The sequence below is a fragment of the Vibrio sp. 1151_11 genome (assembly GCF_029478525.1).
In the GTDB taxonomy this organism is placed as follows: domain Bacteria; phylum Pseudomonadota; class Gammaproteobacteria; order Enterobacterales; family Vibrionaceae; genus Vibrio; species Vibrio anguillarum.
Genome location: NZ_SHMN01000024.1, coordinates 1 through 57,671 on the forward strand (window position 1 = coordinate 1; position 57,671 = coordinate 57,671).

43 protein-coding genes, 1 tRNA gene and 1 riboswitch are annotated in these 57,671 nt (G+C 45.5%); of the genes, 33 read left to right on the forward strand and 11 right to left on the reverse strand.

Annotated features, from left to right (window positions below; genetic code table 11):
- Positions 1-15 precede the first annotated feature (15 nt).
- A tRNA-Asp gene (locus tag EXZ60_RS15425) sits at positions 16-92 on the forward strand.
- 537 nt (positions 93-629) lie between these two features.
- Here the strand turns inward: EXZ60_RS15425 and EXZ60_RS15430 are convergent.
- Positions 630-1,910 carry a sodium:proton antiporter gene (locus EXZ60_RS15430; RefSeq protein WP_026027845.1) on the reverse strand — a complete coding sequence of 427 codons (1,281 nt, stop codon included), beginning with the start codon at positions 1,908-1,910 and terminating at the stop codon, positions 630-632.
- Positions 1,911-2,092: 182 nt separating this feature from the next.
- Between EXZ60_RS15430 and metH the strand changes: the two genes are divergently transcribed.
- Positions 2,093-5,770, forward strand: coding sequence for a methionine synthase (metH, locus tag EXZ60_RS15435; RefSeq protein ID WP_277435922.1), 3,678 nt, complete (start codon positions 2,093-2,095; stop codon positions 5,768-5,770).
- Between the two features lie 66 nt (positions 5,771-5,836).
- On the opposite strand, the gene lysC is transcribed toward metH, so the two are convergent.
- The gene (lysC, locus tag EXZ60_RS15440) at positions 5,837-7,189 is read right to left on the reverse strand and encodes a lysine-sensitive aspartokinase 3 (RefSeq protein ID WP_017043419.1); all 1,353 of its coding nucleotides are present in this window, start codon (positions 7,187-7,189) and stop codon (positions 5,837-5,839) included.
- Between the two features lie 109 nt (positions 7,190-7,298).
- Positions 7,299-7,474, reverse strand: a riboswitch (Lysine riboswitch).
- Positions 7,475-7,657: 183 nt separating this feature from the next.
- Here lysC and EXZ60_RS15445 point away from each other — a divergent pair.
- From EXZ60_RS15445 to mgtE, 3 genes are all read left to right on the forward strand, one after another.
- Complete coding sequence (locus EXZ60_RS15445) at positions 7,658-8,779, forward strand: alanine--glyoxylate aminotransferase family protein (RefSeq protein ID WP_277435923.1); 1,122 nt, start codon at positions 7,658-7,660, stop codon at positions 8,777-8,779.
- An 850-nt stretch (positions 8,780-9,629) separates the two neighbouring features.
- The gene (locus tag EXZ60_RS15450) at positions 9,630-10,025 is read left to right on the forward strand and encodes a hypothetical protein (RefSeq protein WP_017047127.1); all 396 of its coding nucleotides are present in this window, start codon (positions 9,630-9,632) and stop codon (positions 10,023-10,025) included.
- A 166-nt stretch (positions 10,026-10,191) separates the two neighbouring features.
- On the forward strand, positions 10,192-11,568 hold the full coding sequence (gene mgtE, locus EXZ60_RS15455) for a magnesium transporter (RefSeq protein WP_017043361.1): 1,377 nt from the start codon (positions 10,192-10,194) through the stop codon (positions 11,566-11,568).
- A gap of 114 nt (positions 11,569-11,682) precedes the next feature.
- On the opposite strand, the gene EXZ60_RS15460 is transcribed toward mgtE, so the two are convergent.
- From EXZ60_RS15460 to EXZ60_RS15475, 4 genes are all read right to left on the reverse strand, one after another.
- On the reverse strand, positions 11,683-13,443 hold the full coding sequence (locus tag EXZ60_RS15460) for a PglL family O-oligosaccharyltransferase (RefSeq protein ID WP_277435924.1): 1,761 nt from the start codon (positions 13,441-13,443) through the stop codon (positions 11,683-11,685).
- Between the two features lie 67 nt (positions 13,444-13,510).
- Entirely contained in the window at positions 13,511-16,333 is a 2,823-nt protein-coding gene (gene uvrA / locus EXZ60_RS15465) for an excinuclease ABC subunit UvrA (protein ID WP_277435937.1), read from the reverse strand.
- Between the two features lie 151 nt (positions 16,334-16,484).
- A complete protein-coding gene (galU, locus tag EXZ60_RS15470) occupies positions 16,485-17,354 on the reverse strand; it encodes a UTP--glucose-1-phosphate uridylyltransferase GalU (RefSeq protein WP_013857894.1) in 870 nt (289 codons plus the stop codon).
- Positions 17,355-17,471: 117 nt separating this feature from the next.
- A complete protein-coding gene (locus tag EXZ60_RS15475) occupies positions 17,472-18,119 on the reverse strand; it encodes a LuxR C-terminal-related transcriptional regulator (RefSeq protein WP_170895060.1) in 648 nt (215 codons plus the stop codon).
- Between the two features lie 285 nt (positions 18,120-18,404).
- Here EXZ60_RS15475 and EXZ60_RS15480 point away from each other — a divergent pair, with 285 nt between their 5' ends.
- From EXZ60_RS15480 to tldD, 26 genes are all read left to right on the forward strand, one after another.
- Positions 18,405-18,938 (forward strand): single-stranded DNA-binding protein, encoded by a 534-nt coding sequence (locus EXZ60_RS15480; protein WP_013857892.1) that lies wholly within the window; start codon positions 18,405-18,407, stop codon positions 18,936-18,938.
- 129 nt (positions 18,939-19,067) lie between these two features.
- Positions 19,068-21,056, forward strand: coding sequence for an RNase E specificity factor CsrD (csrD, locus tag EXZ60_RS15485; RefSeq protein ID WP_277435925.1), 1,989 nt, complete (start codon positions 19,068-19,070; stop codon positions 21,054-21,056).
- A 12-nt stretch (positions 21,057-21,068) separates the two neighbouring features.
- A complete protein-coding gene (locus EXZ60_RS15490) occupies positions 21,069-22,511 on the forward strand; it encodes an MSHA biogenesis protein MshI (RefSeq protein WP_115339467.1) in 1,443 nt (480 codons plus the stop codon).
- On the forward strand, positions 22,508-23,152 hold the full coding sequence (gene gspM, locus EXZ60_RS15495) for a type II secretion system protein GspM (protein ID WP_277435926.1): 645 nt from the start codon (positions 22,508-22,510) through the stop codon (positions 23,150-23,152). The genes EXZ60_RS15490 and gspM overlap by 4 nt, the downstream gene beginning before the upstream one ends.
- The gene (locus tag EXZ60_RS15500) at positions 23,142-23,468 is read left to right on the forward strand and encodes an MSHA biogenesis protein MshK (RefSeq protein ID WP_017047101.1); all 327 of its coding nucleotides are present in this window, start codon (positions 23,142-23,144) and stop codon (positions 23,466-23,468) included. The genes gspM and EXZ60_RS15500 overlap by 11 nt, the downstream gene beginning before the upstream one ends.
- A 14-nt stretch (positions 23,469-23,482) precedes the next feature.
- On the forward strand, positions 23,483-25,111 hold the full coding sequence (mshL, locus tag EXZ60_RS15505) for a pilus (MSHA type) biogenesis protein MshL (RefSeq protein ID WP_096035932.1): 1,629 nt from the start codon (positions 23,483-23,485) through the stop codon (positions 25,109-25,111).
- A gap of 5 nt (positions 25,112-25,116) precedes the next feature.
- A complete protein-coding gene (locus EXZ60_RS15510; RefSeq protein ID WP_277435927.1) occupies positions 25,117-25,962 on the forward strand; it encodes an AAA family ATPase in 846 nt (281 codons plus the stop codon).
- Positions 25,959-27,104 (forward strand): hypothetical protein, encoded by a 1,146-nt coding sequence (locus tag EXZ60_RS15515; RefSeq protein ID WP_069212138.1) that lies wholly within the window; start codon positions 25,959-25,961, stop codon positions 27,102-27,104. The genes EXZ60_RS15510 and EXZ60_RS15515 overlap by 4 nt, the downstream gene beginning before the upstream one ends.
- Positions 27,094-28,818 carry a GspE/PulE family protein gene (locus tag EXZ60_RS15520; protein WP_064624286.1) on the forward strand — a complete coding sequence of 575 codons (1,725 nt, stop codon included), beginning with the start codon at positions 27,094-27,096 and terminating at the stop codon, positions 28,816-28,818. The genes EXZ60_RS15515 and EXZ60_RS15520 overlap by 11 nt, the downstream gene beginning before the upstream one ends.
- 12 nt (positions 28,819-28,830) lie before the next feature.
- Positions 28,831-30,048, forward strand: coding sequence for a type II secretion system F family protein (locus EXZ60_RS15525; RefSeq protein WP_013857883.1), 1,218 nt, complete (start codon positions 28,831-28,833; stop codon positions 30,046-30,048).
- Positions 30,049-30,058: 10 nt separating this feature from the next.
- A complete protein-coding gene (locus EXZ60_RS15530) occupies positions 30,059-30,520 on the forward strand; it encodes a hypothetical protein (protein ID WP_017046652.1) in 462 nt (153 codons plus the stop codon).
- Positions 30,521-30,615: 95 nt separating this feature from the next.
- Positions 30,616-31,191, forward strand: a complete 576-nt coding sequence (locus EXZ60_RS15535) for a prepilin-type N-terminal cleavage/methylation domain-containing protein (RefSeq protein ID WP_277435928.1) — start codon at positions 30,616-30,618, stop codon at positions 31,189-31,191.
- A gap of 37 nt (positions 31,192-31,228) precedes the next feature.
- Complete coding sequence (locus EXZ60_RS15540; RefSeq protein WP_277435929.1) at positions 31,229-31,702, forward strand: type II secretion system protein; 474 nt, start codon at positions 31,229-31,231, stop codon at positions 31,700-31,702.
- 145 nt (positions 31,703-31,847) lie between these two features.
- The gene (locus EXZ60_RS15545; protein WP_277435930.1) at positions 31,848-32,345 is read left to right on the forward strand and encodes a prepilin-type N-terminal cleavage/methylation domain-containing protein; all 498 of its coding nucleotides are present in this window, start codon (positions 31,848-31,850) and stop codon (positions 32,343-32,345) included.
- Positions 32,335-32,892, forward strand: a complete 558-nt coding sequence (locus EXZ60_RS15550; protein ID WP_277435931.1) for a type II secretion system protein — start codon at positions 32,335-32,337, stop codon at positions 32,890-32,892. The genes EXZ60_RS15545 and EXZ60_RS15550 overlap by 11 nt, the downstream gene beginning before the upstream one ends.
- Complete coding sequence (locus EXZ60_RS15555) at positions 32,892-33,662, forward strand: type II secretion system protein (RefSeq protein WP_017047093.1); 771 nt, start codon at positions 32,892-32,894, stop codon at positions 33,660-33,662. The genes EXZ60_RS15550 and EXZ60_RS15555 overlap by 1 nt, the downstream gene beginning before the upstream one ends.
- Positions 33,634-34,062, forward strand: a complete 429-nt coding sequence (locus tag EXZ60_RS15560) for an MSHA biogenesis protein MshP (RefSeq protein ID WP_088728592.1) — start codon at positions 33,634-33,636, stop codon at positions 34,060-34,062. Before EXZ60_RS15555 ends, EXZ60_RS15560 begins: the two co-directional genes overlap by 29 nt.
- Complete coding sequence (locus EXZ60_RS15565) at positions 34,049-38,461, forward strand: DUF6701 domain-containing protein (protein WP_277435932.1); 4,413 nt, start codon at positions 34,049-34,051, stop codon at positions 38,459-38,461. Before EXZ60_RS15560 ends, EXZ60_RS15565 begins: the two co-directional genes overlap by 14 nt.
- Positions 38,462-38,631: 170 nt before the next feature.
- Positions 38,632-39,675, forward strand: coding sequence for a rod shape-determining protein (locus tag EXZ60_RS15570; protein WP_013857874.1), 1,044 nt, complete (start codon positions 38,632-38,634; stop codon positions 39,673-39,675).
- A gap of 51 nt (positions 39,676-39,726) precedes the next feature.
- The gene (gene mreC, locus EXZ60_RS15575; RefSeq protein WP_013857873.1) at positions 39,727-40,614 is read left to right on the forward strand and encodes a rod shape-determining protein MreC; all 888 of its coding nucleotides are present in this window, start codon (positions 39,727-39,729) and stop codon (positions 40,612-40,614) included.
- Positions 40,604-41,092, forward strand: coding sequence for a rod shape-determining protein MreD (gene mreD / locus EXZ60_RS15580; protein WP_013857872.1), 489 nt, complete (start codon positions 40,604-40,606; stop codon positions 41,090-41,092). The genes mreC and mreD overlap by 11 nt, the downstream gene beginning before the upstream one ends.
- On the forward strand, positions 41,089-41,655 hold the full coding sequence (locus EXZ60_RS15585; RefSeq protein WP_277435933.1) for a Maf family protein: 567 nt from the start codon (positions 41,089-41,091) through the stop codon (positions 41,653-41,655). Before mreD ends, EXZ60_RS15585 begins: the two co-directional genes overlap by 4 nt.
- Positions 41,656-41,677: 22 nt before the next feature.
- Positions 41,678-43,147, forward strand: a complete 1,470-nt coding sequence (rng, locus tag EXZ60_RS15590) for a ribonuclease G (RefSeq protein ID WP_019281135.1) — start codon at positions 41,678-41,680, stop codon at positions 43,145-43,147.
- Positions 43,148-43,157: 10 nt separating this feature from the next.
- Positions 43,158-47,042 (forward strand): YhdP family protein, encoded by a 3,885-nt coding sequence (locus tag EXZ60_RS15595; RefSeq protein ID WP_017047089.1) that lies wholly within the window; start codon positions 43,158-43,160, stop codon positions 47,040-47,042.
- 10 nt (positions 47,043-47,052) lie between these two features.
- Complete coding sequence (locus EXZ60_RS15600) at positions 47,053-47,886, forward strand: carbon-nitrogen hydrolase family protein (RefSeq protein WP_277435934.1); 834 nt, start codon at positions 47,053-47,055, stop codon at positions 47,884-47,886.
- Positions 47,883-49,328 carry a metalloprotease TldD gene (tldD, locus tag EXZ60_RS15605; RefSeq protein WP_170889050.1) on the forward strand — a complete coding sequence of 482 codons (1,446 nt, stop codon included), beginning with the start codon at positions 47,883-47,885 and terminating at the stop codon, positions 49,326-49,328. Before EXZ60_RS15600 ends, tldD begins: the two co-directional genes overlap by 4 nt.
- 117 nt (positions 49,329-49,445) lie before the next feature.
- Here the strand turns inward: tldD and arcA are convergent, their stop codons facing one another.
- A complete protein-coding gene (gene arcA, locus EXZ60_RS15610) occupies positions 49,446-50,666 on the reverse strand; it encodes an arginine deiminase (protein WP_019282022.1) in 1,221 nt (406 codons plus the stop codon).
- 686 nt (positions 50,667-51,352) lie between these two features.
- On the opposite strand from arcA, the gene rraB reads away from it, so the two are divergent.
- Positions 51,353-51,778, forward strand: a complete 426-nt coding sequence (rraB, locus tag EXZ60_RS15615) for a ribonuclease E inhibitor RraB (protein ID WP_017046663.1) — start codon at positions 51,353-51,355, stop codon at positions 51,776-51,778.
- Positions 51,779-51,942: 164 nt separating this feature from the next.
- A complete protein-coding gene (locus tag EXZ60_RS15620; RefSeq protein WP_013857849.1) occupies positions 51,943-52,746 on the forward strand; it encodes a hypothetical protein in 804 nt (267 codons plus the stop codon).
- 11 nt (positions 52,747-52,757) lie between these two features.
- On the opposite strand, the gene EXZ60_RS15625 is transcribed toward EXZ60_RS15620, so the two are convergent.
- The 4 genes from EXZ60_RS15625 to EXZ60_RS15640 all read right to left on the reverse strand — a co-directional run bounded on the left by EXZ60_RS15625 (position 52,758) and on the right by EXZ60_RS15640 (position 57,670).
- Entirely contained in the window at positions 52,758-53,150 is a 393-nt protein-coding gene (locus tag EXZ60_RS15625; RefSeq protein WP_026027587.1) for a DUF2061 domain-containing protein, read from the reverse strand.
- A 168-nt stretch (positions 53,151-53,318) separates the two neighbouring features.
- Positions 53,319-53,756: a universal stress protein gene (locus EXZ60_RS15630; RefSeq protein WP_277435935.1), complete on the reverse strand. Its 438-nt coding sequence runs from the start codon at positions 53,754-53,756 to the stop codon at positions 53,319-53,321.
- Positions 53,757-53,840: 84 nt separating this feature from the next.
- Positions 53,841-56,414: a TRAP transporter permease gene (locus tag EXZ60_RS15635; RefSeq protein ID WP_277435936.1), complete on the reverse strand. Its 2,574-nt coding sequence runs from the start codon at positions 56,412-56,414 to the stop codon at positions 53,841-53,843.
- Between the two features lie 287 nt (positions 56,415-56,701).
- Positions 56,702-57,670: a TAXI family TRAP transporter solute-binding subunit gene (locus tag EXZ60_RS15640; RefSeq protein WP_026027829.1), complete on the reverse strand. Its 969-nt coding sequence runs from the start codon at positions 57,668-57,670 to the stop codon at positions 56,702-56,704.
- Position 57,671 lies beyond the last annotated feature (1 nt).

Here is a 57,671-nt window from a genome sequence, read left to right on the forward strand (position 1 = left end):
AACCAGACACGCTGCGGAGCGGTAGTTCAGTTGGTTAGAATACCGGCCTGTCACGCCGGGGGTCGCGGGTTCGAGTCCCGTCCGCTCCGCCACTTATTAAGAAGCCCTGCTAGTAATAGCAGGGCTTTTTTCGTTTTAGCAAAATAGCATTTTATTTTTTATCACTCTCAGTGCCGTCTTCTAAAAATCAATTCCACGCATACTTACATATTCACTCCTTGTAATCCGTAATACTCTGATTGGCTAGGGCTAGCTTACCAGTCCGTAGTTTTACTTGGCGCCCTTCTTCAATAATCATTGAACCTGTTTGTTCAAACTTGTTCGGCTGACTTTAAGCTATTGTGTGATTATTTGTGTACGTGAATGACTTTCTTTGGAGTCTGCAAGAGCCATCATCACACTTTCACTTGAATAGGGTTCGCCAGCTTTTTAAAATAAGTGTTACTAAAGCTATCCATAGTGATATTTCACCATAGCTCAACAGCCTTAATTAGATCATATTTTTTAAATTGGTATTACAGTAGATATAGAGAGAGGAGTAACAAAGTAAAGGTAGCAAAAACCGATGTTCTAGAACATCGGCTAGAGATAAAAATGGTTTGATCAGTCATCACTGACAGTTTTTCTATCTACATTGACGATTTTTCAGCTTGTTTTGCTTTGTCTATCAATGGGGTAATTGTTGAACCTTGAATAAGTATTGAGAACACCACGACAGCGTATGTCATAACAAGGATTATCTCTTTTACATCAATAAGCTTGTCTGGGATAACTAATATGCCGGATGGAATGGAAAGTGCCATTGCTAGTGCTAGCCCACCTCGTAGCCCTCCCCAAGTGAGTATCTTTATTGACCATGGGTTGTAGGAGCGGTAACGCTTGAAGCCGATGTAAGAGAAAAAAACGCTTAGATAGCGAGCAGATAAGACAAGAGGAATGGCGAAAGCCATCAATATCCAGTCCTCTTCATGGAATTTGAAGAGTAGCATCGACATACCGATAAGTAGAAAGAGCACACCATTCAAAAATTCGTCAACCAATTCCCAAAAGTGGTCAAGGTGTTCTTCACTTTCTTTTGAAAAGCCAATGAAGCGTGTCCAGTTGCCGATCATTATCCCTGATACAACCATAGCTAAAGGCCCGGAAACATGAATAACATCTGCAAAAACATAGCCAGCAGTCGGTATACCAATGGTTAAAAGCAGTTCCATTGAGTGATCATCGGTGGCGCTGATGAGGTAGTGGAATAATAGCCCAAGAGCTAGGCCATACAGGATGCCCCCCATTGCCTCTTGAATAAACAACATAGTTACACTACCTATGGTTGGTGCTTCTGTACCAAATGCAATAGTGAAAATAGTGACAAAGATAACCAAACCAAAACCATCATTAAAGAGCGATTCTCCCTCGATTTGGGTTGAAATACGTTTTGGTGCATTTAACTTTTTAACAATAGCTAATACGGCTATTGGGTCTGTTGGTGATATGAGTGCACCAAAGAGCAGACAGTAAACGAGATCGAAGTGAATACCGATAAATTGACAGAAGGCGTATAGCCCAAAACCGATGAAGAAGGTTGAAAATAGCGTTGCGCCTAGTGCAAGAACCGCGATTTCCCATTTCTGATCTTTTAGGTTGGGTAATTTGATGCCTAGGCCGCCAGCGAAAAGTAGAAAACCGAGTATTCCTTTGAGCAGAAAATTTTCAAAGTTAATACTGTTGACGGTTTCTGTCGCTATTTGAGTTAGATGAAACCAATCATTTTGACCTGCAACTAAGATCAATAATGACAACATCATCGATCCTGCTGTAATGGCGATAGTGGTTTGCATATTGCCTATCTTACTGTTTAGAAAGGCAATCAACATTGCTGCTCCTGATAGGAAGCATAAAGTGTAATAGACAGACATTGTTTTCTCGTCGTGTAACAAAATATGAATGAAATTCTCCTTGGATGATGTACAAATAGCAAACACTTTTTAGCCATGATTGCAGATGTATCAAACGATAATTAAAGTGAAGTTTAGACGTCTAGATTTCTAATGGTTATATGATAGGATGAGCGAATAACCAAAAGGAATGAGGCTGTACTGTGGGAAGAGAAGTTAGAAGTCAAATTGAAGCTCAATTGCAACAGAGAATATTATTGATTGATGGTGGCATGGGCACCATGATTCAGAGCTATAAATTGGAAGAGCAAGATTATCGTGGAGATCGTTTTGCCCATTGGCCAAGCGATCTGAAAGGAAATAATGACCTTCTCGTCTTGACGCAGCCTCAGTTAATCAAAGAAATTCATAGTGCTTACTTGGAAGCAGGTGCTGATATCCTAGAGACGAATACCTTCAACGCGACGAGCATCGCAATGGCCGACTACGATATGCAAGCCATTAGCGATGAGATCAATTTCGCTGCTGCAAAACTTGCACGCGAAGCTGCTGACGAATGGACGGCGAAAACGCCTGAGAAACCTCGTTATGTAGCAGGAGTGCTAGGGCCAACAAACCGCACTTGCTCGCTCTCCCCTGACGTGAATGACCCTGGTTTTCGAAATATCAGCTTTGAGCAATTAGTTGAAGCTTACTCAGAATCAACACGTGCTTTAATTCGTGGCGGCAGCGACTTAATTTTGATTGAAACTATTTTCGATACTTTAAATGCTAAAGCCTGTGCCTTTGCGGTGGATTGTGTGTTTGAAGAGTTGGGTTACAAACTGCCCGTGATGATCTCAGGGACAATCACCGATGCCTCTGGTCGAACGCTTTCTGGGCAAACAACCGAAGCCTTTTATAATGCACTGCGACACGTTGAGCCTATCTCATTTGGTTTGAACTGTGCACTCGGTCCGGATGAATTGCGCCAATACGTTGAAGAGCTATCACGTATTTCCGAATGTTATGTCTCGGCTCATCCCAATGCGGGGTTGCCTAACGCATTCGGTGAGTATGATCTTGAAGCCGATGAGATGGCGAAGCACATCGGGGAATGGGCGCGAGCAGGATTCTTGAACCTTGTTGGTGGCTGTTGTGGAACCACTCCTGAGCACATTAGACAAATGGCAAAAGTGGTCGAAGGTGTGAAACCAAGAGCGTTACCCGATATTCCAGTGGCTTGTCGTCTATCCGGTCTAGAGCCGCTGACGATTACCAAAGAGAGCTTATTCATCAACGTAGGTGAGCGAACTAACGTCACTGGTTCTGCGCGTTTTAAGCGTTTAATCAAAGATGAGCAGTATGATGAGGCGCTGCATGTTGCTCGAGAGCAGGTCGAAAACGGTGCACAAATCATCGATATCAATATGGATGAAGGGATGTTGGATGCGCAAGCTTGCATGGTCCGCTTTCTCAATTTATGCGCTTCTGAGCCGGATATTTCCAAAGTACCAATCATGGTTGATTCTTCTAAGTGGGAGGTAATTGAAGCAGGTCTCAAATGCATTCAAGGCAAAGGGATTGTGAACTCGATTTCCCTCAAGGAGGGGAAAGAGAAGTTTGTTGAACAAGCTAAACTCATTCGCCGCTATGGTGCTGCTGTGATCGTGATGGCGTTTGATGAAGTAGGCCAAGCGGATACCCGTGAGCGAAAACTTGAAATTTGTACCAAAGCTTATCGAATTTTGGTTGATGAGGTTGGTTTCCCTGCTGAAGATATCATTTTTGATCCGAATATTTTCGCGGTTGCGACTGGTATTGATGAGCATAATAATTATGCTGTGGACTTTATCGAAGCCGTGGCTGATATCAAACGTAATTTACCCCATGCGATGATTTCCGGCGGGGTTTCCAACGTCTCTTTCTCTTTTCGCGGTAACAACTATGTGCGTGAAGCGATCCATGCTGTATTCCTTTATCACTGTTTTAAAAACGGCATGGACATGGGCATCGTCAATGCCGGTCAGCTTGAGATTTACGATAACGTGCCTGAGAAACTGCGTGAAGCAGTCGAAGATATCATTCTCAATCGCCGCAGCGATGGCACTGAACGCTTACTGGATATTGCGGCTGAATACGCGAACAAAGGTGTCGGTAAGGAAGAGGATGCCAGTGCGCTGGAATGGCGTTCATGGCCAGTCGCAAAACGTTTAGAGCATGCGTTAGTCAAAGGTATCACCGAGTATATTGTTGAAGATACGGAAGAAGCTCGTCAAAATGCCACTCGCCCATTGGATGTGATCGAAGGGCCTCTCATGGATGGAATGAACGTGGTCGGCGACCTCTTTGGCGAAGGGAAAATGTTCCTGCCGCAAGTAGTGAAATCGGCGCGCGTTATGAAGCAAGCCGTTGCGCATTTAGAGCCCTACATCAACGCGCTTAAGCAAGCAGGTTCTAATAATGGCAAAATCCTTCTTGCCACAGTTAAAGGGGATGTACACGACATCGGCAAAAATATCGTTGGCGTCGTTTTGCAGTGTAATAACTACGAAATCATTGACCTCGGCGTTATGGTGCCATGCGAGCAGATCCTCAAAGTCGCGAAAGAACAGAATGTCGACATCATTGGGTTATCCGGCCTCATCACTCCCTCTTTAGATGAAATGGTGCACGTCGCCAAAGAAATGGAGCGACAAGGGTTTAAATTACCGCTTTTGATTGGCGGAGCAACCACCTCTAAAGCACATACCGCAGTTAAAATTGAGCAAAATTATCACCAGCCTGTTGTGTACGTGAACAATGCTTCGCGAGCAGTAGGCGTTTGTTCTTCGCTTCTTTCTGATGAGTTACGTCCTGCTTTTGTTGAAAAATTAAACCTCGATTATGAACGCACGCGTGATCAACATCACCGTAAAACCCCCCGAACTAAGCCTGTCTCAGTAGAAGTGGCAAGGGCAAATAAAGCGGTTATCGATTGGGATAACTATACGCCGCCAGTTCCGGCTAAATTGGGCGTACATGTGTTTGATGATTTTGATGTGGCTACCCTTCGTCGTTACATCGACTGGACACCATTTTTCATGACATGGTCATTGATGGGTAAATATCCAACGATTTTTGAACACGAAGAGGTGGGAGAGGAAGCGCAAAGTTTATTCCATGATGCTAATGCATTGCTTGATAGAGTTGAGCGAGAAGGGCTACTCAAGGCTCGCGGTATTTGCGCTTTATTCCCGGCCGCGAGTGTGGGGGATGATATCGAAGTGTATCGCGATGAATCGCGCACCGAGGTTGCTCATGTTCTGCATCACTTACGCCAACAAACTGAAAAGCCCAAAGGTTATAACTACTGCTTGTCCGATTACATTGCACCAAAAGAGAGTGGTAAACGAGATTGGATCGGCGCATTTGCCGTGACAGGCGGAATTGGTGAGCGAGAATTAGCAGACCAATATAAAGCGCAAGGCGATGACTACAACGCCATCATGATCCAAGCGGTAGCTGATCGTCTTGCTGAGGCTTTTGCGGAATATTTGCATCAGCAAGTTCGTAAAGAAATTTGGGGCTATGCTGCTGACGAAGAGTTATCGAACGATGATTTGATCCGTGAGAAATACCAAGGTATACGCCCAGCGCCGGGCTATCCTGCGTGTCCTGAGCATACGGAAAAAGGCACCTTGTGGGAGATGTTGCAGGTTGAGCAAACCATCGATATGTCTTTAACCACCAGTTACGCTATGTGGCCGGGTGCTTCGGTGTCAGGTTGGTACTTCTCGCATCCTGACTCTCGTTATTTTGCAATTGCACAAATTCAGCAAGATCAGATGCAAGATTACGCGCAACGTAAAGGCTGGAATGCGCAAGAAGCGGAAAAATGGCTTGGGCCGAATTTAGATTAAGTAATAAAAAACAGGTTGGCTAAGCCAACCTGTTTTTTATTCAGCGTGTTACTACTCAATGTGGTTTTATCGTTCAAACAAATCTTGATGAAGTTTCTGAATTGCCGCTTTAGAAACCGACTCGTGTAATAAAAAGCAGAGGTTGTGCGGGCTGGCACCATAGCAAATCATACGCAAATTGAAATCTTCTAAGGTGCTAAAAACTTGTTTTGCATAGCCTTTGCTTTCACTCATGTTATTGCCGATCAGCGCAACTAAACACAGATTATGTTCGACTTCAACTTTACACAGCTCTTCTAATTCTAAGCGCACCGCTTGAGGCAGTTCAGGCGCTCCACCTGAGGTATCGGTTTTATCTAATGTTAATGAGACGCTGATTTCAGAGGTGGTGATCAGATCCACCGAAATTTTGTGTTTGGCTAAAATTTCAAACACCTTCGAAAGAAAGCCGTATGCGTGAAACATGCTAGCGCTGCGTAGTGTAACCATGGTTTGATTGCAGCGTAGGGTTAAGGCTCTAAATAGAGGTGAGCTTTCCACACGTTTACGGATCCAAGTGCCGCCTTTTTCAGGCTCTTTTGAGGAGCCGACAAACACAGGGATATCGTGGCGAAGCGCGGGCAGCAACGTCGATGGATGCAAAATCTTAGCGCCAAAGTTTGCCATCTCCGATGCTTCGCTAAAGCTTATTTCCGCAATCGGAGCGGCTTTAGGCGCAATGCGAGGGTCGGTCGTATAAATCCCCGGCACATCAGTCCAAATTTCTAAGCCAGAAGCTTGTACCGCTTCGGCGATCAAGGCCGCAGAATAATCACTGCCGCCTCGGCCCAATGTGGTTGTATTCCCTTGTTCATCAGCGCCGATGAAACCTTGAGTTACCACTACGTGTTGCAGGCAAAGTGGTGTTAACTTCTCTTGGGCTAATTGCTGGATCTGCTCTAATTGCGGTTCCGCCCGACCGTAGTGGTCATCAGTACGCAGCACTTCTCGAATATCAAAACGGATCGCATCCATGCCACGTTCACGCAGTAATTGCGTCAGAATGAAGGTCGACATTAACTCGCCACAAGCAACTAAGTGATCGGTCAGCTTTTTACTCGCTTGAAAAGAGGCCGCTTCTGCGACACTGGCCACCATATCTAAAATTGAGTGTACTTCTTTTTCAACTTGTAGCGGGTCGGCAAGTTTATCAATAATCGCATGATGAATATCAGCTAACTGTTTGATAATACTTAAGCGTTGATTGGCATCTTGTACGCCATTGGCTAATTCAACCAATAAATTCGTCACGCCAGAGCAGGCACTGCTCACGACTAATTTGGTCTCTGGATTATTTTCGATCACAGCGGCACAAAGGCTCATTGCTTCAAAGTTAGCAACGCTTGTTCCGCCAAATTTGGCGACATTGAATGCGCTCACGGCATTTCTCCCACGACTTCCTGAAATAAAAATAGTGTTGGTGTACCAACGTCCAATGTTTGAAGAGAGTTTTTCTAGAGCAAATAAAGAGGTGTTTTTATGATTGGTTTACCTCAGAAGCTCTTCATCAGGGTTGCTGATGACAGTTGAAGGGATTCAGCCCATTCAACCGATAAACCAAATCCACAACCTTGGTTTATCTCGGCACTGCTCCCCATTAATGTTTTGTATTGGAGTTGAGGCTCCACAAAACATCTGCCTGGGCAGTGCTCCTCTTCTGCTAGATAGCTCATTCATTGAACGTTTTTGAACTGTTAATGTCAATCGCTAATTAAGTCCAAATGTAAAATAAAATTAACCAGAGTGTGACACTGGTTTGACCTCTAGACTTCGGTCGAATTGTTGCTTCAGCGGATTTGTTTTACTCTGGGTATTCTATTCGCATTTGGCCACAAGCAAGGAGCAACTATGTCCATTACCAGTTTTAACCCACCTCAGCGAATTTTGATGGGGCCAGGCCCGTCAGATATTTACCCCCAAGTATTACAAGCGCTGAGCAGGCCGACCGTTGGCCACTTAGATCCGCTTTTTATCCAGATGATGGATGAGCTAAAGCAGCTGCTTAAATACGCTTTTCAAACGGAAAATGAGTTTACCATCGCGGTTTCCGCGCCGGGCAGCGCTGGTATGGAGGCGTGCTTTGTCAACCTGATTGAGCCGGGAGATAAGGTCATCGTGTGTCGCAATGGCGTTTTTGGCGAGCGTATGCGCGAGAATGTAGTGCGCTGTGGCGGAGAGGCGGTGCTGGTGGATGATGAGTGGGGAGCCCCCGTTTCGCTCGATAAAGTCGAGCAAGCCATACAGGCTAACCCTGATGCTAAAATTCTCGCGTTTGTCCATGCAGAAACGTCAACTGGTGCATTGAGTGATGCGCAAGCATTAGGTTTGCTGGCTAAGCAAAACAACATGCTGAGTATTGTAGATGCGGTGACATCCTTAGGCGGCGTGCCACTTTATGTGGATCAATGGAAGCTTGATGCCGTCTATTCTGGGAGCCAAAAGTGCTTATCGTGCCCTCCGGGTTTATCGCCACTGACTTTTTCAGCGCAAGCGATTGAAAAAATTCAATCTCGCACAACCCCCGTTCAAAGCTGGTTTTTAGATCAAAGCTTAGTGCTTGGTTATTGGAGCGGTGTAGGCAAACGCAGTTATCACCACACTGCGCCAGTTAACAGTTTGTACGCATTGCATGAAGCCTTGCTGGTGTTGAGAAACGAAGGTCTAGAGCAGGCGTGGGCACGTCATCGTGTGATGCATGACAAATTAAAGCTGGGCCTAGAAAAATTAGGATTTGAATTTGTCGTTGCTGAAGATTGCCGTTTACCGCAATTGAATGCGATCTATATTCCAACAGGGGTTGATGAGGCTAAAGTGCGAGCGCATTTACTCAATCAATACAACTTGGAGATCGGCGCAGGTCTTGGCACTTTAGCGGGTAAAGCGTGGCGTATTGGTTTAATGGGGTATGGGGCGCGCAGTGAAAACGTGGCCTTATGCTTGCGGGCGTTAGAAGAGTCATTAGCAAATTAGTAAAAAAACACATAAGGGAGCATTTGCTCCTTTTTTAGTGGTGCTGATGCTGAACGTTGTTCGTCTCAGCATCAATCATAAAATTCATTTTTATTGTTAGCTCTTCCCTAGCGTGAGTGGAATACTCGTGATTAATGTCTTAAGATAAATTCTTCCGTTAATGGTTTGATTACTCCTATGAATATAAGTGGCATTTTGTGTATTTATAATAAATATACGATGACAAAGTTTGTGGCCTAAATATTAGAACAGGTTTGGATGCTACTTTGTATTGTCATGGTATTGTAAAAAATGAACATTGTTCTATTGTTTTGGTTGACCATTATTTTATCTGCGTTAGGATAACCGCGCTGAGAAAGCATACTTATTATTAACTTTTTAGAGGTGCAATAGAAACCTATGGACTCGTCGAGTAGTCGATTATCCAAGTGTGGTATTTTCTGGTTAGTAGAAAAGCCTACGTTTTGTTGCCAACTTTTCATTTAAAGCCTCGCTTTTGCTAAGTTGGTATTCATACTAACGAAGCTCCTTTTCTTGTTCTCTCCTGTCAATATCACACTCTTTTTATAGAGTATCGTGTTTGTTTAAGTCGATCATATGATTTATTCAATACAGCGTTTCTACTGGCTAGAGCGTGAATGCTTTTGAATTTCTTGCGTGTCATCTGTACACCGCTAGAATTTTCGCAAGTATACGGCTTCTCTATTTGACTGACTTTATCTTCTCCTAACTTGCTTGTTCAAGGCGGGGAATGCTTGAGCTTGATGGTATAAGCTTATTGCAGTTCAGTTACGTGGATTTTCTGCATAATTTGGTTTCTTTGCCTTGATAGTTTCAAGGAGATACAAAGATGGTTATGTACAATACATCATTAGCTATGGGCAACCGGCTACCTGCTGCTCACTCTATTCAAACCGAAATGGATAACAACTTTATTTGTGTAGGCGCATCGCTATCTGTAGAAGCGGTGATTGCGATTCTACGCTCATCGTCCTTAACCGATAAGCGCTTGAACCTTATCTTTATCTCTGGTGATGCAGGTGAATACTTAGGATTTGTTTATTTAAGCAAGGTGGTGGTATCACAGATGAATATCATCATGAAAGATATTATGCACAAAAGCGATATTGCCATATCGGCCTTAATGGATAAGGTTCAAGCTAGAAAGTTATTATTAGACAGTCATTTGCCTATGATTCCTATCATCGATAGTCGGAATCGAGTGATTGGCGCCTATTCTATATAATAAATATTAACAAACTTTAAAATAAGTCGCTCAACTTCACTAAATTAAATTTTAGTGAGATTCGAACAGTGTGCTTAAAATTTAAGTTATTCATTGAATACATTGATTATAAAAATAAGCTTTAAAATTATTATGTTTATTTTTAAAGTTAAATATCGGCTGAGATATGATAATGAAATTACAAAAAATAGCGTTAGAACTCGCTGCGATTAATTTTAATCGTGACCCATTAAACTTAAATCAATTAATGGAACAGTATCCCATCGCTGATATTGCTCAAGTCTTCGCTGAGCAGCTGGCTAATCAGACCCTGAGCGAAGAGGATGTCTTTGAGCTGGTGCAATTGATGCCAATCGCTCGTCAAGCGGCGCTATTGGGGTATTTTTCTGAGCCTATCAGAGAAAAAGTGGTGGAGAGAATGCCGCTCGAAGCGCTTGCGAAAGTGCTTCAAGTCATGCCCCATGATGAAAGGGCTGACTTATATGCTCACTTGGATGAGACGCGCCAACCGCCGCTACTTGCTCTACTGGATCAACAAGAGCGTCAAGATGTACAGCAGCTCGCAGCCTACCCTCAAGGCTCGGTCGGCTCTATCATGACGACAGATTATGCGACGTTAAACGCCGATGATGATGTGCCGCAGGCGATTGCGCGTTTACGTGAAATGGCCAACGAGAGGGAAACCATCTATCAAGCGTATGTGATTGATAAACAGAATCGCTTACTTGGTACACTTTCGCTTAAGGATTTAGTGCTGGCACAACCGACCTCGCTTGTCTCTGACATCATGACCAAAGAGACAGTGTTTGTTCGAGCTGATGAAGATCAAGAGTGTGCAGCGCAAGCCATCAGTAAATACGATTTACTTGCGGTGCCTGTTTTTGATGAGCAATTCCGTTTGGTCGGTATAGTGACTTATGACGATGCGATGGACGTGGCCGAGCAGCAAGCGGATATGGATTTTCATAAAGTCGCTGCGGTTGGTTTTACCGGTAACCTTAAAGAAGCCAGCGTATGGCTAATGTACAAGAAACGTGTGTTTTGGCTGGTGTTGTTAGTCTTTGGTAATCTTTTTTCTGGTGCCGGAATTGCGTACTTTGAGGAGACGATTCAAACCTATGTCGCCTTGGTCTTCTTCTTACCACTGTTGATTGATAGCGGCGGTAATGCAGGATCCCAGTCAGCAACGTTGATGGTTCGAGCCTTAGCCACTGGTGAAGTGGTGATGAAAGATTGGCTATCCATGTTGGTGCGAGAGTTAGGGATTGCGGCGTTATTAGGGGCAACAATGGCCATTGCTGTTTCTTTATTGGGTTTTTGGCGAGGCGGCAGTGATATCGCTTTTGTCGTTGCGGTAACGATGCAAATTGTGGTGATTATTGGTTGTATTGTTGGAATGCTCCTTCCGTTCATTCTGAATAAGTTTAAGCTCGATCCTGCGTCAGCCAGTGCTCCGTTGATCACGACCATTGCTGATTCTATCGGGGTGATCATCTATTTCAGCGTTGCTACCATGGTGTTGGATTTTCCACCAGTGACGTAAGCCACCCATCCTGCAGTGAGATCTACTGGTTGGAGTGTGAAATAAGCCCAACGGTCAAAAGCTTTCTCTATTTTTGGGAAAGCTTTTTTTATGAATAAGGCTCATATGATCGATTTAATCGGCAGACGAACGATCAGCCGAACTGGTTGGCGGGCTATACTGCACCTCACTGAAATCCATATTGGGGAACAAAAATGCGGCTTCGGAGCGAATTTGCTCGGCGCGGCTTTCGTCACCAATACCTTGGTAAGCCAAGATCAGATTATTGTAAAAAGCAGGACGCGGTTTATGTTTTATGATGGCCAATGACCAGTCGATGTATGGCGTAATCAATTTAGGATCTTGATTATACAGGCCAATGTTGAGGTAAGTGCTGTAGACATCCCAATCAAAACGGTCTTTCCAAACCACAGGGTTCGTCACCTTTTGTAGGATATCCGGGTTCTTGGGTTGAGATTTCTCAAATTGGGTAAGCACGTAATTACTGTGCAGTGCGCTGAGCATATAAAAGCCAGTCAAAATCGGCACTACTAAAGTCAATACTCGAAACAGGGATTTACTGATAAGGCCAAAAGGGGCCGAACGGTATTTAGCCACGCGTTGATCAACCCAAAAAAGCAGAATAATGAAGGTTATCCAATGAATGGCAGAATGGTAAAATGGGTATTCGAGTTGGCTGTGCAACACGATAGGGATGAAAAGGGCGAACATCGCAAGCCTGGTCCCTTTCTTGGCCGAATACATCCGCATGAGCACGAAAAGCATGGCCAGTGTGATCCCTAGCACAGGTAACAAACCGCCTTCAACCGCCCAGAATAGTAATTCATTATGAGGATGATCCATCGACGCCAACCCCGGTTGGTAGCTAGGGTTTAATTGGTGTTGCCTTGCGGTATAAAGCAAATATTCAGATTCAAACTTGCCATAGCCATAACCCGTGAAGGGTTTTTCTATGACCATATCGATGGTTTGAGGAAAGGTATAACGGCGAGGGCTCTCTAAATCAGCCTTATTCTCTAGAAAATCGCCCGTGCCTTGGGAATAGACAGCGACAAACCCTAAAGCAATACCCAATAGCGTCGCAGCGCTCCATCCCCAAAATCGTTTAGGCGTCGAAAATTTAAATAGGTAAGGCAGAACAAAAAGCGTGCCGAGTACTGCGCCAATCCAGCCAGTGCGCGAGGCTAATATCACCAGCAACGGTGTAGTGAGCAGTGGAGTGACATAAAGTAGACTCACTTCGCTAACATGCTGATTGTACTTTTTCGGTTGACGAGCCAGTAAATAGCCGGACATAACCAGCCCTGTCGCGAGAAAGCTCGCCATCACATTCGGTTGCTGAAAAATGCCGTAAGGGCGGTTGATGAGGGTGTTATAGCCAAAAATATTATCGGGTGAAAGCAAAAAGTATTGGTACAGACCAAATAGAGTTTCAATCAATACCGCGAGTACGATAAACCAGAGTAATCGCTGCTTATGTTTGTTACTAAAACGAAATTGTTGCAGTAATACAAAAAAAAGCAGCCCAGTCCATAGTCCTAACATTCGACTCAGCGACGACTCAATTTGAGCATTCGTATAAAGCAGCGGAATCGTCATGATGGTACAACTGATGAAAAGACCGATGGTCAGTTTGGAATAGCGTAACCTACGGTTAGATGCGAGTTGATACAGACCTAATGAGAGCGTAAAACTAAGGGCAAGCCAAGTGGTTGGATTAAAAGATAAAGCCAGACCTGAGCCACCAGGGTTGGGCATAAAAAAATGCATTGCCAGTAAATAGAGAATGCCAATCGAAAGCAAAAAGGGTTTGTTTAACGGGATGGCGGGTGTTTGTGCTTCAAGTTGTGTACCGCTTAGGTGCAATGTTGCCATAGGTCTCGCGTTCCAATTAAAAGAAACCAGCAACTACTTGCTGGTTTCTTTACTTTACCGTTTTTTTCTATTTCAACATAGGCTTAAGAAAGCGTGCTGTGTGTGAACCTTCGATCTGCGCCACATCTTCGGGCGTTCCTTGAGCAATAATTTCGCCGCCGCCTTGTCCACCTTCTGGCCCTAAGTCGATCACCCAGTCTGCGGTTTTAATCACATCTAAGTTGTGTTCAATCACCACCACGGTATTGCCGTGGTCGCGTAGGCGATGCAGTACGGTCAAGAGCTGTTGGATATCATGGAAGTGTAAGCCTGTCGTTGGCTCATCCAAAATGTACAAGGTTTTTCCTGTATCGCGTTTTGATAGTTCACGAGCCAGTTTGACGCGTTGAGCTTCGCCCCCTGACAATGTCGTCGCCGCTTGTCCGAGGCGTATGTAGGATAAACCCACGTCAATCAAAGTTTTGAGTTTGCGAGCGATCATCGGTACGGGCTCAAAAAAAGCGTAAGCATCTTCGACGGTCATCTCCAACACTTCATCAATCGCTTTGCCTTTGTAGCGGACTTCCAATGTTTCACGATTATAGCGTTTGCCCTTACACACATCGCATGGCACGTAAACATCGGGTAAAAAGTGCATTTCAACCTTAATCACACCATCACCTTGGCATGCTTCGCAGCGTCCACCGCGTACGTTAAAGCTAAAACGACCTGGTTTATAGCCTCGAGAGCGAGACTCTTGAGTGCCTGAGAATAGCTCACGGATCGGTGTGAAAATGCCCGTATAGGTGGCCGGGTTTGAGCGGGGAGTTCGGCCTATCGGGCTTTGGTCAATGTCGATGACCTTATCAAAATGCTCTAACCCTTTGATTTTTTGATATGGAGCAGGCGTTACTGTGGTGGCTCCATTTAAGGCCGTATGAGCAATTTTAAAAAAGGTATCATTAATTAAGGTTGATTTACCGGAGCCTGAAACTCCGGTTACGCAGCTAAATAAGCCAACAGGAATTGATAAATCAACCGTCTTGAGGTTGTTACCCGACGCGCCGATAAGCTCTACCGTTTTCTTGGGATCTCTCGGGGTACGCACGGTAGGAATCGCAATTTTTTTCGCGCCGCTCAGGTACTGTCCTGTGAGCGAATTAGGGTTGGAAATTATGTCATTCACATTCCCTTCTGCGACGACTTGTCCACCATGCACACCAGCGCCAGGGCCAATATCAATTACATGATCGGCCATACGAATCGCGTCTTCGTCATGCTCTACAACTAATACCGTGTTGCCTAGATCGCGCAAATGCGTGAGCGTTTTTAATAGCCGTTCGTTATCACGCTGGTGGAGCCCAATAGATGGCTCATCTAAGACGTACATTACCCCAACGAGTCCAGCGCCAATTTGGCTCGCTAAGCGAATCCGTTGTGCTTCGCCTCCTGACAGGGTTTCAGCACTCCGAGAAAGGTTGAGATAATTCAACCCAACGTTGACGAGGAAATGCAAACGGTCATTGATCTCTTTCATTACTTTTTCAGCAATTTGTGCTCGTTGGCCTTCTAAATCAAGAGATTGGAAAAATTGCAAGGCATCGGCAATGCTCAGTTCCACCACTTCCGGGAGTGCGGTGTCATTGATAAATACGTTGCGAGCTTCGATGCGTAAACGGGTGCCATTACAACTGGTACAAGGCTTAGTCGAGATGTATTTCACCAAATCTTCACGGACAGAGTTAGATTCTGTATCGCGATAACGCCGTTCAAGTGTATTGAGAATGCCTTCAAACGGATGGCGTTTAACCCGAATATCACCACGATCGTTAATGTAGTTAAACTCAATCTCAGTTTTCCCCGAGCCTTTCAAGATGATTTCCTGAACCTTTTTGGGCAGTTTGTTAAATGGGGTATGCAAATCAAAATCATAATGCGCAGCGAGTGACGTGAGCATCTGGAAGTAGTAGTAATTTTTCTGATCCCAGCCACGAATCGCTCCTTGCGCGAGGCTGAGTTGGCTATCTTGGATAACGCGTTCAGGGTCAAAATATTGTTGTACGCCTAAACCATCACAGGTGTGGCATGCGCCCGCTGGGTTATTAAATGAAAACAGCCGAGGCTCTAACTCCTGCATACTGTAGCCACAGTGTGGACAAGCAAAATTGGCTGAGAATACAATCTGTTCGCCTTCACCATCCATATCAGTAACCACAGCAATACCGCCTGACAACTCGAGCGCTGTCTCAAAGGATTCGGCTAGGCGCTGCTGTAGGTCAGGACGAACTTTAAAGCGATCAACCACCACTTCAATGGTGTGCTTTTTGTGCAGCTCAAGGGTTGGTGGATCAGTCAGATCGCACGTTTCACCATCAATGCGGGCACGGATAAAACCTTGCGCGGCTAAGTTTTCCAGCGTTTTAACGTGTTCACCTTTGCGCTCTTTCACAATCGGTGCAAGCAGCATCAGTTTTGAGCCTTCAGCTAATTCCAACACCTTATCAACCATTTGGCTGATGGTTTGAGCGCGAAGTGGAACTTTGTGCTCAGGGCAGCGCGGCTCACCGACTCGCGCATAAAGCAGACGCAAGTAGTCATAAACTTCGGTAATGGTGCCAACCGTAGAACGAGGGTTATGCGAGGTTGATTTTTGTTCAATAGAGATAGCCGGTGAAAGACCTTCAATATGGTCAACATCCGGTTTTTCCATCAAAGATAAAAATTGGCGTGCATAGGCAGACAGCGATTCAACATAGCGGCGTTGGCCCTCTGCGTAGAGTGTATCAAAGGCGAGAGACGACTTCCCTGAGCCTGATAGCCCTGTAATCACCGTTAATTTATCGCGTGGAATGGTCAGGTTGATATTTTTCAGGTTGTGGGTTCGAGCGCCCCTAACTTCAATTTTGTCCATCATCTAGGCTCTATGTAACACAAGTTAAGCAAGTATTGCATAGTGTGAGTTTTGTGCAAATAGATACTGGATAAAAAAACAGTAAATAAAAACCACGGAACTTGCCGTGGTTTTATTGGGGAGGTGCTAGGTTACTAACGCATTCGGTTACTTAAGCTTTATGAGTCGAATGTTTATCCAACGCGACTTTTTGTTCGTTCTTTTTGTACATGTTTTCAAAGCAGTAGTTAGTGGCTTCGATATAGCCTTCTACGCTACCACAGTCAAAGCGTTGGCCTTTGAATTTATACGCCAATACACAGCCTGATTGCGCTTGTTTGAGTAGCGCGTCGGTAATTTGAATTTCGCCACCTTTACCCGGCTCTGTTTGCTCAATCAGATCAAAAATATCTGGGGTTAAAATGTAGCGACCAATGATGGCTAAATTGCTTGGTGCGGTGCCTGGTTCTGGTTTTTCAACCATGTCATCCACTCGGAACAGATCGTCTTTGATCATTTCACCGGAAATAACACCGTATTTATGTGTTTCATTTTCAGGCACTTCTTGAACGGCAACAATTGAGCAGCGGAACTGTTTATACAGAGCGACCATTTGTGCCAAAACCCCTTTTTCTTGATTGACACATAAGTCATCGGCCAGCACCACCGCAAAAGGTTCATCGCCGACTAACTCTCGACCCGTTAAAATCGCATGGCCTAAACCTTTCATTTCACGTTGGCGAATGTAGGTGAAGTTGGCGGTATCAATGATTTCACGAATATCAACCAGTAGCTCTTCTTTGTTGGTACCACTAATTTGATGCTCTAGCTCATAGTTTTTATCGAAGTGATCCATGATCGAGTGTTTTCCACGCCCAGTCACAATACACATCCCGGTCATTCCAGCTTGAATCGCCTCTTCAACACCATATTCGATCAAGGGTTTATTGACGACTGGCATCATCTCTTTAGGCATTGATTTGGTCGCTGGAAGAAAACGTGTACCGTAGCCAGCGGCTGGGAATAGGCATTTTTTGATCATGCTATAACCTTATTTTTATTTGAATTGTTAATTGATGGCGCAACCTTATCATGCTTTATGAAACGCTATCACCACTAAAGCGGTGAACTCAGTTAAATTCTGCGTGAAAGCACATAATTAAGACAGAATATTTTGATTGGCCCACGCAATCGCTTGGACCCTATTTTTGACCGATAGCTTTTTGAATATTTGGTAGAGATGTGATTTGACCGTGAATTCACTGATGAATAAATCTTCCGACATTTGGTTATTCGATGCGCCAGTTTGTAAGCAGCGGAGGATCTGTATTTCGCGGGCGGTTAAGTCTGTAATCACTTGAGCAGTATGGGACTCAAACGCGTAGCGATAGTAGTGCAGTAACTGACTTACAGCGTGTCTGGGTAGCCAATTTTGTCCATTAATGATTTCGCCAAGCCCGAATGCAATTTTATCTAAGGTGTCATTTTTATAAAATAGCCCTTTTAAATGGCCAAAGGTTAATAAGTCATTCGTGGTTAATCTTTGCAACACATTGATGAGGATCGTTTCATGATGCTGACTGTTTAATGGGCAGTTTCCCAAGCGTCGTTGCAACTGCGCATAATCGGCATGGTCAATCATCAATATTTTGTGTTTATCTGAACAATACGCTTGGCGCAGGGTTTCGGGCTCAATTTTCGGAATGGGCAGTCCAAGCCGATCGGTTAAATGGTCAATATAAGGGTGTTCTTGCTCTTTATCTAAGCAAAGAAAGTAAATGGTGCGGGTATAGTTTGCTTTTCTCATGGTCACTTCCTTTTGACGAGAATGTTAGACAACGGCCTAGAAAATGACGGAAATTAGGTTATAAAGCCAACGAGATAAATAAAATTGCGCTTAGTTTCATATAGTAAGGTAACTGAGTGTTTTGTCATTCTTAAATTAGAGGTAGTGCTTCTAAAAAATAGGAAATTGAGCAAGATTGTGAGATGAATTTTGACAACTATTTCTGTGAAGATTTGTGCCTCGCATAAAGCGTGGTATCCTAGTCAGCTATTTAAAGAACACTCATGATGGAAGACGGAGCAAAACATGGCAAGCCGTGGAGTAAATAAAGTTATTTTAGTGGGTAACCTAGGTAACGACCCAGAAATTCGTTATATGCCTGGTGGCGCTGCTGTGGCAAATATCACCATTGCAACGTCAGATTCATGGCGTGATAAAGCAACTGGCGAGCAACGCGAAAAAACCGAATGGCACCGTGTTGCGCTGTTTGGCAAATTAGCCGAAGTGGCTGGTGAATACTTACGTAAAGGTTCACAAGTGTACATTGAAGGTCAGCTACAAACTCGTAAGTGGCAAGATCAAAGCGGGCAAGATCGTTATACCACAGAAGTTGTCGTACAAGGTTTTAATGGTGTGATGCAAATGTTGGGTGGCCGTGCTCAAGGTGGTGCTCCAGCGCAAGGTGGAATGCCACAACAACAGCAACAAGGTGGCGGATGGGGGCAACCTCAGCAGCCTGCGATGCAAAAGCAACCACAGCAACAGCAGTCAGCTCCTCAACAGGCTCAACCTCAGTATAATGAACCACCAATGGATTTTGATGACGACATCCCATTCTAAACGTTCGAATGTCGAAAAAAGCCGCGAAAACCGCGGCTTTTTTATATAGTTATCACTATTAGCATTTTCTTGTTTGTCAGCACAGCTTAGTGATCGACAAAGTTTACGTTGAAAAGGAATTCAGCATTCATGCGGTATACACCAACACTGAAACTGAGTACTCGGTTAGTGGCTTTTGTTACGCTCATCGTAACCAGTGCAATGTTCATTTTGTTTATTGGTGGAACTTTGTCTTTTCAACGGCTTGGACAAGAATATCTCAATCACTACCTAGCAGGAATTGTGGAGGTAGTCGATAAAGAAATAGAAGATCCTGATGCCGCTTATTCATTGCAACGTTGGATGCCCAAAATGTTGCAAGCCAGTAGCATTGTTGAAATGCAGCTCTCTTCACCAGCTGGCGTTATTTACCGTTTTAAAGATACCTCGTCCAAAGTCGACCCTGCCCGTTTGTACCATATTGATATTATCCTTGAACGTAATCCAGGCTACAGCATAAGCTTTAAAGCCGTTCCGCCCTATCTCAGTTATAGCTACTCATTGGGTGCCATGTGGTCTATTACGTTGGCAGTTGGTCTCATCGTGTTTTGTTTGATTCGTGGGGTAAAGTGGCTTAAAGAGCAATTGCTTGGATCTGAATTGTTGGAGGAGCGAGGGCGAATGATTCTCGCCGGCCGTGTGGAGCAGTACGCCAAAGGTGATCACCGCGAGTGGCCTTATACGGCGAGTGAGGCGCTTGATGCCCTGATTGATGAGCTGCAAGATGCTCGTCAAGAGCGTAGCCGCTTTGATACTTTTATCCGGACCCAAACCTTCTTAGATAAGTTGACGGGTACGGCCAACCGTGTCCTTTTTGATAGCAAATTGGAATCAGCCTTGTTAGAGAATGGCGCGCGTGGTGGCGTTTTGTTAGTGCGTATCGATGATTGGGATTCTCTGTGCGAAGAAAATGATAAAAAAGCAGCGGATGATCTCGTTGTGGAAGTCGGGGAGAACATCTCCAACGTCATACAGCGTTACCCGGATGTTATTTTATCTCGTTATTACGATGCCGATTTTGCCATTTTTGTGCCGCATCAAGGGCTGAAAGAAGTCGCTTCTATTGCTACACAATGTTTGAAGCTTTTAGCGCGCATATCGCCTCCTGAGCCGCTCGATAAAGAAAACTGGTGCCATATAGGTATCAGTATGTACAGCGAAGGCGAGCGGCGTGGTCGAGTGTTGGATGAGGCAGAAACGGCCTTAAAAAGTGCTCAGTTACAGCGAGTGAATACGTGGAGCCGCTTTAAAAAGAGTACTTTTTTCCAAGAGGAACGGGGTAGTGTGCGTTGGCGAACTTTGTTTGATCAGGTGCTGACGCCTGAGAAAATAATTTTATTCCGTCAACCTTGCTATTTGCTTGAAAAGACGAATGATTTAGTATGGCTGCACGATGAGTTGTTTGCGCGTATTGATGATCCAGAACAAGGTATTATAAAAACCTCTCGCTTCCATTCAGCCTTAGAAACTGTAGGTTATGAAATGGTGATGGATCGAGCCGTATTGCTGCAGGTGGTTCGTTTACTCAAACGCTCTGAAGTTAAGGTTAATGTGTCAGTGAACTTGCATGTCGTCCCATTCGCCGATAAGTCGTATTTTAAGTGGTTCCGGCATGAATTGTTGCAACTTACCTCGAGTAGCCGATCGCAGCTCTCCTTTGAGTTTCCTGAAGGTCGGTTAGTACAGCATCTCGATTATATGCGCCCCGTTATTAAGATGATCTCCGGCCTCGGTGCTAAGGTAATCGTAGGGCAGGCTGGCAGAACGATTGTCAGCACTCACTACATAAAAGATCTTAAGATTGATTTCCTTAAGTTACACCGCAGTTTGATGAAGAAAATAGACCAACGGCATGAAAATCAGCTGTTTGTTCGTAGCATGATCGGTGCTTGTGGCGGTACTCAGACTCAAGTTATTGCGGTCGGTGTCGAAACAGAACAAGAGTGGCAAACGCTAAAAAACCTAGGCATTCATGGTGGGCAAGGCCGACTGTTTGAAGAAGAACAGCCTTTGTTACCTGAGAAAATAATTAGCCCTAGCGTGACCTTAGGGCGAAGAAATCGTTGGCGTAAAAAATAAAAGCGAACCTATATGAATCTTCAGTCACTGATTGATAAATTAAAACCATCTAAAGCGACGTTGCGGCAATTGTTCGTTGTCGTAAGACCTGATGCTCTCTATTTCTCGGCTTTGGATGATGCGACTTTGCCGACAGAAATCCCGCTTGATGGTGCAACGTGGCAACAGGTACTCTTTCACGCACTCAAACCGCTCAACATCAAGGGTACGGTAATTAACCTTGTCCTCCACGCTCATTTTTATCAAACTTATCAAATAGAAAAACCGCAGTTACCCAAAGAAGAGTGGTCAGTCGCCCTGCCATTTTTATTGAAAGATCTGGTGACAGAGAAAGTCACTGACATCATCGCTGATGCTTTTCCGTTACCCGCAGATAATAAAATTCAAGCCTACGTGGTCTCAAAACGCACGGTATTGGAAGTGGCGTCGCAACTGAGTGCGATGGGTTTAGAGTTAGGCAAAGTCATTCCCGAAGATGAAGTGTGGGCGAGAAGTGCCGGTGATCTTGAGCATTTTTTGCTGCTACAGCGCAGTAAAAACAGCAGTTTTAAGTTTGACGCATTTGTGGACCAAAAATGCTGTTTTCAACGCACAATGAGAGGTGTTGTCTCTCCCATTACTGGTGTCGCCAGCTCGGTTTTACAGCTCGATGGCTTAGCGTTAGAACTGCAACGTTCGATCGATTACCTTTCCTCGCAGCTTAAAGGGGCCTCATTACATCAGCTAAAAGTGCTGTGTGATGAAGAAGCGCAGCAAGAGTTGGTCGATGCATTAAATGAACGCCTAAATGTCAAAGTTTCCCTGCTTGATGAGCGGTTACCGAGTTCGGCTCATCTGCTGGTGGAGCAAGTGACTCGCATTGACGATTCAATGCTCAACTTATACCCGGCGCATCTTAAGCCGAAGAAAGAGTATTTTTCACTCTCCATGGTCTGCGCGATTTGGGGCATTGTCGCTTTAGTGATGCTATTGGCCTATGCCAGTTATCAATGGCAAAATAGTCAATTGAAACAGCAGCTACAAGCTAAACAAGCGCAAAATAAAGTCCTTGCTGCTGAATTAGAAACGACCAAACAGAAAGTTGATAAGCATAAGCCATCGGTTGAAAAAATGGCGGCGATTGAGCGTTTGAAGCAGCAAATTAAGGGCAAACAAGCCACATTGGATTCGATTAATGAGTTTGATCAATCACAACAGGTCGGTTACTCAGGAGTCATGCGTTCGCTAGCCACACTCAGCCGTGATGATATTTCATTAACGACCATTACCATCCATCATGAGCAGCTCGATTTGCAAGGCTTGGCTAGAGAGGCGAAAGATATTCCAAACTGGTTAAGTCAGTTTAAAAGCGAACTGAACCTAGTGGGACGTGGTTTTGAAAAGTTAAAAATTGCGCGCAATGAGCAAGGCATTCTCATCTTTGAGCTTAAAACTAAAGCGGAGGATAGCCAATGAATTGGCAGAGCATCAGCAACAAATTCTTAGCCATCAGTTCGCGTGAAAAAATGTTGATCGCCCTGTGTGGCTTAGTGGTGATTACACTGCTCTTGTTTAGCTTGTTACTTGAACCCGCGATGAAATCGGTGGCGGCTAATCGGTTACAGCTTCAGTCTGTTGAGCAGATGAACCAGCGAATGCAAGGTGAAATTCTGTTATTGACTGCTAAGCTTAATAAAGATCCGAATCAAGAGATCAATCTAGAATTCAAACAGTTAATGGCGCAGAGCCAAACTCTCTCGCTTGAGTTGGCAGCATTGGTTGATTCACTGATTACATCCGCGAAGATGGCGCAATTGCTTGAAAGTGTTTTGGCAACCAGCCCAGAGTTGACGTTGGTCTCCATGGAGTCATTAGCAGCAGAGCCGATTGCAAATAACAACCAATCATCTGAATATTCAGGCTATTATGTTCATCCTGTGAGATTGGAGTTCACCGGTAATTACTTCGCGATATTGAATTATTTGACCAATTTAGAAAGTTTACCGATGAAGTATTATTGGCGTCATTTCCAATACAAGGTAGAAAATTACCCCCAAGCCAGAGTCATTATGGAAGTGTACACATTAGGCATTAGACAGGAGTTTATTGGTGGTTAGATCCGTTTTTTCACTGCTGTTGATGTGTGTTGTATGCAGTAGTTGGGCAGCGCAAGATCCTACCGCGCCATTAGGTTGGGCGAGTGAGAGCGCATCACCTGTCAATAAGATAGAGAGTTACCCGCTACCTAGGTTGCAAAGTATTGTATGCCAACAAACCATACCTTGTGTGGCAGTGCTTAACGATCAAGTGGTTGGCATCGGAGAGTCGCTATTTGGCTACACAGTAGAAGCCATTGAGCCACAGCAAGTGACCCTTTCTCGCAGAGGAAAGATGTGGGATTTAAGCCTCTTTTCTCTGGACATCAAGCAGTAAGGTATAGAAATCGTATGCGTAAAATCGTATTAGGCGTAGTCATCGTATCCTTAATGGGCTGTTCTATGGGACATCGCGATCCAGTTGAGATGAAACAGTCTTTGAATCAGGCGATTAATGAAGCCAACAGCCGAAATCTAGCCGTTCTACCGGCCTCCGTAGAAGCTGACTTGATGCCTGACATTGAGGGAATCACAGCGCGCAGTCAAGAAACGGTTAAACGCTTTCGTATCCAAGCTGATAATGTGGATGCAAGGGTATTTTTTGCCAGTTTAGTGAAAGGAACTGAGTTTAGTGCCGCCATCCACCCTGAAGTTACTGGAAGTGTAACGGTAAATCTAACCGACGTGACTTTGGATGATGTATTGGCCGTCGTTCGTGACATGTATGGCTATGAAATTATTAAAAAGGGTAAAGTGATTCAGGTTTACCCATCAGGTCTGCGTACTGTGACTATCCCGGTCGATTATTTACAACTTAAACGTACGGGCCGTTCTTTAACTTCCATCACCACCGGTACGATCACTAATACGGATACCGGTTCTAGTTCCTCGAGTAGTTCTAGCTCAAATTCCAGTTCTAATTCCAATTCGAGTAACTCATCCAGTAATTCGAAAGGTGGAACGGAAATTGAAACCACCAGTGAAAGCGATTTCTGGCCGCAGCTTGAAAAAGCCGTTGCACAGCTGATTGGCTCGGGCAAAGGTCAAGGCGTTGTTGTCACGCCACAAGCGAGCGTAATCACTGTTCGAGCCTACCCAGATGAAATACGTGAAGTGCGAGAGTTTTTAGGCATTTCTCAGCAACGTCTGCAGCGACAAGTGATCCTTGAAGCAAAAATTTTAGAAGTCACCTTGAGCGATGGTTACCAGCAAGGGATCAATTGGTCAAATATGTCCTTTGGCAATGGTGATGTTGTGATTAATAAGGTCGGTAGTGCGGCCTCGTTACTGCCGGGGATGGATGCGATTGGCACTCTGCTGCAAGGCCAAACCAATGTCACCATTTCAGATGGCAGCTTTAAAGCAGTGCTTAACTTCATGGGAACTCAAGGGGATTTGAATGTCCTGTCTAGCCCTAGAGTTACCGCGGCTAACAACCAAAAAGCGGTGATCAAAGTCGGCACTGATGAATATTATGTCACCGATGTGACAGGTGTAGTCGGAAATGGCGAGAACTCCAATGTCGCACCAGATGTTCAACTCACGCCATTTTTCTCGGGTATCTCTCTTGATGTGACGCCACAAATTGATGATCAAGGTAATGTGCTCTTGCACGTTCACCCTGCTGTGATTGAAGTGGCAGAGCAGAACAAACAGATTGATTACGGGAATACTAAGATCATTTTACCATTAGCGCGTAGTACGATCCGCGAATCAGACTCGGTGATCCGCGCGCAAGATGGTGACGTGGTGGTGATTGGTGGATTAATGAAATCCAACACCTCCAATCAAGTATCTAAAGTCCCTTTTTTGGGGGATTTACCCGGTTTAGGGTATCTGTTTCGTAACACCTCTGAGCTGACTGAGAAAACCGAATTGGTGATTTTGCTTAAACCAACGGTTGTGGGTGTTAATACGTGGCAAAAAGAGCTCGAACGCTCGCGTGAACTACTACAGGAGTGGTTCCCAGACGAAGAATAAACATCATGTATCTTGAGCACTTTGGTTTTGAGCAACTGCCTTTTCATCTCACGCCTAATACATCACTGTTTTTAGGCTTAGCGCCACATTACGAGGCGATTCAGACAGTGAGTGCTGCCATTGATTTAGGCGAAGGGGTGATCAAGATAACCGGAGAAGTCGGAACCGGAAAAACCATGGTGTGTCGTATGTTGATCAATTATTTACATGATCATATTGCACTGATTTATTTACCCAACCCAGCGCTTAATGGTCGAGAACTTCGCCAAGCTGTCGCCAGCGAACTAGGCCTTAGTAAGCAAGATGATACGGGTATTGTTGATCGTATTCAGCAACAATTGATTGTGCTAAAGCAGCAGGGGAAACGAGTAGTCGCGATTGTTGATGAAGCACAAGCGTTACCAGACGATGCATTAGAAGTGCTGCGTTTATTCGGCAATTTAGAAACAGAATACACAAAGTTGTTGCAACTGGTGTTGATCGGCCAACCAGAGCTCGATGAGCGTTTAGCGCAGCACCATCTGCGCCAATTTCGCCAACGAATTACTTTTAGCGCTTATCTGCGGCCTCTCTCTTTAGATGAAACAGTCGCTTATATCGAGAGCCGCTTGAGCAAAGCCGGAGGCGATGCGCAACTGTTTAATCTTGAACAGAAAAAAGCGTTGTGGCGAGCCAGTTATGGCACCCCTCGTTTGATTAACCAAGTGTGTCACAAAGCTCTGTTGCTGGCTTTTACGCAAAACGACAGCACGATTCGCAATCAGCACCTATTTACAGCGATTCACGATACGTTTGATACCTGTAAGCCTAAGTTTAAACGCCCTTTTATGTGGGGATGGAGTCAATCATGAGTGCGATGAACGATGCACTATCAAAACTGGCACAAGCGCAACGCCAATCAGTGGTGAACTTGCAACCAGCGCAAGTTGCGAAAGTAAAACGCAGCCGCGCTTGGTTGTGGATGGTAGCCGGGTTTGCTGCCAGCCTTGCGGTCGGTGGATGGGCGGTGTCACAGCAGCAAGCTATGGTTGACCAAGCTGCGGTTGACCAAACTATTGTCGGTCAAACTATGGTCAGTCAAACAGTGGTCAGTCAGACACTGGCCAATCAAGCGATAGTGAATGAACCTAAGAGCCTGTTGTTAGAGGTTGATGAGCGAAGCTCTTCGCCTGCGCTTGTTTCTCCGACCACCAAAATTGTTCCAGTTCATCGTCCCGTTTATCAAACTGCCGTTGTTGCAGTGGACAAAAAAACGTCAAATTTAGCAACGCCCACAGTGACGGTTAAACAGGATTCGGCCTTAGCCAATCAACAGCCGTTGTATTCTAACCGTGCGGTCGCGCTCGGTGCTGAAAGTGGCCAAAAAATCTCAAGTGTTTTGATTGAACAAGTGGATTTGACGCCAGAGCAACTGGCGGTAAAAGCAATGAGCCGCGCTGATAAAGCCGTGGACAGCAATGAGCTCAAAGAGGCACTGGATGCGTACAGTGAAGTGCTACGCTTTACTCCAGATAATGAACTCGCCCGTCAAAAATTATCCGCACTCTATTACGGCAAAGGTGATGCACGCAAAGCTTTTGAAATTTTACAAAGCGGTATAAAGCTCAATCATAATGGAGAAAGCTTGCGGATCGCGTTAGCTAAATTGCTGATTAAAGAGAAGCAGAGTGAAGCGGCGTTAACCCCGTTAGTTCATTTACCTGACAATGCTTCGATCGATTATCTCTCGCTAAGGGCAGCCTTGGCACAAAAAGCCAAGCAAGATGCACTCGCATTAGAAAGCTATCAACGCTTAGTCAAGCTTGATGCTGAGAACGCACGTTGGTGGTTAGGGCTTGCGATAGCACAAGAGCGTACGATGGATTTTCAGGCGGCCAAATATACCTACCAACAAGCGCTTGCGAAAGTTGGCCTCTCGAGTCAGTCGCAACTGTTTATTCGTGATCGCCTAGTCGTACTAAGCAGTTTAGAGGAGAGTGCGAGTGCAAATTAAGCTACGAAAACGCTTAGGTGATCTGCTGGTTGAAGAAGGGATCATCACTGAAAATCAAGTTGAACAAGCGCTCGCTGCGCAAAAACGCAGTGGACGTAAACTGGGTGACACACTGATCGAACTCGGCTTTTTGTCAGAGCAGCAGATGCTTAGCTTCTTATCGCAGCAACTTTCGCTGCCGCTGATCGATCTCAGCCGAGCCAATGTCGATATTGATGCAGTGCAGATCCTCCCGGAGGTACATGCACGCCGTTTACGCGCTTTAATCATTGGCAAAAATGGCGACACGCTGCGCATCGCAATGAGTGATCCGGCGGATCTGTTTGCTCAAGAATCTCTGCTCACTCAATTACCCCAATACAGTTTTGAATTTGTTATTGCTCCAGAAAAACAATTGGTTGAAGGGTTTGATCGTTACTATCGCCGCACCAAGGAAATTGCGTCCTTTGCCGAGCAGCTACAACTGGAACACCAAGGCAATACCGCCTTTGATTTCGATATCGGTGATGATGACAGTGATGAAGTGACCGTTGTTAAGCTCATCAACTCTCTATTTGAAGATGCGATTCAGGTCGGGGCGTCTGATATTCATATCGAACCTGATGCCAACGTATTGCGTTTGCGCCAGCGGATTGATGGGGTATTACACGAAACCCTACTCAATGAAACCAACATCGCTTCGGCTTTAGTGCTGCGTTTAAAATTGATGGCCAATCTTGATATCTCAGAAAAACGCCTCCCACAAGATGGCCGTTTTAATATCCGAGCCAAAGGCCAATCGGTCGATATTCGTATGTCGACCATGCCTGTACAATACGGTGAATCGGTGGTGATGCGTTTGCTCAACCAATCATCCGGAGTTCGTAAACTGGAAGAGTCAGGTATTCCTGATGATATTTTACAGCGTTTACGTCATCAACTTAAACGTCCACACGGCATGATCTTAGTAACCGGCCCAACTGGCTCAGGGAAAACGACGACGCTGTACGGCGCGTTATCAGAGCTCAATGTTCCCGGTAAAAAAATCATTACCGCAGAAGATCCGGTTGAGTACCGATTGCCACGCATCAGCCAAGTGCAAATCAACCCTAAAATTGACCTTGATTTCTCAACGGTGCTGAGAACCTTTTTGCGTCAAGACCCGGACATTATTCTAGTCGGGGAGATGCGCGATCAAGAAACCGTTGAAATTGGTTTGCGCGCGGCCTTAACCGGCCACTTAGTGTTGAGCACCTTACACACCAATGATGCGGTTGATAGCGCCTTGCGCATGATGGACATGGGCGCACCGGGCTATTTAGTGGCCAGCGCCGTGCGGGCGGTGGTTGCCCAACGTTTAGTGCGTAAAGTTTGCCCCGATTGTAAAGCGGTGGATGAGGTTGATGAAGCCCGTAAACAGTGGCTGACGGTGCGTTTCCCAAATCAAGTTGAAGCGGCTTTTACGCGTGGGCGTGGGTGCCAGAACTGCAATTTGACGGGGTACCGTGGGCGAATTGGGGTTTTTGAAATGCTAGAACTTGAACACGAGATGATGGATGCGCTGCGCGCCAACGATGCGGTTAGTTTTGCGCAAGCCGCTCGTCAGTCGAAGCAGTACAAACCGCTGCTAGCTTCGGCGATGGAGTTGGCGCTACAAGGGGTTGTCAGTTTAGATGAAGTGATGAGCTTAGGTGAAGGTGATTCATCCGGCATCATTCAAGCCATCTATCTATAGTTAAGGTTACTCATGCCAACGTATCGTTATCAGGGTCGAAATTTAGATGGTAGCAAAACCTCTGGACATGTTGATGCGCCGACGGAAGAGCTCGCGGCGGAAGCGCTATTTAACAAAGGCGTCATTCCGACCTTAATTTCGTCAGACCAAGGGGCTGATTTTTCGATTGATTGGAAATCGCTGTTTACCCCAAGTGTGCCACTTGAGGTGTTGGTGATCTTCTGTCGTCAGCTTTACAGCTTGACCAAGGCGGGTGTGCCGCTGCTGCGCTCGATGAAAGGACTTATCCAAAATTGTGCCAATAAACAGCTTAAAGAAGCATTGGAAGCGGTTAGTAATGAGCTAACCAACGGGCGCAGTTTATCGAGCTCAATGCAGATGTACCCGAAAGTCTTTAGCCCGTTGTTTGTGTCGATGATCCACGTCGGTGAGAACACAGGGCGGCTTGATGAAGCCTTGCTGCAATTGTCTCATTACTACGAGCAAGAAGTCGAAACTCGTAAACGGATTAAAACGGCGATGCGTTATCCGAGTTTTGTCATCAGCTTTATTTTGGTCGCGATGTTCATTCTCAACGTTAAAGTGATCCCACAATTTACTAGCATGTTTAGCCGTTTCGGGGTTGATTTACCGCTGCCAACTCGCATTTTAATTGGTATGTCAGATTTCTTTGTCAACTACTGGCCGATGATGATAGGCGTATTGCTTGGGTGTTTATTTGCTTTCAGAGCTTGGTTGAGCACAGCCGCAGGGCGTCAAAAGTGGGATAAGTTTCGCTTAAGAATGCCTATTGTCGGCGGCATAGTGAACCGAGCGCAATTGGCGCGTTTTTCTCGAACTTTTGCCTTGATGTTGAAAGCGGGGGTGCCGTTAAACCAATCGATAGCATTATCTGCCGAAGCGTTGGATAACAAATTTCTAGAATCTCGCCTGTTAGAAATGAAAGCTGCCATTGAAGCGGGAACAAGCGTATCCACCACCGCGGTAAACGCCAATATTTTTACGCCATTAGTTATTCAGATGATTTCGGTGGGTGAAGAGACAGGGCGCATTGATGAGTTGCTACTTGAAGTCGCGGACTTCTATGATAGAGAGGTGGATTACGATCTCAAAACCCTCACCGCGCGCATAGAGCCGATTTTATTGGTGATTGTTGCCGCTATGGTGTTGGTGCTGGCACTTGGCATCTTTTTGCCAATGTGGGGAATGCTCGACGCGATCAAAGGATAAAGGTTGTCAGATGAAAACGGCGATAGAGCGTTCTCAGTTCGTAATTTGGGGGTTGATTGTATTTGTTCTTTTGATGGCTTTGCTATCAGCATGGCAGTCGATAGAAAAAGAAGCCAATCAAACCGCATTAGCGATGGCGAGCAGTAAAATCGTAGAAAGTGCCAATTTTTATAAGCAAGATTGGTTATTAAAGGGGCGGCCCTCAACTTTAATCGCGAATGGTCGATTACTCAATATGAGTACAACGGGCTGGGTATTACCATTGGCTGAGAATGAATCAAGTATAGATTGTCGTTATTGGTTAAGCCTGCTATACCCAGATGAACAACTACTTGAAAGCAAAGTGATTTCAATTGAGTCGGCACATCAAGCAAATCAGTATCAATGTCGCTATGTTTACAGTCAAAAACAGGTGATAACCATTGAACTTTTAAGGGATAAGTTTACAGTAAGCGTCGATTTTTCAGCATGAGTTTTCGACATAAGCAGTGAAATGGGCACTCGCCCCGTAGCGATGCGAGAACAAGTGCGTATAATACACGGTAATAACAAAGAGATAGGTAGAGCATGGATAACAAACAAACGGGCTTTTCCTTAGTTGAATTAGTCGTAGTGATTGTGGTTGTCGGCTTATTAGCCGTTGCAGCGCTACCCCGCTTTTTAGATGTCACCGATGAAGCGAAAAAAGCCAGCATCGAAGGGGTTGCCGGTGGTTTTGCTACTGGTGTTCTATCGGCGCGTGCTCAGTGGGAAGCTCAGGCAAGAACCTCTGTGACTTTGGGCTCGGAAAAACAAAACACCGTCAACTATGATGGTGTCAATTTCTGGCTGACTCGCTCTACAGATAGCAGCGGGGCCGCAACAGGTTTTAGGGACGGTTATCCGTTGGCGCTCAATACCGATAATACCAGTTATCCAGCGGCGATTACGGATCAGTTATGTATTGATTTAATGGATAATTTGCTGCAAAACCCACCAAAAGTTGACACAGTCGCTAATGCAGCCAATAACGCTAATGTAAAATATTCAGCACAAGCCGATGACGGTCAAGCCACTTGTACTTATGTGCAAAAAGAGGGCGGAACCGCGCACCAGTTTGTGTATGAGATAAAAACTGGTCGTGTGACCGTCACTTTGCAGTAAGTCTGCGCATTGATTAAAACATAGAGAGAAAGTAACTATGAAAAGACAAAACGGTTTCACCCTAATCGAACTTGTGGTTGTGATTGTCATTCTCGGCATTCTCGCCGTCACCGCTGCGCCACGTTTTTTGAATTTTCAGAATGATGCACGTAAAGCTTCCTTGCAGGGCTTGAAAGGCGCTATTGATGGTGCAGCTGGTATTACTTATGGTAAAGCAGCGCTTCTTGGAAAAGATACACAATCGGCCGCTGTTGATGTTGATGGTATATCTACCAAGTTTGGTTACCCTGTTGCCGCTGATGGTGGGATAAACAAAGCTGTTCTTGGTTTAGATACTGATTGGGCAGCAGCAGTATCAGGCTCTTCTCGTATGATTACTTTCAAGGGTAGCGATGTTGATACTGCCGCAAAAATTGTAGCAACAGAGTGTTATGTTACATACACAGAGGCTAGCGGTAGTGGTAGTGTTGCATCTGCTGCCTCAACATCAATTGATTTGGATAAATGTTAACTTTGTAAATAAAGGCCAGCATTGCTGGCCTTTATTTTATCTATAACGAGAGTTATTTCTCACCCACAAAAGTCAGTAAAACTTAAGCCCACTACGGTAATTTCTTATATACTTTAAGCACTTGTTTTTTCGCTAGAGGTATAAAATGCAGCAACATTTAGCAGCGCGGCGTGGTTTTACGTTGATCGAACAGGTCGTGGTTATTGTGCTGCTGGGCATTGTTGCTGTGTACGCAGCAAGCCGTTATACTGGTATCCCCGCCTTTTCAAGTGTGACCACACAAAGCGAAGTGTTGGCCTCATTGCGTCTAACCCAAAACCGCGCTATGCAGCGCACTGGTTTTTGTAATCGCTGGTTAGTCAGCAATAATCAAGCGCAGCAAGTATCTCCTTCTGTTTCTGCTGGTGCCTGCACTACTTCACTGCTCAGTCCTGCAACCGACAGTAGTTTTGTTGACGCGGCGGCGAACGATATCACCCTGACGTTAACCAATAATGATGGTAGCCATTTTTTAGATTTTGATAGTTTAGGTCGCGCCGCGCAGTGCTTAACGGCAAACTGCACTGTTACCTTAAATAATCTGCAATCGGGTGAATCTCGCCAAGTGTGCATCAATAGAGAGGGGTACATTTATGCGTGTTAACGCGCCGCGCGGGTTTACTCTCATTGAGATGATTATCGTTATCACGGTAACGGCAATAGCCATGACAGGCATCACGGCCGCGCTTTATCCTCGCTCGCAACAAAGCGCTGAACAGGTACTGGCGGTAAAAGCCGCCGAGTTAGGCCGCGCGGTTATGGATGAAGTAATGGGCCGAGCCTTTGACCAAAACTCCGGGCCCAATGGCGGAGTGCCTGAGTGTGTATTAGTGACAACATTAGGACGAGAAGTGTGTACATCTGTAGCGCTACTGGGTCCAGAACCTAGTGAAACCAATAATACGTTGTACAACGATGTGGATGATTTCCATGGCCTAACGGGATCGGTTAAAGATGTATTAGGCATTGATATCAGTGCTGATTACCAACGTTATAACGTTGAGATTCAAGTATTTTATGAACAGGACAGTGGTGGGCAACTAAGCGAAGTGAACGCTAATCAACGGACTCACTATAAGCGGGTTTCTGTGGTGATCATTGACCCGAAGGGCAACCGCTACCCGTTTGCGGCGATTAAGGGCAATTTCTGATGCGTGGTTTTACCCTGATTGAAATGGTGATTGCGATTATTTTGTTGTCGGTAGTCGGGCTATTTTTAGGCTCTGTGATCCGCCAAAGTATGGGTATTTATGTTGATACCACCGCCCGTGAAGCTTTGATCCAACAAGGGCGCTTTGTTACTGAGCGGCTGAGCCGAGAACTGCGTGAAGCGGTACCAAACAGCGTGATGGTAGAAAATGGTTGCATTGAGTTTTTACCGATCACTGACAGCGCGATCTACAACGACCTGCCAACCGTGCAATCGCCTTCGGCTGCGGTGCGTTTATTGCCGATCGACAAAAAGGTACTCAATGGCGATCGTCTAGTCGTGTTCCCAACCAACGCCGCTTCGCTACGCCAAGCGCCAAGTGCCAGCGGGCAAACAGCGCAAGTAAACGCAGATGTTGATTTTACGCCACCCAACGATGCGATCATGGTTGATGTTGCCTTGGCACAACCGACTGGGTTTGTAATTCAATCGCCAGCTAAGCGAGTCTATTTTTATCGCACGCCAGTGGCTTTTTGTTATCAGAACAATCGTATTTATCGTTATGCGGATTACGCGCTTAATCGCAGTGCGCTCAGCCCTGCACAGCTTGGTACTCCAGTATTGATGGCTGAAAACATTAGCCAAGCCAACTTTCATGTCACGCAGCCAGAGCTACAACGCAACGGCTTAGTGAAAATTGAACTGACATTTTCCGACCGCGGCGAGGAGGTAAAGTTTGACCATGATGCGCTTATCTACAACACGCCGTAAACAGCAAGGCAGCGGCTTAGTATTGGTCATCTTTATCATTGTGGTGGTCGGCTTTGTTGCATCGGTCGCGAATCGTAATCAACAGCGCAATAGCCAGCAATTGGTTTCGATGGTGTTAGGGACAAGGGCCGAAATGGCGGCGCGATCGGCGATAAACGTTGAACTGAGTCGTTTTTATCAAACGACAACCGACGGCAGTTGCCATACTAATTCTGTACAATCACTCACGTTTGAAGGTGAAGGATTAGCGCAATGTAGCGCACAAGTTGAATGTAACTCAGTGGGCGATATGGATGATGGTCGCACTGTTTATCAACTGACTTCAACCGGGCGTTGTCAGTCTGGCGATTGGACGTTGCAGCGAGTTATTGAAGTGGGGGTGAAAAGTGATTCACTATAAATGGCTGATTAGCATACTGTTCATGAGCAGTGGGGTTTGTGCCCAACAATATAATTTATCCAATAATCAATATCCTCCTTGTAATACCTCGTGGCAAAAATCTGGCAACAGTTATACCTGTAGCGGTAATGGTCAAGTGACGTTAAATGATGGTGATGTGATTGTCGCCGATGTTGACTCAACACTGATCGCCAATGACGGTTTTTATTTGATTAATAACCAAGTGGGTAACGCATCAAATAGGATAAGCCTGCAAGCCAACTATGGAACGATAACCAGCCAAGGCTCTCAAAATACGATTTATGGGGATGTTTCAGCCAGCAGCAGCAACGTAACTTTCAATAATACCAATTTAATTGGTAATGTTACGACGGGAGGAAACGTCATTATCAACGGCGGTAGCGTGCAGGGTAATTTAACCAGTAATAATAATACTGTTGTGATTACGAGCGCGAATGTGGTTGGTAATATTACGGCTCAATCAGGGGTTGTAATTACCGGGGGAGTGTATAGCGGTAATATTACGATGACCTCTAATAACTCTGTGACGTTTAATTCGGTGGATATGACTTCCGGTTCTGTATCAGGGGCAAGTCATTTCACAGCTAACAATAGCCAGCTAGGAAGACCTGATTCTCAGGTCAGTATTAGTACTACCTCTAACGATATCACCTTAAATGACTCAACGGCTTATGGTGATTTTAATGCGGCAACCAATAATGCTGGTGGCCAAGTTAATGTCAACAATAGTTCAATTACTGGTACATGTTCCCCCATATCTAATCCATTGAATGCTTGTGATCCCTCCCCTGTAGCGCGCTATCATTTTGATGAAGTGCAATGGAGTGGGGCTTTCAATGAAGTCAAGAATGCGTTTGGCTCTTCTCTTAACGGCCGCGCAATGAATGGAGCGCTTACCAGCTCTCAATCACCGGCGCTACCTGCCAATATTAATAATTACGGTACTTGTGGCTATGGCGAGTTTATTGCCAACCAAAACCAATATGTGCAAGTGGCGCATGATAACAAACTATCCTTTTCTGAGCAGTTAACGATATCTGTGTGGGTGTACCCCGTCAGCCGACCGCCGAATGGTGGCTTGCATACCATAGTGGCGAAAGATACTAACTACGAATTCCACCTTAATAGCCAAGGGCGAGTTTTCTGGTACTGGGAGAGAAGTTCTGGCGGTGCTAATACACTAACCACATCCGATGTTATTCCGCTAAATACTTGGACTCATATCACCATTCGTTATAACCGTTCAGCTAATGGTAATGAGCGACAAAAAATCTATATTAATGGTGTGGTTGCTGCGAGGAGCAATGATAACCAACCGCTAAAAACCAATACTCTGAATTTGGAGATTGGTCGAGATTATAATTCCGATAGCCGAAGTTTTTCTGGAAGGCTTGATGAAGTGGCTATTTATAATCAAGCACTAACTGATGGTCAGATTCTGGATTTGTATAACGAGCGCCATTTGTGCCAAAGCGCTGGGTTGCAATGCTTTAGCGATGATTTCCAAAGTCAGCCGTTGGATGAGCAGTGGCGAGTATTCAGTAGCAGTGGCAACTTTACGCCTTCAATCACCAATAATCGCATGCGATTAACACAAGCGGTGCAAAACCAAGCCACAGCCTCAACATTCCAACGCATTTTCCCAGCGGCAGGGAACCGTGTAGAGGTTGAATTTGACTATTTTGCTTATGGTGGTAATGGCGCAGATGGGGTGGCGATTGTCTTTTCTGATGCCTCTGTCACTCCTCAAGTTGGGGCATTTGGTGGGCCTTTAGGTTTTGGTTATAAAGTCAATGAGCAAAAACCCGGATTTGCGGGCGGATGGTTAGGCATTGGATTGGATGAATATGGTAACTATTCGATCGAAGGTGGCGGGTATGGCCCAGGTCGTAGGCGGCAAGCCGTTGTATTAAGGGGGTCTGGTTCCGGCTATAGCGGTTATAACTATTTGGCAGGCACGTGTAATAACGGCACAACCAATACCAATGGAGATTGCCTAAATCCGAGGGTAGACAATACCAATGGTAATCCTCAGCACCGCTACCGAATTGTTATTGACTCAACTCAAGCTTCAACGTCGTTGGTGACTGTAAGCCGTAAAGTTGGTACTGACAGTTGGCAAACTTTAATTGGGCCAGTTGATGTGATGTCATTTGCGGCGCAACAAAATGTTCCTACGGATCTGTTTATGTCCATCACAGGTTCTACAGGCTCTTCGACTAATAACCATGAAATTGATAATTTCGAAGTCTGTGCGCTCAATTCTCGTCCAGTTGGTGAGCAAATTAATCACTTTCGCATCTCTTTGCCAGCACAAGGTTTAACTTGTGCAGCCTCTGACGTGTCTGTGACGGCGTGTGCCGATGAAAATTGCAATAACTTATTTACCGATCCGGTTATTGCTTATTTAGTCCCTAACTCTCTACCTAGTGCAACGGGCGGTTGGGTGAATGGTTCAACTATCTCATTTAGCAATGGGGTTGGTAACACCCAACTTAGGCGTAACAGCGCAGGTAATGTCACCGTTGATGTTTCTGGTTCCGTTCCCACCGCTATGTCTTTCAATAACACTTTATGCAGCCACAATGGGAATGCTGGCCCCTTTTTGGCCAGTAACTGCACGATGAACTTTGCTGACAGTGGCTTCATTTTGGATGTACCCAATTCCTACGCCAATCAATCGGTAACTGGGACTGTTAAAGCGGTACGAAAAGATAACGCTTCACAACTGTGTTTGCCTAGTTTTCAAAATGTACAGAAACCCGTTTCCTTTTGGAGTGATTACTTGAGCCCTAATGGGGGGCAAGGTTTTAGCGCTTTATCGGTTGGTGTGAATAGTGTGGCGGTAGGGCAGTCATCCAATACTGCGACGCCAGTGGTGCTCAATTTCAACCAAAATGGTGAGGCGAGCATTAACGTATCCTATCGTGAGGCTGGTAGCCTTGCTTTGAATGCCCGTTTAACGGGAAGTGGCGATGAGCAGGATTTGCAACTAACAGGTCAAACGACTTTTATACGAGTTCCTCGTGCGTTGGTGCTCAGCGCGACCAGCTATTATGGTGTTAGTGGAGCGTGTCCTAATGCCGATATTAGCTGTGATATTTTTGCTAGGGCGGATGAAAACTTTAATCTCAATATCAAAGCGGTTGCGGAGGCACCGATTGAGGATAATGATTTCACTAACAATTTAGGCGTGACAAATTATCAACAAGCAAACATTGAGCTTAAACATACTCTAATCGCACCAGCGACAGGCGTGCCCGGTGCTCTCGGCGAAGTTGAATATGATCACCAATTAGGTAGCTCGACGACTGTACAACAAAGAGTGAGTGAGGTTGGGGTGTTTGGTTTCTCGCTGAACGCGCCAACGACGTATCTTGGACTCGATTTAGCGAGTGAGAATCTGCCGATTGCCGTTGCCTCAACGGGCCCGATAGGTCGTTTTATCCCAGCCTATTTTTCTCCTTCTTCGGTGGTGATCAGCTTACAGGCTGAGTGTGAGGTAACTTCTCCTAATGACGAATCGTTCAGTTATTTAGGACAACCGTTTGGATATAAAGAAAATCCGGGTATTTACTTACACCCAAAATCCGCGTCAGGCAGTGAAACGGTCAATTATTTCGACAGTGCTTGGTGGCGTTATGATCGGCAGTGGGACAATCGAAACTATAACGATACTGTGAATAGTTTACCAATCAGCTTTGATAGCGATTTGACGAGTGTGAACCGAGTCAATGGCGTTGATTCTCGCATTGAACTCTCTGGGGAGATATTGATCTACCAAAAGCCACCACAACCAATAGTGCCTTTTAACAGCAAGTTAGATCTTACCCTCTTGGTATCCGATCTTACAGATCTTGATGGAGTTTGCTACCGCGAAACAGCCAGCAGTCCTTGCATAGACTATACGATTACAGATATTGATGATGAGATGAAATTGCGCTGGGGAAAACTGGTGATCCACGACACTTATGGCCCAGAAACGAGTGCGTTAAGTCAGCCAATCACGAGTGAATACTTCACTGCCAATGGCTTTGTTACCAATAGCTTTGATAGCTGTACAAGGTTACCAGATCTTGCGAATTTCACTTTAACGCCGACCGATCTAACTTTAGGTTCCGGTGGGGTTCCTGAAGTTTATCCTACTTTAGTCAGTCAAACGCTCGCTTTGGGTGCCGCGAATATCAACTTTACGGCTCCGGGAGCGGGTCATCAAGGATTCATTGATACTTTGCTTGATCTCAATGCTCATGGGTTGCCTTGGTTGCGTCCCTACAATGATCAAAATAGCGCGTTTGAAAATGAAGTCTCAGGCCGAGTACAGTTTGGATTGTACCGAGGCAGCGACCGGGTAATCTGGTGGCGTGAAAAAAATTAACCGGATAATTCACACAAATTCATGGAGATTTTTCTACCTAAGTTAGGAATCTGTTAGAAATTGCGTGTTTCAGTCCATGTTTATGCGTCAACGCCTTGCTGTGATCGCAAGGCATTGGTACATTTAGTGCAATTTTCTATCTTCTAATTCTTGCAGGACGAGCGAAGAATATGTTCAAAAAACTGCGTGGCATGTTTTCCAACGATCTATCGATCGATTTAGGTACCGCCAATACTCTTATATACGTTAAAGGACAAGGTATTGTCCTCGACGAGCCTTCCGTTGTTGCTATTCGCCAAGATAAAGGTCGTGGTGGAAAAAGCGTTGCTGCTGTCGGTCATGCCGCTAAGCAGATGCTTGGTCGTACGCCGGGGAATATTTCTGCAATTCGTCCTATGAAAGACGGCGTGATTGCGGATTTCTACGTGACCGAAAAAATGTTGCAACACTTCATCAAGCAGGTACATGACAACAGTGTACTCAAACCAAGCCCTCGCGTTCTGGTGTGTGTGCCTTGCGGCTCCACCCAAGTTGAACGCCGTGCGATTCGTGAATCAGCACTCGGTGCTGGCGCGCGTGAAGTGTATTTGATTGATGAGCCTATGGCGGCGGCCATCGGTGCTGGTCTGCGTGTTTCTGAACCTACGGGGTCAATGGTGGTCGATATCGGTGGTGGTACGACTGAAGTCGCCGTTATTTCCTTGAATGGTGTGGTTTACTCTTCCTCTGTGCGTATCGGCGGTGACCGTTTTGATGAAGCGATCATCAATTATGTGCGTCGTAACTACGGCAGCTTAATCGGTGAAGCGACTGCAGAGAAAATCAAACATGAAATTGGCTCGGCTTACCCCGGCGATGAAGTGATGGAGATTGAAGTTCGTGGTCGTAACCTTGCTGAAGGGGTTCCTCGTAGCTTTACTCTTAACTCCAATGAAATCTTAGAAGCCCTGCAAGAACCGCTTTCCGGTATTGTTTCTGCGGTGATGGTTGCGCTTGAACAGTGTCCGCCAGAGCTTGCTTCTGATATCTCAGAAAATGGTATGGTATTAACCGGTGGTGGAGCGCTGCTCAAAGATATCGACCGCCTCTTGACCGAAGAAACGGGAATACCAGTCGTGGTTGCCGATAATCCTCTAACCTGTGTTGCCCTTGGTGGCGGTAAAGCGTTGGAAATGATCGATATGCACGGTGGCGACCTATTTAGCGAAGAATAATGGCTTTGGGAGCCGTAAAGCTCCCATTATGACATCTAGGATTTTTATAGAATGAAGCCAATATTTGGTCGAGGACCATCTCTTCAGCTACGTCTCTTTTTTGCCGTGATTTTATCAGCCAGTCTTATGCTGGCTGATAGTCGTTTAGGTGCTTTTTCCAACGTTCGTTTTTTTCTTAATAGCTTAGTGGCTCCCATTCAATACATGGCGGATTTGCCGCGCAGTATGTTTGATGATCTGTATGAGCGATTCGCCACTCATCAAAAACTGATTGAATCGAATCAACGTTTAAAACGAGAAGCGATCACCTTGAAAAGTGATTTGATCTTGTTTGATCAATACCGCGAAGAGAACCAACGGTTACGTAAATTGCTTGGATCTTCTTTTGTTCGTGATGAAAAGAAGGTTGTCACTGAGGTGATGGCGGTCGATACCTCACCTTATCGTCACCAAGTTGTGATTGATAAAGGGCGAACGGATGGCGTTTACGAAGGGCAACCCGTTATCAACGACAAAGGTATTGTTGGCCAAGTGACTTTTGTGGCGGCGCATAACAGCCGGGTGTTGTTGCTGACTGACACCAATAGTGCGATTCCAGTGCAAATTATTCGTAATGATATTCGAGTGATTGCTTCAGGGAATGGCCAGGTGGATCGTATTCAATTGGAACACATTCCCACCAGCACCGATATTGAAGTGGGTGACTTGCTCGTCACATCAGGTTTAGGGGGCGTATATCCTGAAGGTTATCCTGTCGCACACGTTTCGGTGGTCGACAAAGATACTCAGCGTGAATTTGCGTCGATCACCGCCGATCCCGTGGTGGATTTTGATCGTCTACGTTATTTGCTGTTGATCTGGCCTAACGAAGATAGGCAACAGAAAGTATTGCAAGTTACACCAGAGAAAATGTTAGAGGAAGCAACCGATGGCCAGTAGTGTCGTGAAAAGTAAATTGGTGATTGGTGCATCATTTCTCTTTGCTCTGGTTTTACAAACTATCCCTTGGCCGGGTGAGCTGGATCTACTGCGCCCATCGTGGTTACTGCTGGTGACATGCTATTGGGTTTTAGCGTTGCCGCATCGAGTCAATGTAGGGTCGGCTTTGATCCTTGGTTTGTTATGGGATCTGCTGCTTGGTTCAACATTGGGCATTCGTGGCATGATGATGGCCATTGTTGTCTACTTAGTGGCGATTAACTTCTTAGTGCTGCGTAATATGGCGTTATGGCAACAAGCAGTCATCATTGGCGTGTTATCTATGTTGCTTGAAGTGCTGATCTTCTGCGGCGAATATTTAATTCAAGATGTGACATTTAACCCGCTCTCGCTATGGGTTGGTATGATCAATTGCATATTATGGCCTTGGATGTTCCTACTGCTTCGTCGTGTGCGACGCCACTGGCACCTTAGATGATGAATAAAAAAATTGTATTAGCTTCTGGCTCGCCAAGAAGACGAGAGTTACTGACTCAACTGGGTTATCAGTTTGATATTGTGGTGCCCAACGTTGAAGAGTGCCGTAATGAGCATGAAGCCCCAGCAGCGTATGTTGAACGTTTATCACGTGATAAGGCACTGGCTGGTGTTGCTTTATCCAACCCTGCTTCGATAGTTATTGGGTCTGATACCATAGTCGTGCAAGGTGAAACAGTACTTGAAAAACCTGCTGATTTTACTCAAGCACAACAGATGTTACGCAGCCTATCTGGTACAAAACATCAAGTGATGACGGCCGTAACCGTAGCAACACATGATCATTCTAAATCCGTCGTAGTAACGACGGATGTATGGTTTAAACCTTTGTCAGATGAAGAAATAGAACAATATTGGCAATCGGGTGAACCTTGCGATAAGGCTGGCAGTTATGGCATTCAAGGATTGGGTGGACGATTTGTAACGAAGATCGAAGGCAGCTATTACGCTGTTGTAGGATTACCATTATTCGAAACTGACCAGCTCTTGCACGAATTTATATAATTAAAAACATTGAGGTGTACTCATGAGTGCAGAGTTGCTACTAAACGTCACCCCGAGTGAAACTCGAGTGGCGATGATTGAAGGCGGAGTTCTTCAAGAGGTCCACATTGAGCGAGAAGCGAAACGCGGCATTGTGGGCAATATTTACAAAGGAAAAGTCAGCCGAGTCCTTCCAGGAATGCAGGCCGCCTTTGTCGATATTGGTTTAGACAAGGCCGCTTTTCTTCACGCTTCTGACATTGTTCCTCATACTGAATGTGTGGCTGAGAACGAAAAACAGCAGTTTCAAGTTCGTGATATTTCAGAGCTAGTTCGTCAAGGCCAAGATATCGTGGTGCAAGTGGTCAAAGATCCATTAGGCACTAAAGGCGCCCGTTTAACGACAGATATTACCCTACCTTCGCGCTATCTCGTTTTTATGCCCGGCGCAAGTCATGTTGGTGTCTCACAACGCATTGAAAGTGAATCAGAGCGTGATCGTCTCAAAAAAGTCGTGTCTCATTATTGTGATGAGCACGGTGGGTTCATTATTCGTACCGCCGCTGAAGGGGCTGATGAGAAAGAGCTTTCACAAGATGCCGCCTTTCTTAAACGGCTATGGCTGAAAGTGTTGGAGCGTCGAGTTAAATACAAAACACGCTCGACGCTGTATGGCGAATTGGGTTTAGCTCAGCGTATTTTACGAGATTTTGTCGGCACCGATTTGACGCGGATCTTAGTCGATTCGCGCCTTGAATTTGAGAATCTCAAAGAGTTTACCTCAGAGTTTGTGCCTGAGTTAACCGATAAGCTTGAACTGTATGAAGGTGACAAGCCTATTTTTGATATGTACGACACCGAAAACGAGGTTCAGCGTTCTCTCGAGCGTAAAGTGGAGCTCAAGTCTGGTGGATACCTTATCATCGACCAAACCGAAGCCATGACCACGATTGATATCAATACTGGCGCGTTTGTTGGCCGTCGTAACCTCGAAGAAACCATTTTTAATACCAATGTTGAAGCGACCCAAGCCATTGCCCGTCAATTACGTTTGCGCAACTTAGGGGGCATCATCATTATTGATTTTATCGATATGATGTCTGAAGAGCACCGTAAGCGAGTGCTCAACTCCTTAGATGCCGCCCTGGTTAAAGATCGCGTCAAAACGAATATTAATGGTTTTACGCAGTTAGGCTTGGTGGAGATGACGCGTAAGCGCACCCGTGAAAGTATTGAACACGTGTTATGTTCAAGTTGTCCAACCTGTGAAGGCCGCGGCAGTGTGAAAACCGTTGAAACCGTCTGTTTCGAAATCTTACGTGAAATCACGCGTGTCAACCGCGCTTACGATGCGGATAAATTTGTGGTTTACGCATCCCCTGCGGTGGCAGAAACCTTGCAAGGTGATGAGTCTCATGCTCTTGCTGAGTTGGAAGTGTTTATTGGAAAAGAAGTGCGCATCCAAGCGGAGCCACTTTATATTCAAGAACAATTTGACGTTGTGATGATGTAGTAGGGCTTTTGTGATCTCAACTTTTACGCGCCTTTGGCGAATAGTATTGTGGTTTATCGTTTGCGTGCTAGTGGTGCTGGCTGTTGCTGTCACCACCTTGCGTGTGTTTTTGCCACAAATGAATCGTTTCCAAGGCGAAATACAAACGTTGATCAACCAAAATTCAGGTTTTGAATTTGAATTAAGTGAGGTCACTGGTTTTTGGCGTAATACTCACCCGTCAATTGCACTTAAGGGGCTAAAAGCAAAGCTACCTGATGGATCGCAAATTCACTTTTCTGCGCAGCAAATCGATGTTGAATTTGACCTCATTCAGTCAATACTGCAAATGCAACCTGTGGTCGCGGATCTCAGTATTCATCAACTCAAATTGGATATTCGCTCGGTAAACTGGCTTGAGCTACAGGCTGAAGATAACCAACAGAGCCGCACACAAGGCAATGTCATTCAACGTTTAGACAACCTACTGTTGCGGCAATTGGATGATTTTGCGCTACTCGACTCGACGGTTTTCTATCAATCTGTCGCGGGGGAGATTCGCCAGTTAGATATTGAACGTCTTCGGTGGAAAAATAACGCTCAGCAACATAAAGCTGAAGGCGTGGTGAGCATCGCTGATACCAGTATTAACTCTCTGTTAGTGAGTGCTAACTTTGAAGATCATGGTTCACTACGCGATATTTCAGGCCGCTTCTATGTTAGCGCTGACAATATCAAAATAAACCCGTGGTTGACTCGTTATCTCAAAGACGAAACCGGCATTAAGAAAGGACAGGTGAGTTTTAATGCCTGGCTGACCTTAGAACATAACCAACCCAAAGATGGCTATGTCGAACTTAAGCCCTCGGAACTGGTTTGGGGTGAAGAGCGTCAGCATGAACTGTTGTTAGAGTCGGGAATCATCAAACTGTTACCTATTGAACAAGGATGGCAAGTTAACGCTTACTCACTTCAGTTGCGCACGGATGACGAAGTGTGGCCTAAACTTGATGCCGCGTTTGAATGGCAACCGACGCAATGGCGTTTGAACTTGTCGCAGTTAGACATAAAAACTTTGCTTCCCTTTGTGAAAATGATGCCCGATTCCAGCAAAACGAACGAGCTTTTGCAGCAATTGGATTTGGGGGGCACCTTAGAAGATATTCGGCTCAGCAAAGGAGATAGCCTGCAATCGCTTCGTTATTCTGCCGAACTCAGTGATGGCGCCATGGCGCAATGGCAGTTATTGCCACAAGTACACCATCTCAAAGCTTCCATTGCAGGTAGCATGGAGAGTGCCCGCGCCAAAGTGACGCTGATTGATGACGTGTTACCTTATGGTGATGTTTTCCAAGCACCATTGAATATTCGTCAAGGTGAAGCTGATGTTGTGTGGCAAAAGCAAGCCGATGGCTGGTCATTGTGGGCCAGTAAAGTGACTGCGGCGACGCCAGACTTACAAGTGCTTGGATCATTTCGTCTCGATTTTCCTGAAAAACGCAGCCCTTTACTTTCATTTTATGCGGAAGCGGACTTATACAATGCAGGTGAAACTTGGCGTTATTTGCCCACCTTAGCATTGGGGCGCAAGTTAACAGACTATCTCTCTACTGCGATTCAAGGTGGTAAAGCCAACACTGCTAAACTGCTTTGGTATGGTGAACTTGGCGATTTTCCCTACCAACAAAACAATGGCGTATTCCAAGCTTGGGTTGGTTTAAAAGAGGCGAAATTTAGTTTTGATACGGCGTGGCCGCCGATCACCAATTTGCAACTCGATCTGCTGTTTGAAAACGATGCGATGTACCTTGATTCACACTCTGCGACCTTAATGGATGTCACTGCCCAGCGGATCACAGGGCGAATACCTGAGCTAGCCGAAGGTGGACACATCGAAATCGAAGCCAGTGCAACAGCCCAAGGCAATGCCGTACGCGACTATATGACCTCAACGCCTTTAGTGGATTCGGTGGGAGCGGCGTTAACGGCGATCCAAGTCAGTGGCGAAGTGCAATCTGAATTTCAGCTTCGTATCCCTTTTGATAGTGAACAGGAACCCCGAGCATGGGGTTGGGCGAATTTAAATAATAACCACGTGGAAATTGATGCACCGCCAATGGTGCTTGAGGGTGTCTCTGGCAAAATTGAATTTGATAATGACGTTGTGACGGCAGCCGGTTTGTCGGCTGATCTGCTGACTCAACCGATCGCGATTGATTTTAAAGGTGAAAATGCCAGCCAAGGTTACGCGGTGAATATTGATGTGGTGGGAGACTGGGATATTAAACCCCTGACGCCTTTTGTCGGTGAGCGCTGGCTAAACCGTTTAAAAGGGCATGCTCCTTGGCAAATGGGCGTTGATATTCAGCTCAATGATGTCGGTTTCACTTATCAAATCGACACCTTAGCCGATTTAAAAATGGTAGAAAGTGATTACCCTTACCCGCTAAAAAAAGCCTTCAACGTGGCAGGCAAAGCTCACTTGCAAGCATCGGGTAACCAAGAGTCGATCACCGCTCGCCTACAATTACCACAAGCGAAATACCAAGCTGAAATCGATATCACATCGAAAAAACCACGCCTGACAGCCACCAATCTCATAGTAGGGAGCGGCAATTTCAAAATCAGCCCAGTGGTTGGCCACCATGCGCAGATCCGCAGCGATACCTTTAATTTGGATGAATGGTTGAGTTTGGCCAATGAGCCTCAACCGAAGAAAAAATCAGCTCTAGCGGAGATGAATACTCCTGAGATCCCACCACCAGAGAGAGTGGACATCAACGTCAAAGCACTTCTACTAGCGGGAATTGAATGGCACGATGTTGATTTTAATGCCAGACGTAAAAATCTCGGTTGGTACGCACAGCTCGAGAGCCAAGAAGCAAAAGGCCAAGCGAGTTATATTGAACCTTATGATTTGTCCGTCTCGCTTGAACGCTTGCACGTTTACATTCCTGAGTTGGAGGACAGCTCCAAAAAATCACTGTTGGTTGATCAAGATCGCCAGTCTGAGCCGCTTATTACTGATTTTGACCGACAGTTTCATCGATTGGTGCCAAACTTAACTTTGGCCATTGATGATTTTTGGTTGCAGGGTTACAAGGTGGGCAAGATGAATATGGACTTCCAACGGCAAGGTGATACTTTGCAATGGAAGAAGATTGATATCAGTAGTGGTTCAAACCAAGTCAATATCAGTGGTGCTTGGACGTTGAATAAAGACGCACAAGGTGATGAGCGTAGCCATACCCAACTGAATCTCACCATGAAAGGTGACAATAATAGCGATTTGATGGAGCGCTTTGGCATCAGCTCCGGTATCCAAAGAGCGCCATTTGAAATGTCGAGTCAAACCGAATGGGATGGCGCGCCTTGGTCAATGAAGATCGACAGCTTAGAAGGCAAGATAGAGACTACTATGGGTAAAGGTGTCGTTTCTGATGTCAGCGGTGCCGCTCGTTTACTCGGATTATTCAGTTTAGATTCCATTATCCGTAAAATGCAGCTCGATTTTAGTGACGTGTTTGATAAAGGAATGGCCTTTAACTCAATTACGGGCAGTGGTGAAATTTCGCAAGGGATTTTTGTTACCAACAACATCAAAATGGATGCTGTTGCCGGTGAAATGACCATTAAAGGCTTAGCGGATCTCAATAGCCGTACTGTTGATGCTGAGGTGAATTTTGTACCAGACATCACATCAGGAATTCCCGTCTTGACGGCTTTTGCGGTGACGCCGCAAACAGCGCTGTATGTCCTAGCCATTACGACCGTGATTGCACCTGTGGTTGAAGTCTTTACCCAAGTCAATTATGAGGTTAAAGGACCAATTAATTCACCGGTTGTTAAAGAGCTTTCACGTAGTAGGGGCGAGTTTAAATTGCCAGAAAAGTTGAGAAAATTGACTGAAAAATAGGGAAGTAGGCATGGATCGCGTTGGACTTATTCAAATGACGTCAAGCTCTGAACCTGCGCAGAATTTGGCCTATATCGAACAGCAAGTGTCACTACTTGTGGAGCAAGGCGTGCAGTGGATTGTCACGCCGGAAAATGCACTGGTGTTTGGCACGCGACAACAGTACCACCAATATGCCGAGCCATTGGGGCAAGGGCCCTTGCAGAGCCAATTGGCTGCCATGGCCCGCTTTCATCGGGTGTGGTTGTTGGTGGGCAGCATGCCTATTCGTCGTAAAGTTGGGGTAACGACCAGCTCCTTGCTGTTTGATGCCAGTGGCGATCTTGTCGCGCACTACGACAAGCTGCACATGTTTGATGTCGATGTCGCTGACGGCCACCAGCGCTATCGAGAATCGGAAACTTTTACCTGCGGCACAAAGCTGAGTGTTGCGTCGACGCCATTTGGTCAAATTGGCCTTTCCATCTGCTATGATGTGCGTTTTCCGCACCTCTATTCTCAATTAAGAGTGCAGAGTGCTCAGATATTAGTGGTTCCTGCGGCCTTTACGGCGGTGACCGGAAAGGCACATTGGGAAGTCTTGTTAAGAGCCCGAGCGATAGAGAATCAGTGTTGGGTTGTTGCGGTTGGGCAAGCTGGGCTTCATCCATGTGGGCGCGAGACATGGGGTCATTCGATGGTCATCAGCCCTTGGGGTGAGGTTATTGCAAGCTTAAACCAGCAAGTGGGGAATTTAGTCGCCGATATTGACTTGGCTTACGTTGATCAAGTTCGACAAAAAATGCCCATTGCTGCACACACCCGATTCACCAATCAGTTTATAGATAATAAGAGCACACTATGAGTATTAACCGCATTGAAGATGCACTATTAAAACCGGCAGGATTAACCGAGCAAGATATTGCAGATACACTAGCGACAATTGCCACTCGTCAAATTGATTATGCCGATATCTATTTTCAGTCGAGCTGGCATGAATCTTTAGTGCTCGAAGACAGCATTATTAAAGACGGCTCATTTAATATCGATTGCGGTGTTGGTGTGCGCGCCATCACAGGTGAAAAAACGGGTTTTGCTTATTCAGATCAAATCCAATTAGAAGGTTTGAAACAGAGTGCAATAGCCGCACGAGGCATTGCGCAGCAAGGTAAAAGTGGTTGTGTTCAAGCCTTTAAACGTAGCGATAATCAAGCCTATTATGCGGCGGATAACCCATTAACCAGTTGGGAAAAAAAGCAAAAAACAGAATTACTGCAAGAGCTGGATGCTTACATTCGTACCAAAGAGCCTTTGATCCAAGAAGTCTCGGTGAGCTTAAGTGGTGTGCATGAACAGATGTTAGTTGCTGCAACCGATGGGACTTACGCAGGCGATATCCGCCCGTTGGTCCGTTTGTCGATCAGCGTGTTAGCACAAAAAGGTGATCGCCGCGAGCGAGGCAGCTCTGGTGGTGGTGGTCGTTTTGGTTATGACTTTTTCCTCACCGAACAAGATGGCCGTAAAGTTGCGTTTCAGTTTGCCGATGAAGCTATCCGACAAGCCTTAGTCAACCTTGAAGCTGTCGCAGCTCCCGCTGGCGCGATGCCTGTTGTGCTCGGTTCTGGTTGGCCGGGTGTCTTGCTTCACGAAGCGGTAGGGCATGGCTTAGAAGGTGATTTTAACCGCAAAGGATCTTCTGTTTTCTCCGGTAAAATTGGCCAGAAAGTAACCTCAACGCTTTGTACGATTGTTGACGATGGCACACTGAAAGATCTGCGTGGCTCGCTCAATGTCGACGATGAAGGTGTCAATGGTCAATACAACACCTTAATTGAAAATGGCGTGTTGAAAGGCTACATACAAGACAAACTCAACGCACGTTTGATGGGGGTGAATCCTACGGGTAATGGGCGTCGTGAATCGTACGCACATTTACCGATGCCGCGCATGACCAACACTTACATGTTGCCGGGTGAACATACGCCAGAAGAGATCATTTCAACAGTGAAGAAAGGCGTTTATGCGCCCAACTTTGGCGGTGGCCAAGTGGATATCACCTCGGGTAAATTTGTGTTCTCTGCCTCTGAAGCCTATATGATTGAAAACGGAAAAATTACTTATCCAATCAAAGGTGCAACCTTGATAGGTTCTGGCATTGAGGCAATGCAACAAGTCTCGATGGTGGGTAACGATTTGAGCCTTGATCGCGGCGTTGGAGTGTGCGGTAAAGCAGGACAAAGTGTGCCTGTTGGAGTAGGGCAGCCTACGCTTAAGCTAGATTCGCTCACTGTTGGTGGCACCGAATAACGTTGTTACTCGCTCAGAGCTGACGTGGTTTGTATCGCGCAGCGTAAGCAAATAAAAAGCGGCGTTTTGATGCGCCGCTTTTTTATCTCTTTTATTCACTGCGTTGAATTGAAAAGGTTAAATATCATCTCGCTCGATCGGGCAGCTCATGCAGCGCGCGCCGCCTCGGCCTCGGCCGAGTTCATTGCCGGGGATGGTTAATACTTTGATGCCCGCCTTATCGTATTTCTCGTTAGTGTAGACATTGCGCTCGTAGCCAATCACAACTCCGGGTTTAACCGTTAGCACGTTGTTGGCGTCATTCCATTGCTCGCGCTCAGCCTCATAGCTATCACCACCAGTGGTGATGATTTTGAGTTTGTCCAAACCTAACGCGCGTTCAATCGCATTAACATAACTTGGCATTGAATCGACGTTCATCCCGCCATCGCCTTTCGGCGTTAAACGCCATGTTTCTAAATCATGACGCATAATTTCGGGGTAAACAGAAAAGGTGTCGACATCCATATGTGTCATCACCGTATCTAAATGCATACAGGAGCGGTGTTTAGGCAGGTTAACGGCAATCACCTCTTTGGCCTGCCCATGTTTAAATAAACTCGCAGCAAAATTTTCTACCCCTTGCACCGTCGTGCGTTCGGAAATACCAATCAACACCGCACCTTTACCGATCACCAGTACGTCGCCCCCTTCAATATTGGCATTATCGTAGTGCAGATCTTCATCACCGAAATACTTGATAAAATTCTCTCCTGCAAATACAGGATGCCAACGATAAATGGCGCGTAAATGGTTGGTTTCACGTTGGCGTGCTGGTTTCATCATCGGATTAAGCGATACGCCGCCATACACCCAGCAAGAGGTATCGCGGGTAAAGAGATGATTGGGCAACGGTTCAATCACAAAATCTAACGGACGATGCATTTTAGGTAGCATCGAAGATGAGTGGATGGGCAGTTCGGAATAAGCAAGACCACCGAGTAGCAGAGTGGCGAGGTGTTCGTTATTCATGTCAGCTAAATAGCAGCGCAGATCGCGCGCCAAAGTGGGACCATAGCGAAAATCAGAAATTTGCGTATCGAGCAACCACGCTTTGGCATCGGCAACGGCTAAGGTTTCGACTAAGAGATCATGCAGCAACAGCACTTCAACATTTTGGTCCTTCAACGTGTTGGCAAAGGCATCATGCTCTTTTCCTGCATCTTCTACGGCAAGCACATCATCAAATAACAGTTCATGACAGTTCGACGGTGTAAGATGAGTTAAGGCACGCTCTGGCCGATTGAGTAATACTCGGCGCAGTTGCCCAACTTCAGATCCAACGTACAGCTTATTCATTTTGTATCCCTACTCTTATTTCTCATGTTCTTTATGACAAGCTTAAGCGAACGATGCAAGTCTACTTAGTGGTGGTATTGGCTGTTATTTTGTGAACTTATAGTTGTGTATGCTTTAAAGTGTGCGCTTATTAAAAAATAACTCCAAAACTAGCCAAATAAGCCTAATAACGGCAAAGTGCTTTGTTATGCGTTTTTGGCTCAGAGGAGGGTGAATTAAGCATGAAGAATAAGTGATTTTCTATGCGGTTATTTACATAAAAAGTGCATAATGCGGGCATGTTTAGCCAAAGCGACCTTTTTCGCTATGCATGAATGTTTGATAAACAGGCAGTTTAATGCGGTGAAAGAGCAAATCATCAGGCAGATAATCTACTGAATTAGCAAAATGAAAATAAATTGTTAAATTAAAGTATTTTTTATTTAATCTGTACTTGATTGAGCAGTGATCCTTTAGAAAGATAAAGATCGCGGTACGTTGTTGGTGGCAATTTTAGGCGAACCATGCCATATTTCGTCGAAATTCATTTATACCCTTCCGACGTGAAGTTGCAGCGGTGCTGGCTACGTTTGCTCACCCCAGTCACATAGTTTATCTATGTTCATGGGGATGAACTCACTTGCCGCCTATCTGCAACGCCAAGTTGATGGAGTATAGTCTACATTTAGCCAAATCTGGAGCACCTTATGTCTCAACCTCAGCAAGATGACTACGTATCCGTTGAAGAGTTAATCGAAATTCAAAAAGAAGATACTCGCGACATCATTCAAGCCCTGCTCGAAGATGGCAGTGATCCAGATGCGTTATATGAGATAGAGCACCACCTATTTGCTGAAGATTTTGACACGCTAGAAAAAGCGGTTGTTGAAGCCTTTAAAATGGGCTTTGAAGTGCTTGAAGCAGAAGAAACAGAAGATGAAGACGGCAATAAACTATTGTGCTGTGACGCGACTATGCAATCGGTACTGAAGGCCGAAGCGATCGATGAACAGGCAGAGAAGCTTATTCAACTTGCTGAAAAATATGACATTATTTACGACGGCTGGGGCACTTACTACGAAGGTGAAGATGCGCTATACGACGATGAAGAAGATGAAGACGACCAAGAGTGATTAGGCGTTATTTACCTTAATGTGAGATACCAGCCCTTTGGCTGGTATTTTTTTTAGCTATGCAAAGCTAGTGGGGCACTTTAGTGACGAATCATTATTTTTGTCAGCACATCTTTATTTATTTTGTATATAATCGCTCAACATTGATCTAGCTCAAGTTTATTATGCGAATTTCTCTTGCTGGCTTTTGGCAGCTTTCACCGTTGACTGATTTATCGATCCCGCAAGATGATCTTTGTTTTCCTGCGCCTCTTAGCCAAGTATTACCTCACGATATGACAGAAGCACAAATTGCCGAGCAAGAGTGGCATTTGATGCATGATGTTGAGGTGGATGAAGTGATGCTTGGTTTTGCTGCAATTGATCTTGTGCTTGAGGGGATCGATTTTTATGCGGAAATACGTTTAAACGGTGTGGCACTATTTGATTGTGATGGTAGTCAAGCTGTGTATAAAAAAGACATTCGGCCTTTGCTGCAACTCGGCCGCAATCGATTCGAAATTTTGTTTGTTGAGCAAGAAGAAGAGTGGTTGCTGGAGGATCAAGATTTACCGCAATTATGCCCATTGGGACACCACTCGGTGAAGAAATACGATGAGCGAATGGGTATTTGGCAAGAGCCTTATCTGCAATGCATTCGTCATGTTCGTTTAGAGCATGTTACCACTGAGCAAATCTGGCACTATGGTGGTGGCTGTGAGTTTTTGGTTCACTTACATTATCAAACCTACGCACCAGGATTAGTTTCCGCGGTGGTGAAATTTAATGGTATGAGCTATCAGTTACCTATTGATGTACGTCATCAGCATGCCAGTGCTTTATTTCAAGTGGAAGCGCCGAAGTACGCAGATCTTACACAGCTTAACCCGAATGATTTGTATACCTTATCGGTGCAACTTGATGGTCAGCAGCAATCCTTCCATATCGCGTTAAGCGAAGATCTCTGTGTTACCCATTTTCCTATCTGATCAACGTACAGTTAATGAGAGCATTTCATTGGTGACCATTCTTGCGGATGCCTCTTTTGCCAAAACTTCTCGTAGAAGTAGTAAGCACACGTATTAATACTCGGTTCGATCATGGCTAACACACCACCAATGATAAAACTTCCGGTCATGATATATGCCACGCTAAATGCAACACTGAAGTGCACTACAGCAAAGCTACCTGTTTTAATTTTGGCCGATTGTGAGTAGCGGCGCAGTGGGGCGTAGTGCGCCCATACTTTTTCGTGAAAGTAAAAAGCAACGGTATTGACCATCGGCTCAAGCATGGCAATCAGACTACCAAGAATAATGTCGCCCGTAAGTAGATAAACGACGGTAAACGCAATACTGAAATGGATCGCGGCAAAGCTAAGCGTTTTTTTCATAATGTTCACCTAAACGGTTATCGGGTTGATGTAAACATTATTGATAATTATTCTCAACAAGTAAAGGTAATTGAGCCTATTAGTTTGATAGCCAATTCCTAACTGAGGCGCTTATCGTTGGCATAAAAAAAAGCGCCTGATGCGCTTTTTTATGACGATGCAGGGTTTCTATCCTTGCGGCTTGACAACCAGTACATTGATTGGCGAGTTTTGCACTACTTTACTGGCCACCGATCCCAGCATCACTTTATCGATCTTCGATCGTTTATGGCTTGGCATGATAATCAAATCAGCTCCGAGCTTTTCTGCGTAATCTAAAATGGTGGTGTAGGCTTTACCTTCCGCTACATGCAGTTTGTAGATTATTTCGCCAGCGATATGTTGAGCAGCAAACTGTTTTAGCTGTTGCTTGACGTCTTCTTTCATTTTCGCCGCGGCATCTTTCGGGAAGTATGTGGCGACCATCGACATGTGGATACCAGGTAATACATTTAAAAGATGAATTTCAGCATTGGAATGTGTCGCGTGCCAAACAGCAAGTTCAACGGCTTTGTCAGAAAAGCCTTTTTCATTAAGGTCTACTGGAACAAGGATGTGTTTATACATTATGGATTATCTCATCTACGATAGGGTGCTTTAGAGCACCTTGTTTCCGTAAAGTATATGCCTAGCTCGTGCTAGGCATATTGATTAAGCGCGTATTTCTTGTGTTCTCATACGGCGTTTTTGATTCCAAGCTAGCGTCAGCACTAGTAATAATGCAGGTAAGAAGACCCACTCTTTCATCGGACGTTGGCTTTCCACTACAATTGAGCGGATTTCCCAATCAAAATCTATACCTGCTGCTTCTGCTGGGCTGCCGAACTCAATCATATCCACTAGCATACGATTGCTTGTTTCTTTCAAGGTTAGTCCCATTGATTGAATACGCTGCTCTGCCGTTGCGGCTTGATCCTCAAAAGGGAGTAGTACTGTTTTTGATAAGTAATCACCTTCAATGGTTTCACCAGCGACGATAAGCTCTATCGATTGACCCACATCGAGGTTTTCTACAATTTGCGCTATCTCTGTGCCTGGGTGCAGTTCGCTCGCAGGATAAATCATGTCCCACCAAAAACCGGGTCGGAAGAACGAGAACGTCAGCACCAACAACAAGACGGTTTCCCACCACTTATTGCGAGTTAGCCACCAACCTTGAGTCGCAGCAGAAAACAGCAGCATTGCGGTAATGGCCGAGAAAATGGTTAACGCTAAGTGCCACCATGTATCAATTCCCATTAGCAGTAGTTGAGTGTTGAATACGAACATAAAGGGCAAAATGGCGGTACGAATATCGTAAGCAAACCCTTGAATACCTGTACGAATAGGGTCTGATTTAGCGATAGCTGCTGCGGCAAATGCCGCCAAGCCAACTGGTGGGGTGTCATCTGCCAAAATGCCGAAATAGAACACAAATAAGTGTACGGCAATCAATGGGATGATAAGACCATGAGCGGCTCCCAGTGTCACAATGACGGGAGCCATTAAGGTTGATACGACGATGTAGTTGGCGGTGGTCGGTAAGCCCATACCAAGAATGAGGCTGATCACGGCGGTAAAAATCAGCATCAGTATGACGCTGCCACCGGAGATAAACTCAACAAAATCGGTCATCACTAAGCCAATACCAGTCAAGGTGACGACACCGACAACAGTGCCAGCGGCTGCGGTTGCTACACCAATGCCAATCATATTCCGCGCGCCCGAAACCAAGCTTTCGGCAAGATCAACAAACCCAGCCTTCACTTGCGTGTTCAAATCGTTGCTCTTATTGAGTAACGACATGATTGGCCGCTGAGTGATTAAAATGAAGACCATAAATATCGTGGCCCAAAAAGCGGATAATCCAGGCGAGAAGCGCTCGACCGTCAAACACCATACGAGCACCACAATAGGTAGCAGGTAATGAAGCCCTGATTTTACCGTCGGCCCAGGGTCGGGTACTTCTTGGATATCCATATCCATTGCACTTTCTGAGGCGTAGCGAGATGAGATTTTAATCAGAGCGACATAAGTCAGTAAAAGCGCAACCGTAACAATTGGAGTAGCGGCGTCACCAAACACCTCTTTGGTCCAACCAATGCCGTAGTAAACAACAGCGCTGAGAACGCAAAGCCCTAAAATAGTACCCGTAAATGAAAGTAAACTTTGCACCCATGTCGGTGTATGACGGCGAGGTAGGCCTTTCATTCCTGCTTTGCAGGCTTCCAAATGGACAATATAAATTAAGGCAATATAAGAGATAAGCGCTGGCAGTAGCGCCGCACGGATCACTTCAACATAGGAAATACCGACATATTCCACCATTAAAAATGCGGCAGCCCCCATGATAGGCGGGGTTAATTGGCCATTGGTGGAAGCGGCTACTTCAACAGCGCCCGCCTTTGTTCCGGGAAAGCCGACACGTTTCATCAAGGGAATGGTAAAAGTGCCGGTGGTAACTACGTTTGCAATCGATGAGCCAGACACTAGCCCTGATAAGCCTGAGGCCACAACCGCTGCTTTCGCGGGACCGCCTCGCATGTGGCCCAACAATGAAAAGGCTACTTTGATAAAATAGGAACCTGCGCCAGCTCGTTCAAGCATTGCGCCAAATAGAACAAACAAGAACACAAAAGAGGTGGAAACTCCAAGAGCCACCCCAAAAACCCCTTCAGTGGTCAGCCATAAATGAGACATCGCTTTGTTTAGGCTCGCTCCTTTATGAGCGATCACATCCGGCATGTGTGGGCCACCAAAGGTGTAGAGCAAAAAGAGTGCTGCGACCAACATTAGCGGTGGCCCTAACGCTCGACGTGTTGCTTCAAGTAATAGCACCATTCCTGTGACGGAGACCGCTATATCAATCAAGGTTGGCGCACCAGAGCGACCAGCCAACTCATTGTAAAATAAATAGATGTAAGCAGCAGAGAAACTGCCCGCCAATGCCAAAATCCAATCAATCAATGGAATGCGATCGCGTGGTGAGTTTTTTAACGCAGGGTAGGCAGTAAAGGCGAGAAAAACAGCGAATGTGAGGTGAATGGCTCGTGCTTGCGTATCGTTTAAGATGGCAAAGTTAAAAATAAAGGGCAGCGGTGAAGCATACCAAAGTTGGAATAGTGACCAACATAGTGGGACAAACCACAAAATGCGCCCCGGCAAGCCGTGAGGGTTTCTTGCGCCGGTATCAGATTGCGCTACCATTTCCTGCACATCGGTTGACGGAGTAAGTGTCTTCGTCATGTACGTTATCCTTATTATTGGCTGCCTACGTCTCGGTTGGTCACAGGGTCAATTCACTGCTAATGAGAAGTGGGCTATTGCGGAACAGAACAAAAGGTGGGTTGTTAAATCATTTAAAACCCAAATGTGCCCAGAGAGTCGTTGTGAACGTAAGAGGACAGGCCATCATCGCTGACCATAACGCCAAGGGATAAAGGGCATATCGCTCGTGACTGAAAGGGCAATCAAAGGAGACGTTCAGCCTCCTTTGATTCGGTATCGCTATTGTTGGTTTTCGCGATGCGAAATTATTTTAGCAGACCGATTTCTTTGTAATATTTTTCTGCGCCAGGATGAAGAGGAATGGAGATCCCCGCTTTCACCATGTCTTCTTTTTTCAAGTTAGCAAAGGCAGGGTGAAGACGTTTAAAGGTATCAAAATCTTCAAATACCGCTTTGACCAAATTGTATGCGACTTCATCAGACACATCAGTGCTTGATACCAAGGTCGCAGCCACACCAAAACTGGTTACATCTTTATCTGTTCCACGGTACATGCCAGCAGGAATCGTGCTGTAAGCGTAGTAAGGGTTATTGGCAACAATTTTTTCAATTTCAGGGCCAGTAGCAGAGACGAGTTTTGCATCGCATGAGGTCGTTGCTTCTTTGATTGAACCATTTGGATGGCCAACCATATAAATAAAGGCATCTATTTTATTGTCGCACAATGCTTGAGAGCGCTCAGAGCCTTTGAGCTCAGAAGCCAGTTTGAAGCTGTCATTGGTCCAACCAAATGCATCCATCACAACAGCCATGGTTGCCCTGTCACCAGAACCTGGGTTACCAATGTTGACACGTTTACCTTTCAAGTCAGCCACGTTTTCAATGCCTGAATCGGCGCGGGCAATGATATTAAAAGGTTCGGTATGAAGGGAAAATACTGCGCGCAGTTTTTTATTCGGGCCTTGCTCGGCAAATTCACTGGTACCGTTATAACCATGGTACTGCCAGTCAGATTGAACAATACCGAAATCGAGTTCACCTGCACGAATCGTGTTCACGTTGTAGATCGATCCGCCTGTTGATTCTACTGAGCAGCGAATGTTGTGATCTTTACGCCCTTTATTAACCAGCTTACAAATAGCACCACCTGTCGGGTAGTAAACACCAGTGACGGATCCTGTACCAATCGTAATGAACTCTTGTGCGCTTAACGTACCTGTACCCATGACCGCTGCTGCAATAATTCCAACTTTAATCAATTTATTCAATGCCATG

Bases quoted from the DNA above. Each gene is read 5' to 3' on its own strand.
- EXZ60_RS15430 (WP_026027845.1), bottom strand. From the start codon at position 1,910: ATGTCTGTCTATTACACTTTATGCTTCCTATCAGGAGCAGCAATGTTG.
- EXZ60_RS15445 (WP_277435923.1), top strand. From the start codon at position 7,658: ATGTCCATTACCAGTTTTAACCCACCTCAGCGAATTTTGATGGGGCCA.
- EXZ60_RS15450 (WP_017047127.1), top strand. From the start codon at position 9,630: ATGGTTATGTACAATACATCATTAGCTATGGGCAACCGGCTACCTGCT.
- mgtE (WP_017043361.1), top strand. From the start codon at position 10,192: ATGATAATGAAATTACAAAAAATAGCGTTAGAACTCGCTGCGATTAAT.
- EXZ60_RS15460 (WP_277435924.1), bottom strand. From the start codon at position 13,443: ATGGCAACATTGCACCTAAGCGGTACACAACTTGAAGCACAAACACCC.
- uvrA (WP_277435937.1), bottom strand. From the start codon at position 16,333: ATGGACAAAATTGAAGTTAGGGGCGCTCGAACCCACAACCTGAAAAAT.
- galU (WP_013857894.1), bottom strand. From the start codon at position 17,354: ATGATCAAAAAATGCCTATTCCCAGCCGCTGGCTACGGTACACGTTTT.
- EXZ60_RS15475 (WP_170895060.1), bottom strand. From the start codon at position 18,119: ATGAGAAAAGCAAACTATACCCGCACCATTTACTTTCTTTGCTTAGAT.
- EXZ60_RS15480 (WP_013857892.1), top strand. From the start codon at position 18,405: ATGGCAAGCCGTGGAGTAAATAAAGTTATTTTAGTGGGTAACCTAGGT.
- csrD (WP_277435925.1), top strand. From the start codon at position 19,068: ATGCGGTATACACCAACACTGAAACTGAGTACTCGGTTAGTGGCTTTT.
- EXZ60_RS15490 (WP_115339467.1), top strand. From the start codon at position 21,069: ATGAATCTTCAGTCACTGATTGATAAATTAAAACCATCTAAAGCGACG.
- gspM (WP_277435926.1), top strand. From the start codon at position 22,508: ATGAATTGGCAGAGCATCAGCAACAAATTCTTAGCCATCAGTTCGCGT.
- mshL (WP_096035932.1), top strand. From the start codon at position 23,483: ATGCGTAAAATCGTATTAGGCGTAGTCATCGTATCCTTAATGGGCTGT.
- EXZ60_RS15510 (WP_277435927.1), top strand. From the start codon at position 25,117: ATGTATCTTGAGCACTTTGGTTTTGAGCAACTGCCTTTTCATCTCACG.
- EXZ60_RS15515 (WP_069212138.1), top strand. From the start codon at position 25,959: ATGAGTGCGATGAACGATGCACTATCAAAACTGGCACAAGCGCAACGC.
- EXZ60_RS15525 (WP_013857883.1), top strand. From the start codon at position 28,831: ATGCCAACGTATCGTTATCAGGGTCGAAATTTAGATGGTAGCAAAACC.
- EXZ60_RS15530 (WP_017046652.1), top strand. From the start codon at position 30,059: ATGAAAACGGCGATAGAGCGTTCTCAGTTCGTAATTTGGGGGTTGATT.
- EXZ60_RS15535 (WP_277435928.1), top strand. From the start codon at position 30,616: ATGGATAACAAACAAACGGGCTTTTCCTTAGTTGAATTAGTCGTAGTG.
- EXZ60_RS15540 (WP_277435929.1), top strand. From the start codon at position 31,229: ATGAAAAGACAAAACGGTTTCACCCTAATCGAACTTGTGGTTGTGATT.
- EXZ60_RS15545 (WP_277435930.1), top strand. From the start codon at position 31,848: ATGCAGCAACATTTAGCAGCGCGGCGTGGTTTTACGTTGATCGAACAG.
- EXZ60_RS15550 (WP_277435931.1), top strand. From the start codon at position 32,335: ATGCGTGTTAACGCGCCGCGCGGGTTTACTCTCATTGAGATGATTATC.
- EXZ60_RS15555 (WP_017047093.1), top strand. From the start codon at position 32,892: ATGCGTGGTTTTACCCTGATTGAAATGGTGATTGCGATTATTTTGTTG.
- EXZ60_RS15560 (WP_088728592.1), top strand. From the start codon at position 33,634: ATGATGCGCTTATCTACAACACGCCGTAAACAGCAAGGCAGCGGCTTA.
- EXZ60_RS15570 (WP_013857874.1), top strand. From the start codon at position 38,632: ATGTTCAAAAAACTGCGTGGCATGTTTTCCAACGATCTATCGATCGAT.
- mreC (WP_013857873.1), top strand. From the start codon at position 39,727: ATGAAGCCAATATTTGGTCGAGGACCATCTCTTCAGCTACGTCTCTTT.
- mreD (WP_013857872.1), top strand. From the start codon at position 40,604: ATGGCCAGTAGTGTCGTGAAAAGTAAATTGGTGATTGGTGCATCATTT.
- EXZ60_RS15585 (WP_277435933.1), top strand. From the start codon at position 41,089: ATGATGAATAAAAAAATTGTATTAGCTTCTGGCTCGCCAAGAAGACGA.
- rng (WP_019281135.1), top strand. From the start codon at position 41,678: ATGAGTGCAGAGTTGCTACTAAACGTCACCCCGAGTGAAACTCGAGTG.
- EXZ60_RS15600 (WP_277435934.1), top strand. From the start codon at position 47,053: ATGGATCGCGTTGGACTTATTCAAATGACGTCAAGCTCTGAACCTGCG.
- tldD (WP_170889050.1), top strand. From the start codon at position 47,883: ATGAGTATTAACCGCATTGAAGATGCACTATTAAAACCGGCAGGATTA.
- arcA (WP_019282022.1), bottom strand. From the start codon at position 50,666: ATGAATAAGCTGTACGTTGGATCTGAAGTTGGGCAACTGCGCCGAGTA.
- rraB (WP_017046663.1), top strand. From the start codon at position 51,353: ATGTCTCAACCTCAGCAAGATGACTACGTATCCGTTGAAGAGTTAATC.
- EXZ60_RS15620 (WP_013857849.1), top strand. From the start codon at position 51,943: ATGCGAATTTCTCTTGCTGGCTTTTGGCAGCTTTCACCGTTGACTGAT.
- EXZ60_RS15625 (WP_026027587.1), bottom strand. From the start codon at position 53,150: ATGAAAAAAACGCTTAGCTTTGCCGCGATCCATTTCAGTATTGCGTTT.
- EXZ60_RS15630 (WP_277435935.1), bottom strand. From the start codon at position 53,756: ATGTATAAACACATCCTTGTTCCAGTAGACCTTAATGAAAAAGGCTTT.
- EXZ60_RS15635 (WP_277435936.1), bottom strand. From the start codon at position 56,414: ATGACGAAGACACTTACTCCGTCAACCGATGTGCAGGAAATGGTAGCG.
- EXZ60_RS15640 (WP_026027829.1), bottom strand. From the start codon at position 57,670: ATGGCATTGAATAAATTGATTAAAGTTGGAATTATTGCAGCAGCGGTC.